Annotated in this window: 47 protein-coding genes, 2 tRNA genes, 3 pseudogenes and 1 other annotated feature (2 of these 53 only partly in view); of the genes and pseudogenes, 30 read left to right on the top strand and 22 right to left on the bottom strand. The window is 66.1% G+C overall.

Translation table 11 applies throughout. The features are described from left to right. The 6 genes and pseudogenes from WJ35_RS02615 to WJ35_RS02590 all read left to right on the top strand — a co-directional run. A pseudogene (locus tag WJ35_RS02615) lies at positions 1 to 988 on the top strand (IS3 family transposase) (it extends 246 nt beyond the left edge of the window). Beyond that, positions 36 to 152, top strand: a sequence feature (AL1L pseudoknot). Its footprint overlaps the pseudogene before it by 117 nt. Before the next feature lie 93 nt (positions 989 to 1,081). Continuing rightward, positions 1,082 to 1,678, top strand: a complete 597-nt coding sequence (locus tag WJ35_RS30970) for a hypothetical protein (RefSeq protein ID WP_155121846.1) — start codon at positions 1,082 to 1,084, stop codon at positions 1,676 to 1,678. A gap of 160 nt (positions 1,679 to 1,838) precedes the next feature. Further along, positions 1,839 to 2,108, top strand: a complete 270-nt coding sequence (locus WJ35_RS02605; RefSeq protein WP_069238691.1) for a helix-turn-helix transcriptional regulator — start codon at positions 1,839 to 1,841, stop codon at positions 2,106 to 2,108. Between the two features lie 213 nt (positions 2,109 to 2,321). Beyond that, positions 2,322 to 4,547 (top strand): phage/plasmid primase, P4 family, encoded by a 2,226-nt coding sequence (locus WJ35_RS02600; RefSeq protein ID WP_080484207.1) that lies wholly within the window; start codon positions 2,322 to 2,324, stop codon positions 4,545 to 4,547. 214 nt (positions 4,548 to 4,761) lie between these two features. After that, complete coding sequence (locus tag WJ35_RS02595) at positions 4,762 to 4,917, top strand: hypothetical protein (RefSeq protein ID WP_155121845.1); 156 nt, start codon at positions 4,762 to 4,764, stop codon at positions 4,915 to 4,917. A gap of 106 nt (positions 4,918 to 5,023) precedes the next feature. Beyond that, positions 5,024 to 5,350 (top strand): hypothetical protein, encoded by a 327-nt coding sequence (locus WJ35_RS02590; protein WP_060043247.1) that lies wholly within the window; start codon positions 5,024 to 5,026, stop codon positions 5,348 to 5,350. A 17-nt stretch (positions 5,351 to 5,367) separates the two neighbouring features. On the opposite strand, the gene WJ35_RS02585 is transcribed toward WJ35_RS02590, so the two are convergent. Next, entirely contained in the window at positions 5,368 to 5,640 is a 273-nt protein-coding gene (locus WJ35_RS02585; RefSeq protein WP_069238688.1) for a hypothetical protein, read from the bottom strand. 757 nt (positions 5,641 to 6,397) lie between these two features. Here WJ35_RS02585 and WJ35_RS02580 point away from each other — a divergent pair. Beyond that, the gene (locus WJ35_RS02580; protein ID WP_069238687.1) at positions 6,398 to 6,970 is read left to right on the top strand and encodes a GNAT family N-acetyltransferase; all 573 of its coding nucleotides are present in this window, start codon (positions 6,398 to 6,400) and stop codon (positions 6,968 to 6,970) included. A 220-nt stretch (positions 6,971 to 7,190) separates the two neighbouring features. Here WJ35_RS02580 and WJ35_RS02575 read toward each other — a convergent pair whose 3' ends face one another. Beyond that, a complete protein-coding gene (locus WJ35_RS02575) occupies positions 7,191 to 8,030 on the bottom strand; it encodes a TrmB family transcriptional regulator (RefSeq protein WP_059463330.1) in 840 nt (279 codons plus the stop codon). 117 nt (positions 8,031 to 8,147) lie between these two features. Between WJ35_RS02575 and WJ35_RS02570 the strand changes: the two genes are divergently transcribed. From WJ35_RS02570 to WJ35_RS02560, 3 genes are all read left to right on the top strand, one after another. Further along, positions 8,148 to 8,513, top strand: coding sequence for a RidA family protein (locus tag WJ35_RS02570; protein WP_045579018.1), 366 nt, complete (start codon positions 8,148 to 8,150; stop codon positions 8,511 to 8,513). Beyond that, the gene (locus tag WJ35_RS02565) at positions 8,510 to 9,847 is read left to right on the top strand and encodes an MFS transporter (protein WP_155121844.1); all 1,338 of its coding nucleotides are present in this window, start codon (positions 8,510 to 8,512) and stop codon (positions 9,845 to 9,847) included. Before WJ35_RS02570 ends, WJ35_RS02565 begins: the two co-directional genes overlap by 4 nt. 93 nt (positions 9,848 to 9,940) lie before the next feature. Next, positions 9,941 to 10,486, top strand: coding sequence for an aspartate carbamoyltransferase (locus WJ35_RS02560; RefSeq protein ID WP_069238686.1), 546 nt, complete (start codon positions 9,941 to 9,943; stop codon positions 10,484 to 10,486). 196 nt (positions 10,487 to 10,682) lie between these two features. Here the strand turns inward: WJ35_RS02560 and WJ35_RS02555 are convergent, their stop codons facing one another. After that, entirely contained in the window at positions 10,683 to 12,317 is a 1,635-nt protein-coding gene (locus WJ35_RS02555) for an alpha/beta hydrolase family protein (protein WP_230459667.1), read from the bottom strand. Here WJ35_RS02555 and WJ35_RS02550 point away from each other — a divergent pair. Continuing rightward, on the top strand, positions 12,242 to 14,566 hold the full coding sequence (locus tag WJ35_RS02550; RefSeq protein ID WP_230459666.1) for a right-handed parallel beta-helix repeat-containing protein: 2,325 nt from the start codon (positions 12,242 to 12,244) through the stop codon (positions 14,564 to 14,566). The two genes, WJ35_RS02555 and WJ35_RS02550, sit on opposite strands and share 76 nt — an antisense overlap. Positions 14,567 to 15,347: 781 nt before the next feature. Beyond that, positions 15,348 to 17,477, top strand: a complete 2,130-nt coding sequence (locus WJ35_RS02545) for a hypothetical protein (RefSeq protein ID WP_069239384.1) — start codon at positions 15,348 to 15,350, stop codon at positions 17,475 to 17,477. Positions 17,478 to 17,560: 83 nt separating this feature from the next. On the opposite strand, the gene WJ35_RS02540 is transcribed toward WJ35_RS02545, so the two are convergent. The 5 genes from WJ35_RS02540 to WJ35_RS02520 all read right to left on the bottom strand — a co-directional run bounded on the left by WJ35_RS02540 (position 17,561) and on the right by WJ35_RS02520 (position 25,111). Further along, positions 17,561 to 19,009, bottom strand: coding sequence for a sensor domain-containing diguanylate cyclase (locus WJ35_RS02540; RefSeq protein WP_060234963.1), 1,449 nt, complete (start codon positions 19,007 to 19,009; stop codon positions 17,561 to 17,563). A gap of 325 nt (positions 19,010 to 19,334) precedes the next feature. Next, positions 19,335 to 20,513: an acetyl-CoA C-acyltransferase gene (locus WJ35_RS02535; protein WP_060234964.1), complete on the bottom strand. Its 1,179-nt coding sequence runs from the start codon at positions 20,511 to 20,513 to the stop codon at positions 19,335 to 19,337. A 47-nt stretch (positions 20,514 to 20,560) separates the two neighbouring features. Beyond that, entirely contained in the window at positions 20,561 to 21,193 is a 633-nt protein-coding gene (gene pncA, locus WJ35_RS02530) for a bifunctional nicotinamidase/pyrazinamidase (protein WP_060234965.1), read from the bottom strand. 43 nt (positions 21,194 to 21,236) lie between these two features. Further along, a complete protein-coding gene (locus WJ35_RS02525) occupies positions 21,237 to 23,321 on the bottom strand; it encodes a 3-hydroxyacyl-CoA dehydrogenase NAD-binding domain-containing protein (RefSeq protein ID WP_060234966.1) in 2,085 nt (694 codons plus the stop codon). Positions 23,322 to 23,473: 152 nt separating this feature from the next. Then, a complete protein-coding gene (locus WJ35_RS02520) occupies positions 23,474 to 25,111 on the bottom strand; it encodes a 3-(methylthio)propionyl-CoA ligase (RefSeq protein ID WP_060234967.1) in 1,638 nt (545 codons plus the stop codon). A 153-nt stretch (positions 25,112 to 25,264) separates the two neighbouring features. On the opposite strand from WJ35_RS02520, the gene WJ35_RS02515 reads away from it, so the two are divergent. The 5 genes from WJ35_RS02515 (at position 25,265) to WJ35_RS02495 (ending at position 29,077) form a co-directional block, all read left to right on the top strand. Further along, entirely contained in the window at positions 25,265 to 26,842 is a 1,578-nt protein-coding gene (locus WJ35_RS02515) for a protein adenylyltransferase SelO (RefSeq protein ID WP_060234968.1), read from the top strand. A 38-nt stretch (positions 26,843 to 26,880) separates the two neighbouring features. Continuing rightward, positions 26,881 to 27,312 (top strand): peptide-methionine (R)-S-oxide reductase MsrB, encoded by a 432-nt coding sequence (msrB, locus tag WJ35_RS02510; protein WP_069238684.1) that lies wholly within the window; start codon positions 26,881 to 26,883, stop codon positions 27,310 to 27,312. Between the two features lie 123 nt (positions 27,313 to 27,435). Next, entirely contained in the window at positions 27,436 to 27,966 is a 531-nt protein-coding gene (locus tag WJ35_RS02505; RefSeq protein ID WP_010092152.1) for a septation protein A, read from the top strand. Between the two features lies 1 nt (position 27,967). Continuing rightward, the gene (locus tag WJ35_RS02500) at positions 27,968 to 28,276 is read left to right on the top strand and encodes a BolA family protein (protein ID WP_045567664.1); all 309 of its coding nucleotides are present in this window, start codon (positions 27,968 to 27,970) and stop codon (positions 28,274 to 28,276) included. Positions 28,277 to 28,297: 21 nt separating this feature from the next. Next, positions 28,298 to 29,077, top strand: a complete 780-nt coding sequence (locus WJ35_RS02495; RefSeq protein WP_010092150.1) for a peptidylprolyl isomerase — start codon at positions 28,298 to 28,300, stop codon at positions 29,075 to 29,077. 78 nt (positions 29,078 to 29,155) lie between these two features. Here WJ35_RS02495 and WJ35_RS02490 read toward each other — a convergent pair whose 3' ends face one another. Together WJ35_RS02490 and purL are read right to left on the bottom strand one after the other, a co-directional pair. Continuing rightward, on the bottom strand, positions 29,156 to 29,698 hold the full coding sequence (locus WJ35_RS02490; protein ID WP_060234969.1) for a GNAT family N-acetyltransferase: 543 nt from the start codon (positions 29,696 to 29,698) through the stop codon (positions 29,156 to 29,158). A gap of 9 nt (positions 29,699 to 29,707) precedes the next feature. Next, a complete protein-coding gene (gene purL, locus WJ35_RS02485; RefSeq protein ID WP_069238683.1) occupies positions 29,708 to 33,772 on the bottom strand; it encodes a phosphoribosylformylglycinamidine synthase in 4,065 nt (1,354 codons plus the stop codon). Positions 33,773 to 34,012: 240 nt separating this feature from the next. On the opposite strand from purL, the gene WJ35_RS02480 reads away from it, so the two are divergent. The 3 genes from WJ35_RS02480 to pgi all read left to right on the top strand — a co-directional run bounded on the left by WJ35_RS02480 (position 34,013) and on the right by pgi (position 38,649). Further along, positions 34,013 to 35,317, top strand: coding sequence for an FAD-dependent oxidoreductase (locus tag WJ35_RS02480; protein WP_069238682.1), 1,305 nt, complete (start codon positions 34,013 to 34,015; stop codon positions 35,315 to 35,317). 53 nt (positions 35,318 to 35,370) lie between these two features. After that, positions 35,371 to 36,918, top strand: a complete 1,548-nt coding sequence (locus WJ35_RS02475; protein WP_069238681.1) for an NAD(P)H-hydrate dehydratase — start codon at positions 35,371 to 35,373, stop codon at positions 36,916 to 36,918. Positions 36,919 to 37,026: 108 nt separating this feature from the next. Next, positions 37,027 to 38,649 (top strand): glucose-6-phosphate isomerase, encoded by a 1,623-nt coding sequence (pgi, locus tag WJ35_RS02470; RefSeq protein ID WP_060234973.1) that lies wholly within the window; start codon positions 37,027 to 37,029, stop codon positions 38,647 to 38,649. 47 nt (positions 38,650 to 38,696) lie between these two features. Here the strand turns inward: pgi and WJ35_RS02465 are convergent, their stop codons facing one another. Next, entirely contained in the window at positions 38,697 to 39,410 is a 714-nt protein-coding gene (locus WJ35_RS02465) for an ABC transporter ATP-binding protein (protein ID WP_060234974.1), read from the bottom strand. Between WJ35_RS02465 and WJ35_RS02460 the strand changes: the two genes are divergently transcribed. Then, a complete protein-coding gene (locus tag WJ35_RS02460; RefSeq protein WP_069238680.1) occupies positions 39,409 to 40,086 on the top strand; it encodes an arylesterase in 678 nt (225 codons plus the stop codon). The two genes, WJ35_RS02465 and WJ35_RS02460, sit on opposite strands and share 2 nt — an antisense overlap. Before the next feature lie 158 nt (positions 40,087 to 40,244). Here WJ35_RS02460 and WJ35_RS02455 read toward each other — a convergent pair whose 3' ends face one another. From WJ35_RS02455 to tig, 7 genes are all read right to left on the bottom strand, one after another. Then, complete coding sequence (locus WJ35_RS02455; RefSeq protein WP_069238679.1) at positions 40,245 to 42,179, bottom strand: SurA N-terminal domain-containing protein; 1,935 nt, start codon at positions 42,177 to 42,179, stop codon at positions 40,245 to 40,247. Between the two features lie 144 nt (positions 42,180 to 42,323). Then, a tRNA-Asp gene (locus WJ35_RS02450) sits at positions 42,324 to 42,400 on the bottom strand. Positions 42,401 to 42,423: 23 nt separating this feature from the next. Then, positions 42,424 to 42,499 (bottom strand) — tRNA-Val (locus WJ35_RS02445). A 192-nt stretch (positions 42,500 to 42,691) separates the two neighbouring features. Continuing rightward, on the bottom strand, positions 42,692 to 45,115 hold the full coding sequence (gene lon / locus WJ35_RS02440; RefSeq protein WP_060234977.1) for an endopeptidase La: 2,424 nt from the start codon (positions 45,113 to 45,115) through the stop codon (positions 42,692 to 42,694). A gap of 199 nt (positions 45,116 to 45,314) precedes the next feature. Continuing rightward, positions 45,315 to 46,586, bottom strand: a complete 1,272-nt coding sequence (gene clpX, locus WJ35_RS02435) for an ATP-dependent Clp protease ATP-binding subunit ClpX (RefSeq protein WP_010092138.1) — start codon at positions 46,584 to 46,586, stop codon at positions 45,315 to 45,317. A 157-nt stretch (positions 46,587 to 46,743) separates the two neighbouring features. Beyond that, a complete protein-coding gene (clpP, locus tag WJ35_RS02430; RefSeq protein ID WP_010092137.1) occupies positions 46,744 to 47,397 on the bottom strand; it encodes an ATP-dependent Clp endopeptidase proteolytic subunit ClpP in 654 nt (217 codons plus the stop codon). A gap of 140 nt (positions 47,398 to 47,537) precedes the next feature. Continuing rightward, positions 47,538 to 48,884, bottom strand: coding sequence for a trigger factor (gene tig / locus WJ35_RS02425; RefSeq protein ID WP_010092136.1), 1,347 nt, complete (start codon positions 48,882 to 48,884; stop codon positions 47,538 to 47,540). A 364-nt stretch (positions 48,885 to 49,248) separates the two neighbouring features. Here tig and WJ35_RS02420 point away from each other — a divergent pair, with 364 nt between their 5' ends. Both WJ35_RS02420 and WJ35_RS02415 read left to right on the top strand, forming a co-directional pair. Further along, the gene (locus WJ35_RS02420; RefSeq protein ID WP_060234978.1) at positions 49,249 to 50,406 is read left to right on the top strand and encodes a glycerate kinase; all 1,158 of its coding nucleotides are present in this window, start codon (positions 49,249 to 49,251) and stop codon (positions 50,404 to 50,406) included. Between the two features lie 62 nt (positions 50,407 to 50,468). Further along, a pseudogene (locus WJ35_RS02415) lies at positions 50,469 to 50,919 on the top strand (MarR family winged helix-turn-helix transcriptional regulator). A gap of 21 nt (positions 50,920 to 50,940) precedes the next feature. Here the strand turns inward: WJ35_RS02415 and WJ35_RS02410 are convergent. After that, positions 50,941 to 51,948: a 2-dehydropantoate 2-reductase gene (locus tag WJ35_RS02410; RefSeq protein WP_069238677.1), complete on the bottom strand. Its 1,008-nt coding sequence runs from the start codon at positions 51,946 to 51,948 to the stop codon at positions 50,941 to 50,943. Between the two features lie 350 nt (positions 51,949 to 52,298). Between WJ35_RS02410 and WJ35_RS02405 the strand changes: the two genes are divergently transcribed. The 6 genes and pseudogenes from WJ35_RS02405 (at position 52,299) to WJ35_RS02390 (ending at position 55,068) form a co-directional block, all read left to right on the top strand. Continuing rightward, positions 52,299 to 52,529, top strand: coding sequence for a hypothetical protein (locus WJ35_RS02405; protein WP_069238676.1), 231 nt, complete (start codon positions 52,299 to 52,301; stop codon positions 52,527 to 52,529). A 234-nt stretch (positions 52,530 to 52,763) separates the two neighbouring features. Next, positions 52,764 to 52,949, top strand: coding sequence for a hypothetical protein (locus tag WJ35_RS30965; RefSeq protein ID WP_124259636.1), 186 nt, complete (start codon positions 52,764 to 52,766; stop codon positions 52,947 to 52,949). Between the two features lie 9 nt (positions 52,950 to 52,958). Further along, positions 52,959 to 53,666 carry a hypothetical protein gene (locus WJ35_RS02400; protein ID WP_175899961.1) on the top strand — a complete coding sequence of 236 codons (708 nt, stop codon included), beginning with the start codon at positions 52,959 to 52,961 and terminating at the stop codon, positions 53,664 to 53,666. Further along, positions 53,596 to 53,789 (top strand): annotated as a pseudogene (locus WJ35_RS29425) (integrase core domain-containing protein); the annotation flags it as partial. The gene WJ35_RS02400 and the pseudogene WJ35_RS29425, both read left to right, overlap by 71 nt. Positions 53,790 to 54,560: 771 nt before the next feature. Beyond that, a complete protein-coding gene (locus WJ35_RS02395) occupies positions 54,561 to 54,797 on the top strand; it encodes a hypothetical protein (RefSeq protein WP_034195338.1) in 237 nt (78 codons plus the stop codon). A gap of 73 nt (positions 54,798 to 54,870) precedes the next feature. Continuing rightward, entirely contained in the window at positions 54,871 to 55,068 is a 198-nt protein-coding gene (locus WJ35_RS02390; protein ID WP_069238675.1) for a hypothetical protein, read from the top strand. Positions 55,069 to 55,087: 19 nt separating this feature from the next. Here WJ35_RS02390 and WJ35_RS02385 read toward each other — a convergent pair whose 3' ends face one another. The 3 genes from WJ35_RS02385 to WJ35_RS02375 all read right to left on the bottom strand — a co-directional run bounded on the left by WJ35_RS02385 (position 55,088) and on the right by WJ35_RS02375 (position 56,871). After that, positions 55,088 to 55,303 carry a hypothetical protein gene (locus WJ35_RS02385; protein WP_124259635.1) on the bottom strand — a complete coding sequence of 72 codons (216 nt, stop codon included), beginning with the start codon at positions 55,301 to 55,303 and terminating at the stop codon, positions 55,088 to 55,090. A gap of 97 nt (positions 55,304 to 55,400) precedes the next feature. Continuing rightward, complete coding sequence (locus tag WJ35_RS02380) at positions 55,401 to 55,664, bottom strand: hypothetical protein (RefSeq protein ID WP_041493845.1); 264 nt, start codon at positions 55,662 to 55,664, stop codon at positions 55,401 to 55,403. 31 nt (positions 55,665 to 55,695) lie between these two features. Continuing rightward, entirely contained in the window at positions 55,696 to 56,871 is a 1,176-nt protein-coding gene (locus tag WJ35_RS02375; protein WP_069238674.1) for a tyrosine-type recombinase/integrase, read from the bottom strand. Between the two features lie 181 nt (positions 56,872 to 57,052). On the opposite strand from WJ35_RS02375, the gene WJ35_RS30960 reads away from it, so the two are divergent. After that, positions 57,053 to 57,186 (top strand): IS3 family transposase gene (locus WJ35_RS30960; protein ID WP_155121843.1) (it continues 1,209 nt past the right edge of the window). Within the gene, positions 57,053 to 57,186 belong to an annotated coding region that runs on past the window's edge; the region does not span the whole gene.

Below are 57,186 nucleotides of genomic sequence, written 5' to 3'. Positions count from 1 at the left end.
CTGCGCCGGACCAATGAGATTCTCAAACTGGCGAGCGCGTTTTTCGCCCAGGCGGAGCTCGACCGCCGTTTCAAGTCCTGAAGGCCTTCATTGATCAGCATCGCGACACCTTCGGGGTCGAGCCGATCTGCAAGGTCTTGCGGATTGCCCCGTCGGGCTACCGACGCCATGCAGCACAACTTCGCGATCCGTCGAAGCGCTGCGCCCGCGCGAAACGCGATGAGCTTTTGCAACCGGAGATCAAGCGTGTCTGGCAGGCCAACATGCAGGTCTACGGCGTGCCGAAGGTCTGGAAGCAGATGAACCGGGAAGGCATTGCAGTGGCACGCTGCACGGTCGGACGGTTGATGAAACTGCAGGGCTTGCGTGGCGCAGTTCGCGGTAAGCGTGTTCGCACGACGATTCCCGAGGTGACCGCGCCGCGCCCGCTGGACCGAGTCAACCGGCAGTTCAAGGCTGACCGACCGAATCAGCTCTGGGTGTCGGATTTTACGTATGTCTCGACATGGCAAGGCTGGCTGTACGTGGCATTCGTGATCGACGTGTTTGCCCGCCGTATTGTTGGCTGGCGCGTCAGCTCGTCGATGACCACGGACTTCGTTCTGGATGCACTTGAACAAGCGCTGTACGCCCGCCAACCGGGTGAGGACGGGACTTTGATTCATCATTCCGACAGAGGGTCTCAATACGTCAGCATTCGCTACAGCGAACGGCTGGCCGAAGCAGGCATCGAACCGTCTGTCGGCAGCCGAGGCGACAGCTACGACAACGCACTGGCTGAAACGATCAACGGCTTGTACAAGACGGAGCTGATTCATCGCCGCACCTGGAAAACTCGGGAGTCCGTCGAGTTGGCTACTCTGGAATGGGTGGCTTGGTTCAATCATCACCGACTGATGGACCGCTCGGCTATATCCCGCCCGCCGAAGCTGAGGCAAACTACTATCGGCAACTGAAAACTGCTGCCGCTGAAACCGCATTAACTTAAACCAACCAGCCTCCACGATTCCCGGGGCGGTTCAATCCAGCCAGATATGAAGGTCACGAGACATGGACCAACAAACGGTGGGCTTGGGAATTTTTGCAACGCAATGATGACTTCCGAGCAGCGTGTGATGCACTTGACGAAGAGACGACGCCGCAGAAGAAAAAAGCCATCGCCAGAAAATTCGGGTTAGCTGCATTCAAGCGTTATGACGAGCCGTTCGCGTCCAGCAATGGTAAATCTATTGAGCCGATGTTCATCTCAAAGGCGGTGTTGCCAATCCGACCTCAACGCCAACGCAACGGTCGCTGGACTCGCCCGGTAGCAATCCGACCCGATCAGTTCGCCGTTCGTTTCGATCTCCGTCTTGCTCTCGAAGACGATAGGATTCTCGATGCACAAGTCGAGACCGCGAGAAAAATCCTCGAGCAGCAGCTTGATCGCTGGCGTAGAGCCGAGAACATAACAGCAAAAAAAGGACGAAAACGGCCCATGCCTCGACTGCTCCAACAGCTAAAAATCCTCGACGCACGAGCTTGCGCAACCACCGTCGCCGAGCGAGCTGCACTCGTATGGGGACCTGAGACGCCACCGAAAACATTTACGGATGCCTTGGATGACGCAATGAATGTTGCCACAAACGATTACCTGCTTCTTGCTGCAATGGGAGACGATATCCCGCCTCGCAAGTAGAAGACCGCCCCGGGAACGGCCGCATCGCCGGTGCTAACTATTCGAGTTAGCACCGACCGACACTAACTCCGCCAACTAAGCACTGTCGACAAAGCCAAACCTGCCTTGAATAATCCTCAGCAATCCGCCATCGGGGCGGATCGTTCACAAGGAGAAATTCATGGCTTCCCCGCTCGTACAACCCCTCACTGCAGTAGCGGCAGAATTCCCGCCCGGCAACCGTGCCTACCGTCGCCTGCTGAAGCGCAAGCAGGTACTGGAACGCACCGGCCTCTCCAATACGGTCATGTACGAACTAATCGCACAGGACCGCTTCCCGAAACCCGTGAAGCCTACTGGTGGCCGCGCTTCCGCATGGGTCGAAGACGAAGTGGACGCGTTCATCACGTCGTGCATCTCTGCCCGTGACTCGAAGCAGGCCACCGCCTGAGCGACCTACCCTTCCCGTCGAAACTGTAAAAAGAGCTATCCCTCCGGTTGGAGTGGAAGGAGTGGAAGTGTTTTTCAATTTCCGATCTTAGAAAAAGCTACGCTTTCCTTCCGATCAATTCTGAAAAACCCTCCACCTCCTCCACCTTCCTAGTCGTTCTGTTTTTTTGTCGAAGAGGGAACGGAAAACTACATTTATGAAGGATACCTACATATGTCTGTAGACAAAGAAAATCTGAAGCGTCACAAACAGTTGCTGCACGGCTCCCGCTCGACCAGCTTTCAGGTCTATCCCGAGAAAGGGAATGCGGGGAGCGCTCGGTCTTTTTCGGGAACATTGAAAGAATGCGGCCCGAGGATTGAAGCAGCGGTGCGCCAAGGCTTGGCGGTAGGCATCGCCCTGAACGAGTTTCGCGGCGGTATCCGCCGGGCGGATCGCGTCACGCGCATCAATGCGTTCTTCGTCGATCTCGACGGCAGAACGTCACTCGATACCATCAACCAGTTTCCGATCAAACCGCATCTCGTGACCGAAACGTCGCCCGACCATTTTCATGTGGTCTGGCTCGTCGCCGGTTGCCTGATCGAAGCGTATCGTCACGTGCAGGCGTTCCTCGCCAAAAAACTAGGCGGCGATCCGAACGTGACCGACGTAACGCGCTGCATGCGTCTCGTGGGCACGATCAACCGGAAAAACGGGCAGAACCATCTTGTCAAGATCGTTTCGGCCGCTAAGGGCGAAGCGCTGAAGCCGATCGCGTTTAGCGAGTTCAAGCGCGCATTCGGGATGAAACCGAAACGCAAGCCTGCTCCGCAGAAGCAGACGCATATTGTCGAAACGCATGATCTTGACGAGGTGCGCGGGGCTTTGGAGAAGATTCCCGCCGAGGATCGTCCTATCTGGCTCGCTGTCGGGATGGCGCTGCACTCGCTCATGCCGAACGATCAGGGGAAGGTGTTGTGGGACGACTGGTCAAAGAAGGCTACAGGTAAATTCGACCAAACCGAACAGGATCGGGCATGGCGCAATTTCAAGGCGCGAGGCGGCGTTACCAAGGGAACGTTGTTCTATTACGCGAAACGGTTCTCGCCTGGCATCACGCACGTTGATGTTCCGACCACCGAGGTCGAGTTCGCGAACCTGTTCGTTGCGACCTACAAGGGCCAAGTCGCATTCGACCACAGCACTTCTGCCTGGTGGGTGTTCGATGACATCTGGAAGAAGGCGCAGCATCTGGCGCTGCGCCATTGCAAAGCGATGGTCGAAGCTCAGATCGAAATGCTGCGAGGCGTTCGATCCGAAAAGCAAGGCAGCCTCCTGTCGGCCCTCCAACGGCAAGCGACCGCGTCTTCGCTTGCCGCGATCTTGCGCCACGCCGCTCTCGACGCCGACATGGAGACGTCCAGTTCGCGTTTCGATACCAACCCGGACCTGCTGGGCGTAGAGAACGGCGTGATCGAACTTGTCACCGGACAGCATCGCCATGCTCGTCCCGACGATTTCATCACGCAACGCTGCGGTGCTGCCTATGACGCCGAAGCCGAGTGCCCCGAGTTCGTACGGTTCATCGACAGCATTACCGAAGGTGACAAGGAATTCGCACGATACATCCAGCGCGCGTTCGGCTATAGCGCGTTCGGGCACACTCGCGAGCAAGTATTCTTCCTGATTATCGGTCCGGGCGGCAACGGCAAGGGAGTACTGCTGCGCTCAATTACGAAGGCTCTCGGCAACTACGGGAAGACGGTCGCTCCGAATCTGCTGCAACGCGCGTATGCCAGCAATCCGAACTCGCCGAGCCCGGCGGTCATGGCGTTGAAGGGTGCGCGCCTGTACGCTTGTACCGAGTTCGACGGGCAGAAGCGTTTTGACGAGGCGTTCGTCAAGCAACTTAGTGGCAGCGACGTGCTAACCGGCCGCAGCAATTTCGGGGAGCAGGAAACGTTCACGCCGGTCGGCAAGCTCTGGCTGTCTCTGAACGCTGATCCCGAGATCGCTTACGACAACACCGCCATGTGGCGTCGAATTCGCGTGATTCCATTAATGCGCCACTTCAACGGCGAGGACTGCGATCCCGACCTCGACGCGAAACTCGCCAATGAACTGCCGGGTATCCTTAACTGGCTCATCGAAGGAGCACGACAGTATCACACACACAAACTTGGTATGTGCAGCAAGGTGAAGCGTGCGACCGAGCAGCTGCGGACGCGTTCGGATACGGTCCGTTCTTGGCTCATCTCCTGCTGCACAGTCAGTGGCGATGCACCAATTCAAGGGGCTAATGAGGTGTACCGCAGTTACGTAGCGCACACTCGCAACAATGGACGCGCGGCCCTTCCGATCGCCAAATTTAACGCCAAGCTTGAGCAGCGCGGAATGCGCCATGTTCGTCGCGCCGCGTTCAATGGCTGGGAAGGGTTCACCCTGAAGCGCGACTGAAAGAGCCGGGGCGACCGTCTGTCGCCCCGGCCTCTCCTGTAACCTCGTACCGTATCAACGGAAAACATCTCCGTAGCTTTACGCGGCTCCCGTCATCGGCGTCGCCCGCAAGCGTCCAAATTCGGCTGGCGCAACGAACTCGTCAAATCGGGCACTATCAAGGTAGTCTGCCCATGTCGGCATTATGTCCCGGCGCTCTACGAGAACTGAGCCCATGCTCACGCAGATCGACGACCTGCGCGTCAAGATTCGCTCGCTGATCGCTGACATCTCGCACGCGGCCGACATCGAGCTGCTGGACCGGATGCCCGACGAGATCGGATCATTCGCGCGCCACAGAGGTCAGCGAGTAGATCGAGAATATCTCTGATGCCAACTTTACGCGAATGCCGTAGCATCATGAGGGCCATGATGCGTATAACGAGACCACCCGACGTTGACGCGAACACACGTGGTATTTGAACTACGAGGAAACCATGCCCGACTATCGCCTGCAAGAGGCAGAAGATCAGCACCAAGAATCGGTGCAAAACAGGAAGCTGTGGGAAACGGCAATCGAAACGGTTCGCGATCGCAACGGCGCTCGTATTGGTTCGCGCGCCCAGTTCTACGCGCAAGCCGAAGAACGTGAGGCGCTCCGTGCCGGTTACGCTGGTGATACCGGTGTTGAAGTCATGGACGACGACGGTAATGTCGTCGGCTACACGATCGAAGCCCTAAACGGGCCTTCAGAGCCGACCCCGAACGAGCTGTCGCAAGTGAAAGCGGTCTATCGTGAGCTGCAGCAGACGATCGGATCGTAGGCAAAATCGCAGGAACGTCACGCGCCCCAAAGAAAAACGGCCCGCTGAATGCGGGCCGTTTTGCATAGAGGAGCGCAGGTTGCGCCAAGTGCGATCTGATGGACAACCTCGTGCACGGTGATGTCGAACCCTACGACTGAAAGATGTTCAACCAAAATACCGACCACTTGTCCTGTGAGCTTAGAAATGTCCATACCGTTCCCCATACTGAATGCGTTAAAAATCGTGTGAATAATTGCGAATTCATGCGAACTACAGATGAATACCAACGCCAGCAAAAGCTGGCACATCACACGCGCACCGAGGGAAGCCCACCGACCGCCCCGGGAGTCGAACCCGAGACCACGCGCCCAAAAATCTTATGGACAGACCCTATTATGACGGGGATTGCTGCCCTTGTCAATAATTTTCTGGAAGTGTCAAGCTTTTTGAGAAACAAGCCGCCTTTCAAGGTTTCCCCGAATCGTTTACCGATGTCACGGCATCATGACCCATCGAGCAAAAAAGGGGGTATCCACGGGGGTATCAATCTAGAACGAATCACTAAATATCGTTACATATCAAATAGATATCTGCATATATCTCAATGCAGCTTCCACATGACGATATGTCTGATCACTTCGTTCGCTCCAGTTCGTGTTGGTTCGGCGATTTGCCTGGAACCCTTGCCAGTCGGGCGTTGGACGCCCTTTCATCGTTCGCTTTCGTTCGTCGGAAGTCGCGTCCATCCGAGAAAAAAGGCGTATCACTTCGACCATCCAGAGACGATACGCCTTTTTCATCTGGCCACTTATCGATATCAGGATCCGACGAGCGAAGGCAGACAACAAGCCTACCAAACTTACCGGCGGCAATGGACTGTATCTGTTGGTGAAGCCGTCCGGCTCCACCACGACGCGGAGTAGCCATCGGACGCCGCAACTCTCCGTGCGATGGAGCCGATCTGGTCATTCATCGCGCGAGCGTACTAGTCCAAGACAAGAGCAACGAATCCGCTCGACTGCGCTATCTTCGAGTCCTCGGATTCTCCTCCTCGTCAATCGCCCGATGAAACCCGCTCTAAGCGAACCGTCCGACATTCTGATCACTGAGCGTCTGTCGCTACGGCTAGCGAGCCGCCGACATGCGTCCGCTTTGCTGGGATATTGCATTGCCAATCGCGCACATTTGTCGCCATGGGAACCGTCCCGGTCCGAATCGTTCTACACGTTGCCGTCGATTGAGGCACGGCTCGAATCCATGGAAAGGGAGATCGCGGCTGGGCTCGCCATACATCTGTTGTTGTTCGACAAAGAGGAAGACCGGCTGATCGGCGACTGCAATTTTACGAACATCGTACGAGGGCCGTTCCAGGCATGTCACCTTGGCTTCTCGATTGCGCATGATCATGAGGGACGCGGGTTGATGCGCGAATGTCTCTCTACCGCTATCCAATATGTGTTCGCCGAACTCGGGTTACACCGTGTCATGGCGAACTACCGACCCGAGAACAAGCGAAGCGCGCAGTTGCTCAATAAGCTGGGCTTCGAGCAGGAAGGCATCGCGCGCGCCTACTTAAAAATAAATGGCGTTTCGGAGGATCATCTCCTGACGTCACTGATCAATCCAGCGGACGTCTGATCTCTCGTCAAGACGACCGCCTTGCCACGCTCACGTCTGACGGCTCGATCACGTATCGGGCTGGAATCAAGCAGCGGCCACCTGATCGCCACATCGGCCCATCGAGCGGCGACGTCCACAGGTTGTAATCCGTGCGGCGCATGACGGGCGGCTTGCGCCCCTGCTCCTTCGCCCTGTCGATGCGCCGTGCGTCCGTCATACCCTCGCCCGGCTCACACGCCTAACCGCCACCACCCTCTTTCACCCCCTTCCCCGAAACCGGCCGAAGCATCGCCCGCATCGCGCGACTCGTCAGCAACTTCTCGTATGCCGCCGAAGGCATCGCATCGATCATCAGGCGGCCGCTGACGTCGGCCTTGATGTACTCGACGGCCAGCAGCGCAATGACCGGGTTGGTTGTCACCGTGGCCTGATCGGGCGTGTGGTCGCCGAACTCGGCCACCACCGCATCGTCTTCATCTGCGACCACCACCGCAAGGCGACGGCCGGACAGGCGCAGTCTCGCGCTGGCCCCACATTCGGCCATGTCGTACGTGTGCGGCCCTTTCAACGTCCGCTTGCCATAGATGGCGACATGGGTGTCGATCCCCCGCCCGCTGGCCGCTTCGAGCAGCGGGCCCAGTTCGTCGAGCTCCTCGTCCCAGATACCGGCGAACAGGCTGGTCTGCGCATTCGAGATCACCCGCGCAAAGGCCTGCACGATCGACTCCGCGCCACTGAGCGACCAGACCAGCCCCGGTTCCTGTTGAACCGGCAGCCGATCCAGCGCGGACGCTGCCGACTCGAGGTCGGCGTTGAAGCGCGAGCGCAGCTCGGCCAACAGTGACGTGTGCGGCACGGCCGCGTACCGCACCGGCTCCGAGCGGTTGACGAGCACGGCTCCCCGCGTTTCCAAACGAGCCAGCGTCTCATACACCTTCGAGGCCGGCATCGATGCCCTGCGCCCGACTTCCGCTCCCGTCAGCGCGGCCTGACCAACCAGGGCCGCGTATGCCTGCGCTTCGTACTGGGTGAATCCCAGTCGCGTCATGGAAGCGATCAATTCTGCGTCTGCCGTCATTCAGGACTCTTTTCTGTGGAAAGGGAGTTGACTAACTACCGCAGTAGTATACGATCGCATTCAACTACTACCCAAGTAGTTATTCCAGAACCCTCCTCTCATCGAAGGACGATCCATATGCGTCAACTCATCAGCACCGGCTCCCCGTGGGAACCGAAGGTCGGTTACTCGCGGGCCGTGATCGTGAACGACACGATCTACATTTCAGGGACGGCCGGCAAAGGCCCGGACGTCTACACGCAAACGCGGGATGCCCTCGCCACTGTCGAGAAGGTGCTGCTCGACAACGGATTCCGGTTGGATGACGTGGTGCAAAGCCGGCTGGTCGTCGCGGACTTCGAACACTGGGAAGACGCTGCGCGCGCGCACGGCGAGGTCTATGGCGAGATTCGACCGGCGTTCTCGCTCGTGCATGCGCTGCCGTTCGTCGACGACGCGATCCTCGCCGAAGTCGAGGCCATTGCCGTCAGGGCCGGCAAATGACGGGCCGGGCCGAGCAGAACGCGCGGCTGTCGGGCCGCGCGGTAGCGGTGCTTTCGATCGCCGCGGGCGGCGCCATCGCGAACGACTACGCGATGCAACCGGCGCTTTCCTTCATCGCCGCCGATTTCGGGGTGCCGGTCGCACCGATTACCGCCGTCGCGTCCGGCGCGATGATCGGCTATCTGCTCGGCCTGGTGCTGCTCGTGCCGCTGGTCGACAAACTCAGTCCGCGCACGTTGATTCCGGGGCAGCTTGCGGCGCTCGCGTGCGCGCTGGTGCTTGCCGCGTACGCGCCAGGGCCGGACGCGCTGATTGCCTGCTTCGTGGTCATCGGCGCGACGACGACGGTTGCGGCGCAAAGCACCGCCGTCGTCGGCAAGTGCGCCGACCCGCATAGCCGCGCCCGGCTCATGGGGACGATCTCGGCCGGCATATCGGCGGGGATCTTGCTGAGCCGATTCGTGGGCGGCGTTCTCGCGCAGTGGTATGGATGGCGAGGCGCGCTGTTGACGTTCGCGGCCTTCGCGGTCGTTTCAGCCCTTTGCGTCATGCCATTACTACCCGCGCAACGGCCGCCCGGGCATACGGGCTACTTCTCGACGTTGCGTTCGATGCCGTCGTTGTTGCGGGCCTCCCGGCAGCTGCGGTTGCGCATCTATGCCGGGATGCTGTGGTTCCTTGCTTTCAACCTGATCTGGGTCGGGCTTGCGGTGCGGCTCGCCGCGCCGCCGTACAACCTGGATGCGGCGGCCATCGGACTGTACAGCCTGGCCGGACTCCTCGGCCTCGTCGTCACGCGTGTCGCGGGCCGCCTGGCGGACCGGTTCGGCAGCCGCGCCGTGATCGTCTGCGGCCTGGCGGTTGCGGCGGCGTCCGCATGTGCGCTGACCGTCTCGCTCGGCCACCCAGCCGCGACGGCGGCCGCGCTGGCCGTATTCGATGCCGGTTGTTTCGCCGCCCAGGTCGCCAATCAGGCCAGCGTCGTTGCGATCGAGCCGGCGCGCGCCGGCGCACTGAACTCGGCGTACCTGACCTTCTACTACGTCGCGGGCGCGATCGGTACGGCCATCGCAGGTCTCGTCGTCACCAGCGCGGGTTGGGAACCGCTCGTCTTGTTGGCGGCGATTTCAACGGCCGCGGCGGCCATGATCGGCGCGCTCGTCGTTCCCCGTGCCGGCTCGGAATCGCGCCGACCTTCAACCTCACAATGGAGGCACCGGGCAGATTCGATGATCACGCATCGAATGGCGGAATTTTCGCGGACCGCTAGAGCGTGCTCAACGAAAGCGCGGAAGTCTTGCCGAAGCGACCTGAACCAGGCAAGAATCCGGTGACCGGTCGGCGGACCATGACCCGTGCGCGCCACCATTGAGCAACGCATCGCCCCGCTGTCGGCAGCGATGGATTCACACCACGTGGAACACCTCATGAACCACCGTTCAGCAGCAGTCGTCGCGGCGTCGATGTCCATCGTGTTCGGCATGGTCGTCGCCTCGCCGCCCGCCTTTGCCGAAGTCACGCCACGCCAGCAGGACGTCGCCCGACACGGCGCGCAGGTGATGCCGTTCTCGCTCGCGGCCACGACCCATATCTTCACGAAGACCGCCGACGGCGGCATCCAGCGGGTCGTCACCAAGCGTCGCGACGCAAAGCAGACCGCGCTGATCCGCGAGCATCTGGCCACGATCGCGCGTCGTTTCTCGTCAGGCGATTTCGGCGCGCCGGAGCAGATCCACGGCGCCGACATGCCGGGGCTCGCCGCATTGCGTACGGCACAGCCGGGCGAGCTCGAGATCGACTATCGGGACGTGCGCGACGGCGGCGAGATCGTCTACCGCAGCGAGCAGCCGCGTCTGATCGCGGCGCTTCACGACTGGTTCGACGCGCAGTTGTCCGATCATGGGCACGATGCGAAGGCCGGGCACGATCACGACGCGATGCATCACCACCCTGCCGACGAATCGACGCCGTAAAGATCGCCGCCACGAAGCGCGCATGTGAGTTCCCGAAACGCAGGCGCGACATCCGTTCTTCACTGCCATCCCGACTGAAGGCCATCAGCCCGTCGCGCTCGCCGCCCTTTCCACCGTGGCCCGTTCTATTGAACCGGCACGTTGCCGAGATGGAACCCGGCGAACACGCAGCCTCGGGCCGCTGGCCCAAACGCGCTCATCGCAGCCCGTCGAACCACGCGAGAATGTTCTCGGCTCCGCCGAGCGTCGACGCATCGCCGTACAGCCCGGCGAGAAACGTCCCGCGATGGCTCGCCGCCGGGACGGCCACCCCGCTCACGTAGGAACCGCCCGCCGCGAGTACCGGATACACCATCGCCGGATGAATCGCTTCATCGGCAAGCCCGTAATCGAAGCGGATCGGACTGTCGTAATTCCAGTAAGTCGCGCGATTGGCCGCGAGCTGCCGAAGAAACGCGCTGTTTTGCGTCGCCGTGTAGTGCTCGAAGAAGCCGGGATTCAACAATCCGGCGCCGGTCGGCAGCGACTTCGCCCGCTCGGCGTCGAGCGTGTAATCCGACCAGTACTGCGCCGCGAGGTGCTGAAACTCCGGCCGGATCGCGCTTTTCATCAAGCCTTTCAGCCCGTACTGCAACTCGTAGCTGCCGAGCGTGACGATCATGCAGAGCGAGATCCAGTCCGGAAGCGCCGGATAGGCCTGTACGCCGCGCGGAAGCGCAAACGTCTGCGCGCCGGCCCAGAACCGCCATGCCTCGCTGAGGTCGTTGAACGGGCTGGCGACGGCCGTTGCGGCGATCGGCCGCGACTGCTTGCGCAACGCCTGATGCAGCCATTGCGTGTTGAGCGCGCCTTGCGACCAGCCGTGCAGGAACAGTTTCGACGGCGCGACGCCCAGCGCGCGCATCGCCGCCTCGCCTGCCGTCAACACGTCGACGCAGGTGCGCACCGTCACGTCCTTGACCGCATACGCTTCGCCCCGGCCATCGCGGAACGGCCCCTTGCCGACGTAATCGGCGGCGATCACGGCATAGCCCTGCGCCGCGAACCGATGCACGTTGAAGAGCGTTTCGAGCGAGTCGGCGGCGTCCGTCAGTTGACGGTCGGGGTCGGCGAGCAGAACGAGATTGGACGGCACCTGATCGAACGACAGGATCGTGCCGTGCTGCCACGACACGAGCGGCAGCTTGCCGCTTGCGCCGACCGGCAATGCCAGCAGCCCGCTGACCTTGATCTTCTCGCCGCTTTGCGGGTTGACGGTGTACGTGACGAGACGATGCAGGTCGACGTCGAAACGCGCGCCGTGGGTTTTCGGGTCGAACGCAGGGAGTATCGCCGGCTTGTTGAACAGCGGATACGCGTCCGCGACCAGCTTGTCGAGCCGTGCGGCACTGACCCGGCATGAACGGTCGATCCCGGCGTGGCCCGCCTCGTTGCCCGCCGCATCGGCCGCCCGCGCATTCGCCAATCCGATCGCGACCGCGCCGGCGCCCAACATCAAATTGCGCCGCGGACGATTGACCGCGCCATTCGATGCAGCGTGTTCCTGTTCGGGCGAAAGCGCCGTCAGGACCTTTTCAAACAACGACATGGGGAAACTCCCTGATACCTCGAAGAAGCCGCGGGTTCGGCCCGCGGCGACGTGCGCCGTCTCGATGGCGATGGTCGATCTTGATCTCTGTTGGTTGCATCGCCATTGATCTGAGTTAAAGCAAAACCGCTTTCCCGCTTCCAGACTTGCGACATTTGCCGGTAGCCGTGCTGCGCAGGCGCAGCGCCGGACGACATGACGTGACGAGGAGATCTGAAGTGGACATGCATCGCCGACAAGCAATCCGGGCCATCTCGGCCGCGTGTGCCGGTATCGTCGCGCACAGCTGGGGCGCGCACGCTGCGTCCTTGCCGGGCAAGCTCTGGTACGTGGACCAGCGCGCCGCACCCGGCGGAGACGGCAAGACCTGGCGCACCGCATTCCAGTCGCCGCGCGACGCGCTCGCGGCCGCGTCGGCCGGCGACGAAATCTGGGTCGCGCACGGCACCTACCATCCGCATCCGGACGACGCCACGCAATCGTTCACGCTCAAGGCCGACGTCGCGCTGTACGGCGGCTTCGCCGGCGGCGAAACCGCACGCGACCAGCGCGATTACGCGCAGCACGTCACGACGCTCAGCGGCGACATCGGCAACGGCGATCGCACCCGCAACACGCACACCATCGTGATGGGCGCGGATCGGGCCGTGCTCGACGGCTTCACGATCGCGCACGCGTACGGCGCCGACAAGCCGCGCCTGCATCTGACGCCGGACGACATCCTGAAGGGCGACATGGTGGTCGGCGGCGGCATGCGCAACTTCATGACGAGTCCGGTCGTGCGCAACTGCATCTTCCGGAACAACTTCTCGCCGAAAGGCGGCGCCGTCTACAACGTCCACAAGCCCGGCGCCGAGCAGGCGACGTTCACGAACGTCGAGTTCGTCGACAACGAGGCCAGTCAGCGCGGCGGCGCGGTCAGCAACGACCTCGGCGCGATGCCGGTGTTCATCGACTGTCGTTTCGTCGGCAACCGCAGCCAGGACAAGGGCGGCGCGATCTACAACGATTTCGCGTCGACGCCGCTGCTGTTCAACGTGCTGGTGACCGGCAACGAAGCGACGACGGCCGGCGGCATCGGCAACGACGGCGGCTCGTCGCCGCTGCTCGCGAACGTGACGATCGTCGGCAACAAGGCGACCAGCGGGCTCGGCGCCGGCCTCTATCAGGGCACCGGCGCGAACAACAATCCGATCATCGTGAATTGCAGCATCGACGACGTCTACAACTGGCACGAGGACATCGTGGCCGCGCTCGGCTCGCACGTGCCCGCCGGGCAGACGCTGCCGCTCGCCGACTTTCTGCCGATCAGCAATCTCGACGGCCAGGTCCGCGCGGCCGATCTCGCGCCGCTGCCGACCGGCGTCGGTTATCAGCCGCGTCCGTACGGTGCGCAACTGCTGAAGGCGCCCGTGGTCGCGACGCTCGTACAGTTCTATTCGCGCAACGAGGGCGTGGTCGAATACCGCGGCGAGTACACGCGGCCCGTCGTGACGCGTGACGCGGTCGCGGCCAAGGTGATCCACGTCGTGCCGGCATCGGCGTCGGCGACGCAGGACGGCCTGTCGTGGGCGACGGCGCTGACCGACCTGCAGGCCGCCATCGATCTGGCGTCGGTTTCGAAGGCCGCCGTCTGGGTGAAGGCCGGGCGCTATCATCCGGCGCGGCGCGACGCGGACCGGATTGCCGCGTTCACGCTGTATGACGGCGTCGAGGTGTATGGCGGCTTCGCGGGCACCGAAACCGACGTCGCACAGCGCCGCCGCGACGCGGCGCCGACGGTGCTCAGCGCGAAACTTGCCGCGGGCGACGATCGCTATCCGCACGTCGTCTACGGCGCGAATCAGGCCGTGCTCGACGGGCTGACGATCCGCGACGGCAACGCGGTGGGCTTCACCTACAACGGCAAGGGCGGCGGACTGCTGGCTTATCACGCAGGCAAGACGTATCTGCCCAACGGACTCAAGGCATACCGGGCCGGACGCGCGCTCGAGTCGTACAGCGATCCGGTCGGCTTCACGATGACCGTGCGCAACTGCCGGTTCGAACGCAACGAGGCGCTCGAAGGCGGCGCGATCTATGCGTTCGGCAAGGCCGTGCTGACGATCGTCGACACCACGTTCGACGGCAACCGCGCGATCTACGGCGGTGCGGTGCTCGACCGCGAGGGCGTGACGGCGACGCATCGGCGCTCCGCGTTTCTGCGCAACGCGGCCACGCACGACGGCGGCGGCGCGTACGCGGACTACGGCTCGCTCGTCACGTTTCGCGACACGCGGTTTCAAGCGAACGCCGCACGCCGCAACGGCGGCGCGATTTACATGATCAGCCGTGCGTCGCAGGTCGGCGCGACCAACGTCACCGTCACGAACAGCGAGTTGCGCGGCAACACCGCAGCGGCCGGCGCGAGCATCTACGACCTCGATGGCGGAACGCTGTCGGTCGTGGACACGCACTACCCGTCCGGCTCGATCCACCAGCCCAAAAGCTGACATCCGCATCGGGGCTTCCGGTCAGGCTGCGCCGCTGCTGCCCGCTGGAGCCGGGCGGCGCGGCGGGACAGGGCTTTGGGGCGGCGATTGCCGCAGGTGTCGCCGTCTCGCGCTCGTAGCCGTGAACGGCGTACCACGACCGCAACGGCGCGAAGGCTCGGCGACTCCGGCAGCCCGCACGTGCTGGCGAAAGCGACGTCCCGATGGAATGCGGGCAATCGCATGCAATGGCCGCAATCGCAAAGTCGTTGTGCATTGCAGCCCGAAATGAGCCGCTCCGGTTCGGTATCGATTACGGGGTGCCGTCGATATTTACCCGCCACATTCGCTATTTATCAGCATTCCATTATCAAGCGAGCCACATTTACATATTTAGTCGATTCGCCGAGTAACAATTACAATTTTCGATAAATAAGTGCACTCGAATCCCCACAAAACGATATTGACTCCGACTTCCGCCGATATCTAGAATCGCCTACACCATCTTTCGACCGAGTTTGCGTTTGCACGTATACCTCACCGTTCACTCAGGCCGCTCGCCGCATCCGACAGCGTTTCGCCGGTGCTTCACGCACATCGCGACGAGCAGGCCGTCTTTTTGCTTCCGCTTCGAAATTTATCGCGCGTCCGACTAATTCCCAATCAATTCGCGCCGCGTATCACACGACGATTAAAACGGGCATTTGAAGAATGCCCGCAATGCCACGCACAACGGCCGGAGCATTCCGCCGATTCGAGCATGCCGATAACAATCGCAGTCGTCAGGAGGGTCGTCATGAAGATTCATCGCTTCGCGAAATCGCTGTGTCTCGGCTTCGTCTGCGCCGCCCTGCTCGCCGCGTGCAACGACGACGACGTCCAGTCGAGCGGCCCGCCGCCGTCGTCCAGCGCCGCGCTGTCGTTCCGGATGGATGCGGGCGGCCAGATCAACGCGTTCTACCGGCAGGACAAGATCGCCGCGCATCTGCTGATGCGCGCATCGACGAAGCCGCGCCTGCTCGTCGTGTTTCCGGCCGGCAACAGCGGCACGGGCCTCTGGTTCGACGACACGGCGCAGCCCGTCAACTGGAGCCAGGACACGCCGCCGTCGGCGCTGTCCGCGCCCGACGCGCACGGCCGTCCGCTGTACGGCATCAGCGCGGACGTGTCGGTCGACACCGACACGCTGACGATCCACCAGGGGCTGCTCAGCTCCGTGCGCTTCCTGCGCGACTACAACGGCGGCGCGACGATCCCGGCGGAGATCGTCACCGCGCCCGCCGTCCAGGGCAGCGCCGCGCAATGGCAGCGCGACCGGATCGACGGCGCGCCGGGCTACGCGCTGCGCGTCACGCTGCGCGACGGCGGCAGCATCGCGACGGCCGCCGGCGGCAAGCTGGTGCTGCGCGCGGCAGCCGGCTCGCATACGCTGAAACTGCACGTCGACGCGTTGTCGGGCGAGTCGCCGCTGTCGCCGATCGCACGCGCCGAGCTGTTCGCGCCGTCCGTGAACCCCGATCCGCTGAGCCAGAACGTATTCGAATTCCTGAGCTTCAGCGACAAGCTGCTCGCGGGATCGTGGCAGTACGACACCTACTTCGGCCGCGACACGCTGATCTCGGTGCGCATGCTGATGCCGGTGCTGCAGCCCGACGTGATCGAGGCCGGGCTCGGCTCGGTGCTGAGCCGCCTGTCGCCTGACGGCAAGGTTGCGCACGAGGAAGGCATCGGCGAATTCGCGCTGATCGACAACCGGAAGCACGACCGCCCGAACGATCCGACGCCGACCTACGACTACAAGATGATCGACGGCGACTACATGCTCGCGCCGATCGCCGCGGCGTGGCTGGTCGACGACGCGCGCGGCCAGGCGCGCGCAGCGGCCTACCTCGCGCAACGCGGCAGCGACGGCCGCACCAACGGCAGCCGCCTCGTCGTGAACCTGCTGCACGTCGCGGCCACTGCGCAGCCGTTCGCGCAGCAGCCGTCGGTCGCCAACCTGATCCATCTGCGTCCCGGCGAGATCGTCGGCAACTGGCGCGACAGCACCGACGGCATCGGCGGCGGAGTCTACCCGTACGACGTGAACGTCGCGCTCGTGCCGGCCGCGCTGCGCGCGACGAGCAACTTCCTCGCACGCGGGCTGCTCGACCCGTACCTGAACGCCGACCAGCGCGCCGTGCTCGCGAACACCGCGGCGGAGGCGGCCGTCTGGGAGCAGCAGGCGCCGCCGCTGTTCCAGGTCAGCGTGCCGGCCGCGCAGGCGGCGGCCGACGTGTCCGCCTATGCGCCGAGCGCCGGCGTGCCGGCCGGCGCCGCGCCCGGCGCGCCGCTGACCTTCTACGCGCTGTCGCTCGATCAGCAAGGCACGCCGATCCCGGTGATGAATTCCGACGGCGGCTTCGCGCTGCTGTTCGGCACGCCGCCCGACGCCGAGCTGCAGCGCATCGTCACCGACGTGATGCAGCCGTTCCCGGTCGGTCTCGTGACCGACGTCGGCATGCTGATCGCGAATCCGGCGTACGCGGACCGGACGCTGTGGCCGCGCTTTACGAGTTCCGCGTATCACGGCACGGTGATCTGGTCGTGGCAGCAGGCGATGTGGGTCGCGGGCCTCGACCGTCAGCTCGCACGCCAGGATCTGTCGGCCGCGACGCGCACGCTGCTCACGCAGGCGCGCCAGCAGATCTGGCAGGTGATCGCGAACGGACGCGACATGCGCACGTCGGAAATGTGGACGTGGTCCTATGCCAACGGCCAATACCACGCCGATGCGTTCGGCACGCGCAGCGCCGACGCGACCGAGGCGAACGCGGCGCAACTGTGGAGCACGACATATCTGGCGATCCAGGATCCGCAACTGCGCGCGGGCAAGTACTGGTGGCAGGCGTCGCAGCAGATGGAAACCACGGCGGCGGTCGCGGCGCGCTGATGCGCCAAGGACGCGCGACCGGCACGAGCCGCACGGCGCGCGCGGCCACCTCCGGGGCCTGTTCAGCGCGCGGCGCGCGACGATCAGTGCGCGACGACGCGATTGCGCCCTTCGCGCTTCGCCTGATACAGCCGCTCGTCCACCGCGCGCAGCAGCGCGTCCACCGTGCTGCCGTCGATCCCGTACTGCGCGACGCCGACGCTGACCGTCACCTGCACCCGCTTGAAATCGAGCCCGAACGGCGCGCTCGCGATCGACGAGCGCAGGCGTTCGGCCGTCATCCGCGCGCCCTCGAGCGGCATCTCCGGCAGCAGCGCCATGAATTCCTCGCCGCCGACCCGCGCAATCCCGCCCGCCGGCCGGACCACGAACTCGTCGCCACCGCCCCGCGCGGTCCCGCTCCCCGGCCGGATCGCCTCGATGCATTGCCGCACGACGCCGCGCAGCACCTCGTCGCCGATCTGGTGCCCGTACGCGTCGTTGATGTTCTTGAAGTTGTCGAGATCGAACGCGAGCAGCGAGAACGGCGTGCCGTCGCGTTCCGCGCGCTGGATCTCGCGTTCGACGAGGCCGATGAACTGGCGGCGGTTCGACGCGCCCGTCAGCGGGTCGGTCGCGGCCAGGTATTCGAGTTTCTGGTTGGTGCGCCGCAGTTCCTGCAACGCGCTCTCGGTGCGCGACATCGATTCCGACAGCCGGCTCATCAGGTCTTCCTGGCTGTAGATCGCCGAAAACGAACGCGTGGTCTGCAGCGCCTGCACGACGCCGTAGCTCAGCAGGAAGAACCCGCCCGCGAAGATCGCATGCGCGAGCCACCACATGTGGTTCCACGGCTTGCCGAGAATGAACGCGAGCGACGACAGCGCGAACGCCGTGATCGACATCCCGTAGATCGCCATCAGCGGCGAGCGGATGCGCCGCGCGAGCAGCACGCCGACGTTGAGCATCGAGAACACCATCGCGCCGCCCTCCATCGACAGGCGGGTGCCGAGCGCGCCGGCGACGGGCGAATACGCGATATATGCAACCGCGGCATCGACGACCAGGAAGAACACGATCCACGGCAGCCAGGTGCGCGGGCTCGTGCGCCGGTCGGCGCGATCGGACGGCCGCGAATACGACATCAGGCCGGTCAGCAGCAGGATCGCCATCACGAGCCGCGATGCCGGGCCGTACAGCAGGAACAGCCAGATGTTGTGATGCGCCATCCCGGTGAAGAGGCCGTGCAGCGCATAGATCATCGCGAAGCCGAGAAAGCCGAGCGTCAGCCAGCGCAGCAGCGGTTCGCCGGACGAGCGGTAGCACACCCACGTCACGTACGTGACGAAGGCGCCCTCGAGCGTCGCCGCGGCGATCGCGAATTCATGGAACGCGTGGCTCTCGAACGTCAGGTGCGGATCGCCGAAGATCCACAGGTATGCGATGAGATAGGCCGGCAGCAACGCGAATCCGATCAGCAGGCACTTCGCGTAGATCTTCGCGACGGCGCTGACGGCGCGCGGCGGCTCGCTTGCAGTGTAGGTCGTGCTCAATTCGGCCCCCGATCGATCCGCTGCGTTGTTCGAATACGAAAGACGCCGGACCACGACACACCGCCCGCCCCAGCTTACGGGGCATGCGCGGCGACCGTCTGCGCGACGCGCTATCCGGCCCCTAATACCGAAAGGCAAATGTCAGAGGCTAGTATAGGTGGGGCGATTCGTTTGACAAGTAAGGGGAAACGGCATCGGTGCAGCCACGCGGATTGATTCGCGTCCGTATCGGATCGCGCGGATCGGACCCATCGCCGTATGCGGGTAGAGCCCCCGGACGGTTGCGCAGCCCGCGGGCGAACAACACACGCCGGCTGCGCCAAGGTCAGACGATTTCGAACAGGCCGGCCGCGCCCTGTCCGCCGCCGATGCACATCGTCACGACCGCGTATTTCACGCCACGCCGCTTGCCTTCGATCAGCGCGTGGCCGGTCAGGCGCGCGCCCGACACGCCGTACGGATGCCCGACCGCGATCGCGCCGCCGTTCACGTTGAGCCGGTCCTCGGGAATGCCGAGCGTGTCGCGGCAATACAGCACCTGCACCGCGAACGCCTCGTTGAGCTCCCACAGGCCGATGTCCTCGACCTTCAGCCCGGCCTGCTTCAGCAGCTTCGGCACCGCGAACACCGGGCCGATGCCCATCTCGTCCGGCTCGCAGCCGGCGACCGCGAAGCCGCGGAACACGCCGAGCGGCTGCAGGCCTTCCTTCTGCGCGGCATCGGCGCTCATCACCACGCACGCGGACGCGCCGTCGGAGAACTGGCTCGCGTTGCCGGCGGTGATCACGCCGCCCGGCACGGCCGAGCGGATCTTCGACACGCCGTCGAGCGTCGTGTCCGGCCGGATGCCTTCGTCGGCCGACACTGTCACTTCCTTCGTGAAGAGCCGTCCGGTCGCCTTGTCGGCAATGCCGGCGCGCACGGTGATCGGCACGATCTCGGCGTCGAAGCGCCCGGCCGCCTGCGCGGCCGCCGCCTTCAGCTGCGACTGCACGCCGTATTCGTCCTGCCGCTCCTTCGAGATCCCGTAGCGCTTCGCGACGTTCTCGGCGGTCTGCAGCATGTTCCAGTAGATCTCCGGCTTGTGTTCGAGCAGCCAGCCCTCGTGCACCATGTGCCGGTTCATTTCGTTCTGCACGCACGAGATCGACTCGACGCCGCCCGCCACGTATACGTCGCCTTCGCCCGCGATGATCCGCTGCGCGGCGAGCGCGATCGTCTGCAGACCGGACGAGCAGAAGCGGTTCACCGTCATGCCCGGCACGCTCACCGGCAGCCCCGCGCGCAGCGCGATCTGGCGCGCGATATTGACGCCCGTCGCGCCTTCCGGGTTCGCACAGCCCATGATCACGTCCTCGACGCGCGCGGGGTCGAGCCCGGTGCGTTCGAGCGCAGCGGAAACCACGTGGCCGCCGAGCGTCGCGCCGTGCGTCATGTTGAAGGCCCCACGCCACGATTTCGCCAGCGGCGTGCGCGCAGTCGATACGATTACGGCTTCGGTCATGCGAGTCTCCTTCCTGTTCCTGCTTCCTGGATGAATGAGTGAATGCGCTACGCCGCCGGGTGCGCGCCGGCCGACGCGACCCGCGTCACGCCCGCCGCCTGCAGCTGTTGCCATGCGTTCGCGAGCGACCCGTTCAGGTCGATCGCGCGGCATGCGTCGTCGATCACCGCGGCGTCGAAGCCGGCCGCCCGCGCGTCGAGCGCCGACCACGCAACGCAAAAGTCGGTCGCGAGCCCGCAGCACCACACGCGCTTCGCGCCGAGTTCGCGCAGGTAGCCGGCAAGGCCCGTGCGCGTCGTGCGATCGGCTTCGACGAAGGCCGAATAGCTGTCGACCTGCGCGTCGCTGCCCTTGCGGATCACGAGGCGCGCGTGCGGAATGTCGAGGTCGCGATGCAGCGCCGCGCCGTCGGTGCCCTGCACGCAGTGCACGGGCCACAGCACCTGCTCGCCGTACGGCAGCGCGAGCGTCGAGAACGGCTCGCGCCCCGGATGGTTCGCCGCGAACGACACGTGGTCGCGCGGATGCCAGTCCTGCGTCAGCACCACCTGGTCGAAACGCGCGGCGAGCGCATTGATGACCGGCACGACCGCGTCGCCGTCCGGCACCGCGAGCGCGCCGCCGGGCATGAAGTCGTATTGCACGTCGATCACGAGCAGAACGTCGTCGGTGTGTTTCATCGCGTTTCTCCCAAAGGCGCCGCGCGGCAGCACGGCAGCGCCGTCAGCCGTTGAAGCCGCGTCCGGCCTGCGCGAGCTCGGCGATCGACGGCGCGAGCTGCCACGCGTCGCCGTTCGCGGCGGCCGCATAGCGGCGGATCGCCCGCTCGACGTTGTAGAGGCCGACCGTGTCCGCGTACAGCATCGGGCCGCCGCGCCACAGCGGGAAGCCGTAGCCGGTCAGGTACACCATGTCGATGTCGGACGCCTTCGACGCGATCTTCTCCTCGAGAATCTTCGCGCCTTCGTTGACGAGCGCGAACACGAGCCGCTCGACGATCTCGTCGTCGCCGATCTTGCGCCGCTCGACGCCGCGCTCCTGCGAATACGCGACGATCATCTCGTCGACGAGGGCCGACGGCTTCGCCTTGCGCTCGCCCGGCGCGTAGTCGTACCAGCCCGCGCCGGTCTTCTGTCCGAAGCGGCCCTGCTCGCACAGGCGATCGGCGATCTTCGGGTAATGGAGGTCCGGCTTCTCGACATAGCGCCGCTTGCGGATCGCCCAGCCGATGTCGTTGCCGGCGAGGTCGCTCATCCGGAACGGGCCCATCGCGAAGCCGAACTTCTCGATCGCGCGATCGACCTGCGCGGGCAGCGCGCCTTCCTCGAGCATGAACAGCGCCTGGCGGATGTACTGCTCGATCATCCGGTTGCCGATGAAGCCGTCGCACACGCCCGACACCACCGCGGTCTTGCGGATCTTCTTCGCGATCGCCATCACGGTCGCGAGCACGTCTTTCGCGGTGGCTTCGCCGCGCACGACCTCGAGCAGCTTCATCACGTTCGCCGGGCTGAAGAAATGCATGCCGACGACGTCCTGCGGCCGCTTCGTGAACGCGGCGATCCGGTTCACGTCGAGCGTCGACGTGTTCGACGCGAGGATCGCGCCCGGCTTCGCGGCTTCGTCGAGCTGGCGGAATACCTGCTCCTTCACGCCGAGCTCCTCGAACACGGCCTCGATGATCAGGTCGGCGTCCTTCAGGTCGGCGTAGGACAGCGTCGGCGTGATCAGCGCCATGCGCGCGTCGAGCTTCTCCTGCGTGAGCTTGCCCTTCTTCACCTGCGCGTCGTAGTTCTTGCGGATCGTCGCGAGCCCGCGCTCGAGCGCGTCCTGCTTCGTTTCGAGCAGCGTGACGGGCAGGCCCGCGTTCACGAAGTTCATCGCGATGCCGCCGCCCATCGTGCCCGCGCCGATCACCGCGACCCGGCGGACCTCGCGCACCGGCGTGTCGGCCGGCACGTCGGGAATCTTGCTCGCCGCGCGCTCACCGAAGAACGCATGCCGCAGCGCGCGGCTTTCCGGCGTCATCATCAGCGCGACGAAGCCGTCGCGCTCCGCGATGACACCGTGGTCGAAGCCGTGCAGCACGCCCGCTTCGATCGCGTCGATGCACTTGTGCGGCGCGGGGAAGTTCGGCGCGGCGGCCTTCGCCGAGTTGCGCGCGAACTGGATGAAGCCCGCGGCGTTCTCGTGGACGATCTTGCGGTCGCGCACGCGCGGATGCGACCCCGCCTGCGCACCGACCTTGCGGGCGAACGCGACGGCCGCGTCGAGCAGGTCGCCCTCGGCCATCGCGTCGAACAGCCCGCTCTTCGCGAGCTGCTCGGACGGCACCGGCGCGCCCGACACGATCATGTTCAGCGCGGTCTCGAGCCCGACCGCGCGCGGCAGGCGCTGCGTGCCGCCCGCGCCCGGCAGCAGGCCGAGCTTCACCTCCGGCAGCGCGATCTGCGCGCCGGGCGCCGCGATCCGGTAATGCGCGCCGAGCGCGAGCTCGAGGCCGCCGCCCATCGCGACGCTGTGGATCGCGACCACGACCGGCTTCGCGCTCGCTTCCACCGTGCGGATCACGGTGTGCAGCGTCGGCTCCTGCAGCGCCTTCGGGGTATTGAATTCGGTGATGTCGGCGCCGCCCGAGAAGGCGCGGCCCGCGCCCGTCAGCACGATCGCGGCGACGGCCGGGTCCTGCGCGGCGCGATCGAGCCCTTCCATGATGCCGAGCCGGGTCGACAGACCGAGCCCGTTGACGGGCGGATTGTTGAGCGTGATGACGGCGACGCCGTCGCGAATCGAGTAATCCACTGCCATCTGTCTGCCTCCATGCATCGCGCGCCGGGGTGGCTGCGCTTCATTGTGCGCGGGTGAACAGCCGCTTGTCCAAGACGAACGGAGGCAGCATACAACGAAAAAGCACGGTCGTTCAATTTGAATTTGAACGCGATTCGGGGGCGGAACAACTGCTAGCAGACCGCCGTCGGCAGCGTGTAATCCCGGAACATCTCGCGCAGCTTCAGCTTCTGCAGCTTGCCCGTAGCGGTATGCGGCAGCGCGTCGACGAACACGACGTCGTCGGGAATCCACCATTTCGCGACCTTGCCGTCATAGAACGCGAGCAGCTCCTCGCGGCTCACGTCGGCGCCGTCCCGCAGGACGACGACCAGCAGCGGCCGCTCGGTCCACTTCGGATGCGCGCAGGCGATGCACGCGGCCTCGGCGACCGCCGGATGCGCGACCGCGACGTTCTCGATGTCGATCGAGCTGATCCACTCGCCGCCCGACTTGATCACGTCCTTGCTGCGGTCGGTGATCTGCAGGAAGCCGTCCGGATCGATCGTCGCGACGTCGCCGGTCGGGAACCAGCCGTCCGCGAGCGGCGACGCGTCGCTGCGGAAGTAGTGGTCGACCACCCACGGCCCGCGCACCTGCAGCTCGCCGAACGCGACGCCGTCCCACGGCAACTCGCGGCCGTCGTCGCCGACGATCCGCATGTCGACGCCGCAGATCACGCGCCCCTGCTTCTCGAGCACCTTGCGCTGCGCGTCGAGCGGACGCTGCGACTGCGCCCAGGTCAGCTTCGCGAGCGTGCCGAGCGGCGACATCTCGGTCATGCCCCACGCGTGGATCACCCGCACGCCGTACTCGTCCTCGAACGTGCGCAGCATCGCCGGCGGGCACGCGGAGCCGCCGATCACGGTGCGCTCGAGCGTCGAGAAGCGCACGCCCGCTTCGCGCATGTAGTCGAGCAGCCCGAGCCACACGGTCGGCACGCCCGCCGAGAAGGTCACGCGCTCGGCCTCCATCAGCGCGTACAGCGACTTGCCGTCGAGGTCCTTGCCGGGCAGCACGAGCTTGCCGCCCGTGAGCGGCACCGAGTAAGGCAGCCCCCATGCGTTGACATGGAACATCGGCACGACGGGCAGCACCGCGTCCATCGCGGACAGGTTCATCGCGTCGGGCAGCGCCGCGCCGTACGCGTGCAGCACGGTCGAGCGATGCGAATACAGCACGCCCTTCGGGTTGCCGGTCGTGCCCGACGTGTAGCAGAGCCCCGACGCCTGCTGCTCGTCGAGGCGCGGCCAGTCGTAGCGGCCGTCCTCCGCGTCGACGAGCGTCTCGTAGCACAGGAACGGCGTCGCGCCGGCGGGCAGGTGCGCGGCGTCGGTCATCGCGATCCAGCCCCGCACGTGCGGGCATTGCGGCGCGAGCGCGTCGACGAGCGGCGCGAAATTGATGTCGAAGAAGACGTAGCGGTCTTCCGCATGGTTGACGATATAGGCGATCTGCTCGGGAAACAGGCGCGGGTTGATCGTGTGGCAGACGGCGCCCATGCCGCTGATCCCGTAGTACGCCTCCAGATGCCGGTAGCCGTTCCATGCGAGCGTGCCGACGCGCTCGCCCGCCGCGACGCCGAGCCGCGCGAGCGCCTGCGCGAGCTGCTTCGCGCGCCGTTCGCAGTCGCGATACGTGTAGCGATGCAGGTCGCCCTCGATCCGCTTCGACACGATCTCGACCGCGCCCGCGTGACGCGCGGCATGCGTGATCAACGAGGACACCAGGAGCGGCATGTCCATCATCTGGCCCAGCAACGGCTTGCCCATCGTCTTGTTCTCCCCGGAAGGACGCGAATCGGTGTACGGCCTCGGGCCGGCGCGAGCCCGTCAACGGCGCGGGCCGGTGCCGCGGCCCGGCGCGCCGCCATGCGGGCGGCGCGGCGCCGCCTTACAATATCGGCTAAACCAGAGGCGCTCAACATGTCGTTTTCCCGAAGCGCAGCCGATCCGGCTGACACCCTGCCCGACCTCCCCGATCTTGCCGCCACGCTCGGCGCGCCCGCCGACGGCGCATTCGTGCGGCTCGGCGCGGCATTTCATACGCGCCTGCCGGCCGCGCCGCTGCCCGCCCCCTACGTGGTCGGCTTCTCCGACGAAGTCGCGCGGCTGCTCGGGCTGCCGGCGGCGCTCGCCGGCCATCCGCAGTTCGCCGAGCTGTTCGCCGGCAATCCGACCCGAGACTGGCCCGCGGAGGCAATGTCGTACGCGTCGGTCTATTCGGGCCACCAGTTCGGCGTATGGGCCGGCCAGCTCGGCGACGGCCGCGCGCTGACCATCGGCGAGCTCGACGGCACGGACGGCCGCCGCTACGAGCTGCAGCTGAAGGGCAGCGGCCGCACGCCGTACTCGCGAATGGGCGACGGACGCGCGGTGCTGCGCTCGTCGATCCGCGAGTTCCTGTGCTCCGAGGCGATGCATCACCTCGGCATTCCGACCACGCGCGCACTGACCGTGATCGGCTCCGACGCGCCGGTGGTCCGCGAGGAAATCGAAACGTCGGCCGTCGTCACGCGCGTGTCCGAAAGCTTCGTGCGTTTCGGCCACTTCGAGCACTTTTTCTCGAACGACCGCCCCGACCTGCTGCGCGCGCTCGCCGATCACGTGATCGAGCGCTTCTACCCGGCCTGCCGCGACGCGGACGATCCGTACCTCGCGCTGCTCGAAGCGGCGACGCTGCGCACCGCCGACCTCGTCGCGCAATGGCAGGCGGTCGGCTTCTGCCACGGCGTGATGAACACCGACAACATGTCGATCCTCGGCGTGACGATCGACTACGGCCCGTTCGGCTTCGTCGACGCGTTCGACGCGAACCACATCTGCAACCACTCCGACACGCACGGCCGCTACGCGTACCGGATGCAGCCGCGCATCGCGCACTGGAACTGCTACTGCCTCGCGCAGGCGCTGCTGCCGCTGATCGGGCTGCAGCACGACATCGCCGCCGACGACGCGCGCGCCGAACGCGCGGTCGAGGACGCGCAGGCCGTGCTCGCGAAGTTTCCGGAACGCTTCGGCCCCGCGCTCGAACGCCTGATGCGCGCGAAGCTCGGCCTCGAGGCCGAACGCGACGGCGACGCCGCGCTTGCGAACCGGCTGCTCGAGGTCATGCACGCGAGCCATGCGGACTTCACGCTGACGTTCCGCCATCTGTCGCAATTGTCGAAGCACGACGCGAGCCGCGATGCGCCGGTGCGCGACCTGTTCATCGACCGCGACGCGTTCGACGCATGGGCGAACCTCTACCGCGCACGCCTGTCCGAGGAAGCACGCGACGATGCGGCGCGCGCCGCCGCGATGAACCGCGTGAATCCGAAGTACGTGCTGCGCAACCATCTGGCCGAGATCGCGATCCGGCACGCGAAGGAGAAGGATTTTTCCGAAGTCGAACGGCTCGCGCAGGTGCTGCGCCGGCCGTTCGACGAACAGCCAGAATACGCGTCGTACGCGGCGCTTCCGCCCGACTGGGCCGGCTCGCTCGAAGTGAGCTGCTCGTCGTGACGCCCGCGTCCCGACCGTTCCATCAGGAGAAACGACCCATGTCCCACGATTCAGACGACAAGTCCTATCCGTACCAGAAAGACGACGCGGAACTGCGCCGCCGGCTCACGCCGATGCAGTACGAGGTCACGCAGCACGCGGCGACCGAGCGCGCATTCACCGGCGAATACACCGATACGGAAGACGCCGGCATCTACAAGTGCGTCGTATGCAGCACGCCGCTGTTCGAATCCGGCGCGAAATTCCATTCCGGCTGCGGCTGGCCCAGCTACTTCAAGCCGCTCAACAGCGAAGTGATCGAGGAAGTGATGGACTACACGCACGGGATGGTGCGCGTCGAGGTCCGCTGCAACCACTGCGGCGCGCATCTCGGCCACGTGTTCGAGGACGGCCCGCGCGACCAGACCGGCTTGCGGTACTGCATCAATTCGGCTGCGTTAAACTTCGACTCCCGACCCGAAAACGAATGAGCGTCACCGCGCGGATCGATCGGCACAGCGTCGCCCGCTGCGCCGCTCCCGGCGGTAGCGCCCCGCGGGTCCCCACCACGGTGAAAGGCCGCGCAAGCGGCCTTTCACGCAGCTGCGATCATCATGAAATTTTTGTTCGATCTGTTTCCGATCATCCTGTTTTTCGCCGCCTTCAAGGTGTGGGATATCTTCACCGCGACCGCCGTCGCGATCGTCGCGACGCTCGTTCAAGTCGCGTGGGTGGCGTTCCGGCACCGGAAGGTCGACACGCTGCAGTGGGTCAGCCTCGGACTGATCGTCGTGTTCGGCGGCGCGACGCTCGTGCTGCACAACCAGAAATTCATTCAGTGGAAATTGACGGTGCTTTACTGGCTATTTGCAATCGGCCTGCTCGCCGCGCGCTATGCGTTCGGCAACAACCTGATCGAGAAAATGATGGGCAAGCAGCTCACGCTGCCGCACCCCGTCTGGGACAGGCTCAACGTCGCATGGTCGCTGTTCTTCGCGGCGCTCGGCGCGGTCAACCTGTACGTGATGCGCAACTTCACCGAGTCGCAGTGGGTAAACTTCAAGCTGTTCGGCACGACGGGCGCGATGGTCGTGTTCATCATCCTGCAGAGCCTCTGGCTCGCAAAATACCTGAAGGACGAGTGACATGAGCGATGCCTTCCTGAACGCATCGCCCGACGCGCGCATCGCGCTGATCGAGGCGCGCCTCACCGCCGCGCTCGCGCCCGTGTCGCTCGCGGTGCGCGACGACAGCGCGCAGCACGCGGGCCACGCGGGCGCGGCCGCCGGCGGCCACTACACGGTCACGATCGTGTCCGCCGCATTCGCCGGCAAGGCGCGCGTCGCCCGGCACCGGCTGGTGTATGATGCGCTCGCTGATGCGATGCAGCGCGGCATTCACGCGCTCGCGATCGTCGCGTACACGCCCGAAGAATTCAACGAATCTTCAATCTAGTCGTCTCATTAGGAATTCCCGATGATCCTGAAATCCCCCCGCCTGTGGGCCGCAGCGGCCGCTCTCGCAGCAGCGCCGGCCTTCGCCCAGAACATCGCCGTCGTCAACGGCACGCCGATTCCGAAGTCGCGCGCCGACGCGATGGTCGCGCAGCTGGTCCAGCAAGGCCAGCCCGACAGCCCGCAGATGCAGCAGGCCGTGCGCCAGGAACTCGTGAACCGCGAAATCCTGATGCAGGAAGCCATTCGCCGCGGCATCCCGAACCGTCCGGACGTGAAGGCGCAAGTCGCCGTCGCGCAGCAGACCGTCGTGCTGCGCGCGTTGATCGAAGACTTCCTGAAGAAAAACCAGCCGACCGACGCCGAAGTGAAGGCGCGCTACGACGAACTGGTGAAGGGTGCCGCGAACCGCGAACTCCACCTGCACCACATCCTCGTCGACAACGAGCAGCAGGCGAAGGACCTGATCGCGAAGATCAAGGCCGGCGCGAAGTTCGAGGATCTCGCGAAGCAATACTCGAAGGACCCAGGTTCGGGCAAGAACGGCGGCGATCTCGACTGGGCCGATCCGAAGGCGTACGTGCCGGAATTCGCGGCGGCCGCGACGAAGTTGCAGAAAGGCCAGATGACCGACGAACCGGTGAAGACCCAGTTCGGCTGGCACATCATCCGCGTCGACGACGTCCGCAGCGTCGCGCCGCCCCCGTTCGACCAGGTCAAGCCGCAGATCGCGCAACAGATGGTCCAGCAGAAGCTGCAGGCGTTCGAGGAAAGCCTGCGGCAGCAGGCCAAGGTGCAGTAACGCCACGCTGCGCCGCATACGAAAAAGCCGCTCCACGGAGCGGCTTTTTCGTTTGGCCAGCGGCGATGCGCAGTGCCGCTACGCGTGGAAAGACGCGTGATACCGCACTTCACCCGCCGGACGTGGCGCGGCGGCATCGAACGGCAGCACCATCAGGTATTCCGGCGGCGCCTGCGGAAACACGATGTCGCCCGCGGGCCCGAAGCCGAAGCGCGCGTAATAGGCGGGCTCGCCGAGCACGACGCAGCCGCGCACGCCGAGCCGCCGCAGCGCATCGAGACCGGTGCGCACGAGCCCCGCGCCGACGCTTTGCCGCTGGCAGTCGGGCAGCACCGCGAGCGGCGCGAGCGCGTACCAGCCCGATTCACCGCCGTCGCCGACTGTCCCGATCGTCACCGGGGAAAACGCGACGTGCCCGATGATGCGCTCGTCGCGCTCCGCGACGAGCGACACGCTGAGGCAGCCGTCCGCACGCAGCGCGTCGACGATCCGCTGCTCGAACTGCCCGTGCTGCGGCGCAGCCGCGAACGCCGCGGCGATCACGCGGGCAATCGCCGCGACGTCGCTCGCGCGCTCGTCGCGCAGCGTGACGACGTCGACCGGCGCATGCGGATCGAACATCGCGTCGCGTCAGCCGATCCAGCGGCGCGCGTTGCGGAACACGCGCAGCCACGGGCTCGCCTCGCCCCAGCCTTCCGGGTGCCAGCTCATCGTGACCGTACGGTGCACGCGCTCCATGTGCGGCATCAGCACCGTGAAGCGGCCGTCGGCGGTCGTCACCGACGTGATGCCGGCGGGCGACCCGTTCGGGTTGAACGGATAGCTCTCGGTCGCGTTGCCGCGATGGTCGACGTAGCGCATCGCGACCGCGACGCGATCGATGTCGCCCTGCTGCGAGAAGTCCGCATAGCCTTCGCCGTGCGCGACTGCGACCGGAATCCGCGAGCCTTCCATCCCCGCGAAGAAGATCGACGGCGACGACTGGACCTCGACGAACGAGAAGCGCGCCTCGAACTGCTCGGACTTGTTGCGCGTGAACTTCGGCCATGCGTCCGCACCCGGGATCATCGACGCGAGGCTCGACAGCATCTGGCAGCCGTTGCAGATGCCGAGCGCGAACGTGTCCTGCCGCGCGAAGAACGCCGAGAACATGTCGGCGAGGTTCGCGTTGAAGCGGATCGTCTTCGCCCAGCCCTCGCCCGCGCCCAGCACGTCGCCGTACGAGAAGCCGCCGCACGCGACCGCGCCCGTGAAGTCGGCGAGCGTCGCGCGGCCCGCGAGCAGGTCGCTCATGTGCACGTCGTGCGCGTCGAAGCCCGCGCGGTCGAACGCATACGCGGTTTCGAGGTGCGAGTTCACGCCCTGCTCGCGCAGGATCGCGACACGCGGACGCGCGCCCGTCGCGATGTACGGCGCGGCGATGTCGTCGGCCGGCTCGAACGTCAGCACCGGCGAAATGCCCGGGTCGGCCGCGTCGAGCAGCGCGTCGTATTCGGCGTCCGCGCAGGCCGGGTTGTCGCGCAGGCGCGCGATGCGCCAGCTCACCTCGCCCCACGCGCGATGCAGCTCGGCGCGCGGCGCGTCGTAGATCTTCTTCGCGTCGCGGTACACCTCGATCACGTCGCGCTCGTTGACCGAGCCGATCACGTGCGAGCACGTCGACAGCCCGAACTCGCGCAGCGCGCCGAGCACCGCGTCGCGGTCCGCCGCGCGCACCTGCACGACGGCGCCGAGCTCTTCCGAGAACAGCGCGCGCAGCGTGCGGTCCTCGCGGCGGCCGCTCGTCTGCTTCGCCCAGTCCTTCGCGTCGCCGTAGTCGGATTCATGATTGGCGTCGAGCGTCAGCATGTCGACGTTCAGCGACACGCCCGCGTGGCCCGCGAACGCCATTTCGCAGACCGTCGCCCACAGGCCGCCGTCCGAGCGGTCGTGGTACGCAAGCAGCAAGCCTCGCGCATTCAGCGACTGGATCGCGTTGAAGAAGCGCTTCAGGTCTTCCGGATCGTCGACGTCCGGCGTCGCGTCGCCGACCTGCTGCGTGACCTGCGCGAAGATGCTGCCGGCCATCCGGTTCTTGCCGCGGCCGAGGTCGATCGCGATCAGCACGCTGTCGCCGGCGTCGGCGACGCGCTGCAGCTGCGGCGTCAGGTGGCGGCGCACGTCTTCGACCGGCGCGAACGCGGAGATGATCAGCGAGACCGGCGCGACCACTTCCTTCGCGACGCCCTGCTCGTCCCACTTCGTCTTCATCGACAGCGAGTCCTTGCCGACCGGGATGCCGATGCCGAGCGCCGGGCACAGCTCCATGCCGATCGCCTTCACCGTGTCGAACAGCGCGGCGTCTTCGCCGGCGGTGCCGCACGCGGCCATCCAGTTCGCGGACAGCTTCAGCTTGTCGAGCGACGCGATCGGCGCGCTCGCGATGTTGGTGATCGCCTCGCCGACCGCCATGCGGCCCGACGCCGGCGCGTCGATCACGGCGAGCGGCGTGCGCTCGGCCATCGTCATCGCCTCGCCCCTGAAGCCCGCGTAGTCGAGCGCCGTCACCGCGCAGTCGGCCACCGGCACCTGCCACGGGCCGACCATCTGGTCGCGCACGGACGTGCCGCCGACCGAGCGGTCGCCGATCGTGATCAGGAACGACTTGCTCGCGACCGTCGGGTGCTTCAGCACGTCGACGGCGACCTGTGCGAGCGCGACGCCCGTCACGTCGACCGGCGCGCGCTCGGTGCTCACGCGCGTGACGTCGCGGTGCATGCGCGGCGGCTTGCCGAGCAGCACTTCCATCGGCATGTCGACCGGGTATTCGTCAGCGCCCGTCGCCTGGTCGTCGACGAGCCGCAGCTGGCGCTCGTCCGTCGCGACGCCGACCACCGAGAACGGGCAGCGCTCGCGCGCGCAGATCGCCTCGAAGCGCGGCAGGTCGGCCGGCGCGATCGCCAGCACGTAGCGCTCCTGCGCCTCGTTCGACCAGATCTCGCGCGGCGACAGGCCCGACTCCTCGAGCGCGACCTTGCGCAGCTCGAAGCGCGCGCCCTTGCCCGCGCCGTCGACGATCTCGGGGAACGCGTTCGACAGGCCGCCCGCGCCGACGTCGTGAATGCTCAGGATCGGGTTCTCGTCGCCGAGCTGCCAGCAGCCGTTGATCACTTCCTGCGCGCGCCGCTCGATTTCCGGATTGCCGCGCTGCACCGAGTCGAAGTCGAGCTCGGCCGTGTTCGCGCCGGTCGCCATCGAGCTCGCCGCGCCGCCGCCCATGCCGATCCGCATGCCCGGGCCGCCGATCTGGATCAGCAGGGAGCCGGCCGGCACATCGTGCTTGTGCGTGTGCGCGTCGGAGATGTTGCCGAGGCCGCCCGCGATCATGATCGGCTTGTGATAGCCGCGCACCTGGCCGCCGACGTTCTGCTCGTACACGCGGAAGTAGCCGCCGAGGTTCGGGCGGCCGAATTCGTTGTTGAACGCGGCGCCGCCGAGCGGGCCGTCGATCATGATCTGCAGCGGCGACGCGATGCGGTCCGGGCGGCCGTACGGGCCGTGCTGCTCGTTCGGGTTGCGCTCGGCCACCGGCTGCGCGGCGTCGCGTGCGTTTTCCCACGGCTGGCGCGCGTCGGGCAGGTCGAGGTTCGACACCGTGAAGCCCGTCAGGCCCGCCTTCGGACGCGCGCCGCGGCCCGTCGCGCCTTCGTCGCGGATTTCGCCGCCCGCGCCGGTCGCCGCGCCCGGGAACGGCGAGATCGCCGTCGGGTGGTTGTGCGTCTCGACCTTCATCAGCGTGTGCGTGAGCTCGGTGTGGCGGCCGTAGCGCTCGCCGGGCTCGCCGGCCGCGCCCGCGCCGCGCGGGAACCAGCGCTCCGCTTCGGCACCCATCATGATCGACGAGTTGTCCGAATACGCGACGATCGTGCCTTGCGGGCTCAGCTTTTCGGTGTTGCGGATCATCGCGAACAGCGACATGTCCTGCGCTTCGCCGTCGATCGTCCACTGCGCGTTGAAGATCTTGTGGCGGCAGTGCTCGCTGTTCGCCTGCGCGAACATCATCAGCTCGACGTCGGTCGGGTTGCGCTCGAGCTTGCGGAACGCGTCGACCAGGTAGTCGATCTCGTCGTCGGCGAGCGCGAGGCCCAGCTCGACGTTCGCGCGCTCGAGCGCGCCGCGGCCGTGCGCGAGCACGTCGACCGTCGCGAGCGGCTTGGCCGGCAGCTCGTCGAACAGGTGCTTCGCGTCGTCGCGCGACGTGACCGCGCTTTCGGTCATCCGGTCGTGCAGCGCAGCCGCGACCGCGGCGCGCGCGTCGTCGGACAGCGCCTTCTTGCCGCCGAGCAGGCCCGACTTCAGCGTGACCGTGTACTCGACGCCGCGCTCGATGCGGCGCACGTGCGTGAGGCCGCAGTGCTGCGCGATGTCGGTCGCCTTGCTCGCCCACGGCGAGACCGTGCCGAAGCGCGGCAGCACGACGAAAGTCTCGGCCGCGCCCTTCTCGGCCGCCGGCTCGAACGGCGCGCCGTAGTGCATCAGCGCGTCGATGCGTGCGCTGTCATCGGCCGACAGCGGCTCGGCGGCATTGACGAAGTGCAGGTACTGGCCGCGCACCGCGACGATGTTGGCGTCGATTTGCCTGAGCGTATCGAGCAGACGGGTTTGACGGAAATCGGAGAGGGCCGAAGCGCCGGGAAAACACGAGAAGTGAGCCATGGGCTGGACTGACGTCGATGAGTCGCGCACGGTGGCGACGTGGGGCAAAAGGAAGGCCGTAATTATACCCGGAAGTCGGGCGCCCAAACCCGTCCGCGGCGCGCGCCGGGCGTGCCCGAACCGGTCGCGGGCCGCGCGCCGCCGGTTTGGCGCTATCATTGCCGGTTCACCGGGCCCCGCGGCCCGTCACGCGAATCACCCACCGGGCGGCCGGACGGCCGCCCGTCATCGAAGCAATCCATGGATGTCATCGTCATCGGCGGCGGAATCAGCGGCGTCGCCACCGCCTACCAGCTGCGCGCGGCCGGCCATCGCGTGTGCGTGGTCGAACGCCACGCGACCGTCGCGCAAGGCGCGACCTACGGCGATGGCGGCACGCTGCTGCCGAGCCCGCTCGACGTGTGGTTCGGGCCGACCTTCATGCGCCAGCGCCAGCCGCGCGACAGCGGCATCGTCTATAAGCCCGGGCTGAACGGCGGCGTGCGCCGCTTCGTGAAGCGGCTCGGCGAGCTGCGCGAGCCCGACGCGTTCGCCACCCAGTACGCACGGCTGCGCCCGCTGGTCGACGCGTCGCGCGACGCGCTCGCCGACATCGAAGCCCGCTTCGATCTCGACTTCGAGCAGAAGACCGGCGTGCTGCACGTCGTGCGCGACGCCGGCGACTGGGAGGCCGCGCAGCCCGCGCTCGAGCTGCTGCGCACGCTCGACCTGCCGCACCGCGTGCTGACGGCCGCCGAATGCGCGGCGCTCGAGCCGTCGGTGCCCGCCGAGCCCGGCTTCGCCGGCGGCGTGCTGCTCGAGAGCGAGCGCACCGCGAACTGCCCGCTGTTCACGAAGCTGGTCAAGCAGGTGCTCGACGAGCACGGCGTGCAGTTCCGCTTCGGCGCCGAAGTCGCCGCGATCCGCGCGGACGCCGGCCGCGCCGCGGTCGAGCTCGCGCCGCCGGGCGGCGACCGGCGCGCGTCGAAGGCGCGCGAGGTCGACGTGATTTCCGCCGACGCGATCGTGGTCGCCGCCGGCGCGAGCAGCCTCGCGCTGCTCGAGCGGCTCGGCATGCGCGTGCCGCTGCATCCGGTGCGCGTCCACACGCTGACCGCGCCGGTCGCCTACGTCGAACACGCGCCGCACCTGGCCGTCGTCGATTCGATCAAGCGCATCGCGATGACCCGCACCCACCAGCGGCTGCGCGTCGGCGGCGGCGCGGTGCTGCAGAGCCTGCCGGACACCGCGCGGCCGCTCGCCGAACCGTTGTCGGAGGCCGCGCTCGCGCTGCTCGGCCAGGCCGTCCACGACTGGGTGCCCGGCGCCGCGAAGATCTCCGCGGCGCTGTCGTGGCAGGGCACGCAGCTGCTGTCGCCGGACGGCCTGCCGGTCGTCGGCCCGACCTCGCATCCGCGCGTGTTCGCCAATTTCGGGCACGGCCCGGCCGGTTGGGGCCTCGCATGCGGGTCTGCTAAAGTGGTGGCGGATTACATCGGCGGCGCCACGCAGCACTGGCCCGCCGACACGCTCGCCGCGCTCGGCGCCGCACGCTTCACGACCTGACCGCCGCGGGCCGACGTCCGGGGCGGCTCCTTGCTCCGCACCACGACCCCGCGATGACCACCACTGCCCACCCGCCCCTCGCCGCCGCTCCGATCGCCCTGCTGCGCGTCGCCGACCTGCGCGCCGCGGAAACCGCCGCGGCCGCGGCGCTGCCGCCGCACACGCTGATGGCGCGCGCCGGCGCCGCCGCCGCGCGCTGGCTGTCCGAACGCGTGGGCGGCGACGACCGCCCCGTCTGGTTCGCGGTCGGCCCCGGCAACAACGGCGGCGACGCGCTCGTCGCGGCGGCGGAACTGCAGCGGCTCGGCGTCGCGACGCACGTGTGGATGCCCGTCGCGGTGAAGCCCGACGACGCGCAATGGGCGCTCGGCGTCGCCCGCGCCGCCGGCGTGCCGGTCTCGGCGGAGCCGCCCGCCTCGCTCGACGGCTACGCATGGGTCGTCGACGGCCTGTTCGGCATCGGTCTCGGCCGCGCGCTCGACGGCGCGTTCGCGGACCTCGCCGGACGCATCGCCACGCGCGCGCGCACCGTCGGCCGCGTGCTCGCGCTCGACGTGCCGAGCGGGCTCGACAGCGACACCGGCAGGATCGTCGGCGCGGGCGCCGCGGTCGCCGCGACGCATACGCTGACCTTGATCGGCGCGAAGCCGGGCCTCTACATGGGCGACGGCCGCGATCTCGCCGGCGAGATCGCCGTCGCGTCGCTCGACGTCCCGTCGCCGGCCGCGCCCGCGGTGACGCTGAACGCCCCGGCACGATTCGCCGCCGCGCTGCCCGCGCGCGCGTTCGCGTCGCACAAGGGCACGTTCGGCAGCCTGGCCGTGATCGGCGGCGACACCGGCATGTGCGGCGCGCCGATCCTCGCCGCGCGCGCCGCGCTGTTCGCCGGCGCGGGCAAGGTGCACGTCGGCTTCCTGGGCGCCGACGCGCCGCCTTACGACCCGCCGTTTCCCGAACTGATGCTGCATCCGGCCGACGCGCTGGATCTCGATGCGATGACCGCGGTCGCGGCCGGCTGCGGCCTCGGCACGCGCGAAGCCGCGGCGACGCTCGTGCGCGACCTGCTCGCGCACGACGTGCCCACGCTGCTCGACGCCGATGCGCTGAACCTGGTCGCCGCGCACGCCGATCTCGCGGCAGCGGTCGCGGCGCGCGGCGCGCACGGCCGCGCGTGCGTCCTGACCCCGCATCCGCTCGAGGCGGCCCGGCTGCTCAGCTGCGACACCGCGGCCGTGCAGCGCGACCGCCTCGACGCCGCGCACGCGCTCGCCGCGCGCTTCGCGAGCGTCGTCGTGCTGAAGGGCGCCGGCACCGTGATCGCCGCGCCCGACGGCCGCCTGACGGTCAATCCGACCGGCAACGCGGCGCTCGCGTCGGGCGGCACCGGCGACGTGCTCGGCGGCCTGATCGGCGCGCTGCTCGCGCAGCGCGCCGACCCGTACGCCGCCGCGCTCGCGGGCGTCTACCTGCACGGCCTCGCGGCCGACACGCTGGTCGCGAACGGCACGGGCCCGGCCGGCCTGACGGCGGGCGAGCTCGCGCCGACGGTGCGCACGCTGATCAATCGCCTTTTTTACCCGTCGACGCGCGCGGACACATAACGCCGCTATACTGAGTCCCCCGCCGCACGGCGGGCCCTTCGTCCGCCGGCGGTCCGCTTCCGACGCGCCGGCGCGGCATTCCTCGATTCACGCTTCACACGAACCGCCATGACGCTGAAATCGTTCCCCGCCTGGACTGCCCTGCAAAACCACTTCGAACAGATCCGCAACGCCCGGTTGCGCGACTGGTTTGCCCCGGAAAACGATCCCGCGCCCACCCGCGCCGAGCGCTTCACGCTCTCGGGCGGCGGCCTCGCCGCCGACTTCTCGAAGAACCGCATCACCGACGAGACCGTGCGCCTGCTCGCGCAGCTCGCGCGCGACGCCGGCGTCGAGGCGCGCCGCGACGCGATGTTCGCGGGCGACGTCGTCAACCCGACCGAAGGCCGCGCGGCGCTGCACACCGCGCTGCGCGCGACCGATCCGCTTGCGCCGTTCCATGCGCAGGTCAGCGCCGAGCGCGCAAAGATGGCGACGTTTGCGCGCGCCGTGCGCAGCGGCGCGTGGACCGGCTACACCGGCAAGCGCATCCGCCACGTGATCAACATCGGCATCGGCGGCTCGGACCTCGGCCCGAAGATGGTCGTGCACGCGCTGCACCACGTCGCGACGCCCGAGATCTCGACCCACTTCGTGTCGAACGTCGACGGCGCCGATCTCGCGCGCGTGCTCGAGCAGGTCGATCCGGAAGAGACGCTCGCGATCATCGTGTCGAAGACCTTCACGACGCTCGAGACGATGACGAACGCGCGCTCGCTGCGCGACTGGTTCGTCGCGAAGGGCTGCCCGGGGGACGCGCTGTCGAAGCACTTCGTCGGCGTGTCGGCGAACCCCGCCGAGGTCGTCCGGTTCGGCATCGACGAGAACAACGTGTTCGAGATGTGGGACTGGGTCGGCGGCCGCTACTCGCTGTGGTCGGCAGTCGGCCTATCGATCATGATCGCGATCGGCCCGGAACAGTTCGACGAGCTGCTCGCCGGCGCGAACGACATGGACCGCCATTTCCGCGAAGCGCCGCTCGAGCGCAACCTGCCGGTGCTGCTCGGGATGATCGGCATCTGGTATCGCAACTTCTTCGGCTCGCAAAGCTACCTCGTCGCGCCGTATTCGGAAGCGCTGCATTACCTGCCGTCGTACCTGCAGCAGCTCGAGATGGAGAGCAACGGCAAGTCCGCGCGCCTCGACGGCACGTTCGTCGACTACCCGACGTCCGCCGTGACCTGGGGCGAGCCGGGCACCAACGGCCAGCATGCATTCTTCCAGATGCTGCACCAGGGGCCGACGATCGTGCCGATCGACTTCGTCGCGGTGCTGACGCCCGAGCATCCGCTCGCGAGCCATCATCCGAAGCTGCTCGCGAACTGCTTCGCGCAGAGCGAGGCATTGATGCTCGGCCGCACGCTCGACGAAGCGCGCAAGGTCGCCGGGCCCGGCAACGAGGCGCTCGCGCCGCACCTGACGTTCCCCGGCAACCGCCCGACGACGACGCTGCTCGTCGACGCGCTGACGCCCCGCTCGCTCGGCGCGCTGATCGCGCTCTACGAGCACAAGGTGCTGGTGCAGGCGTCGGTGTGGCAGATCAATCCGTTCGACCAGTGGGGCGTCGAGCTCGGCAAGATCCTCGGCAAGGTGGTCGAGGCCGACCTGGCCGCCGAGGCGGTCGATCCGGCAAAGCACGATTCATCGACCACCGCGCTGATCGCCCGCGCGCGCGCCGCGCTCAAGCGCTGACGCGCACCGGCCGCGCATGCACGCGCGGCCGGGCCGTCGACGATCCGTCAGGCGCCGTGCTGTGCCGCGCGCGGCGCCGCGATCCGCCCCGCGTCGAGCGTCACCGTCGTCGCGCAGCGGCGCGCGAGCTCCGGATCGTGCGTGACGAGCACGAGCGTCGAGCCGTGCGTGCGATTGAGTTCGAACATCAGGTCGATGACCGCATGACCGGTCGCCGCATCGAGGCTGCCGGTCGGCTCGTCGGCGAACAGGATCGACGGGCGGGTGACGAACGCGCGCGCGAGCGCGACGCGCTGCTGCTCGCCGCCGGACAGCAGCTTCGGATAGTGGGTGGTGCGTTCGCCGAGCCCGACCTGCACGAGCAGCGCCCGCGCGCGGTCGGCCGCGTCACGCGCGCTGACGCCGCCTTGCAGCTCGAGCGGCAGCATCACGTTTTCGAGCGCGGTCAGATGCGGCATCAGCTGGAACGACTGGAACACGAACCCGACCGCGCCGTTGCGCAGTGCCGCGCGCCCGTCCTCGTCGAGCTGGTCGAGCGGCTGGCCGAGCAGCCGAACCGTGCCGCTCGTCGCGCTGTCCAACCCCGCAAGCAGGCCGAGCAGCGTCGATTTGCCGGACCCCGACGCGCCGACGATCGCGAGGCTGCTGCCGGAGCGCACCGTCAGGTCGATGCCGTCGAGGATCGTCAGCTCGCCCGTCGCATCGGCGACACGCTTGCATACGTGATGGACTTCGATGATCGGATCGCTAATCTTGAGCATGGATACGACATTCCGCTGGAAAAGGCGCACGGCGCTCGCCGCGCTGCTGGCTACATTGTGCGCAGCGACCGTGCCCGCGCGCGCGGCGAGCGCCGCGCCGGCCGCACCTGAGGGCCGGCCCACGCTCGTCGTGCTGGGCGACAGCCTGTCGGCCGAATACGGGCTGCCGCGCGATACCGGATGGGTCGCGCTGCTGCGGCAACGGCTCGCCACCGAGCGGATCGATTATAGCGTCGCCAACGCGAGCGTCAGCGGCGACACCACGAGCGGCGGGCGCGCCCGCCTGCCCGCCGTCCTCGCGCGGCTCAAGCCCGCGATCGTCGTCGTCGAGCTCGGCGCGAACGACGCACTGCGCGGCGTGCCGCTCGCGACGACCGAACGCAACCTGCGCGAGATCGTCGCCGACGCGCAGCGCGCGCGCGCGAAGGTCGTGCTGGTCGGCATGTTCGTGCCACCCAATTACGGCCCCGACTACACGCAGAAGTTCCACGGCATCTATACGCGGCTGTCGAAGGATCTCGGCGTCCCGCTCGTGCCGTTCCTGCTGGCCGGCATCGAGAACCGGCCCGACATGTTCCAGGCCGACCAGATCCATCCGACCCGGCAGGCGCAGGGCGTGCTGCTCGACAACGTGTGGCCGTCGCTGAAGCCGCTGCTCGGCACGCCGCGCGGTTGAGCGGCGCGGTCGCTGGCGCGGTCGCGACCACGATCGCCCAAATGCAAGAAGCCCCGCGGATGCGGGGCTTCTTGTCATTGTGAGCCTGACCGGCGAGCGAGGCGTTTCGCTTGCCGGCGGCCGAGCGGCGCTTCAACGCGCCGCCGCCGTCGGCTCAGTTAGTTGCCGCTGTCCTGCGACGGGCTCTGCGTGGTGCCGTACAGCTTCACCTTCGAACGGTCGCGCAGCGCGGCCAGATAGGCTTCGCCTTCGCTCTGCGCGTCGACCTGCGCCATCTGTTGCTGCGCGGCCGCGAGCTGCTGCGGATCGACCGCGGAACCCGGGATCACCGCATTCACGCGGTAGATCGCATAGCCGTCCGCACCGAGATCGACGCCGACGTAGGCCGGCAGCGCCTTCGCATCGACCTTGTAGATCGCGCTCAGCGCCGCGGGCGTCAGCCCCTGCGATTGCGTGCGCGACACCTTCTGCGCGGGCGTGAAGCCGTCAGTGGACTTCGACTTCTGCAGCTCGGCGAGCTTTGCCGCGCCGTCCTTCTTCGCGAGTTCCGCCGCCTGCTCGGCGATCACCTTCTGGCGCACCGCATCCTTGATCGCGTCGAGCGCGGGCACGGCGGCCGGCTTGTAGTCGGTCACGCGCGCCGAGATCAGCGTGTTGTTGCCGATGTCGATCGCCTGCGTGTTGTTCCGGCTCTTCACCGAGTCAGTCGCGAACACCGCAGCCAGGAACTTCGCGTTGTTCAGCGGGCTCGTGGGCGGCAGTGCGGGGTTCGGCGTCGGCGTGACGGTGGCCGTCTGGATCGTCAGCTTGTACTTGTCCGCGGCCGGCTGCAGGCTCTTCGCCTTCTCGTAGACGGTCGACGTGAAGCCTTCCGCGTTGTCCGAGAACGCCTTCGACGCATACTGCTGCTTCAGCTCGACAGCGATCGCATCCTTCACTTCCGCGAACGGCTTCACGGCCGCCGGCTTCACTTCGGTCGCCTTCAGGATGTGGAAGCCCAGATCCGATTGCACGACGCCGCTCACGTCGCCCTGCTTCAGCGCGAACGCGGCATCGTCGAACGCCTTGCCGCCCGCGGTCGAGCCGCGCGTGATGAAGCCGAGGTCGCCGCCCTTCGCCGCCGACGGCGCGTCCTGCGAGCTCTTCTGTGCGATCTGCGCGAACTGGTCCGGATGCGCCTTCACGTCGGCGAGCAGTTGCTCGGCCTTCGCCTTCGCAGCCGCCTTGTCCGCGGCGCTTGCGTCGCCGGCCGCCGCGATGAAGATGTGGCTCACGCGCACCTGCGCTTCGGTGCGGAAGTGCGTCGGGTTGTCGTCGTAGAACTTCTTGATGTCCGCGTCGGTCGGCTGCGCGTTCGCCGCGGCCGCCGCCGGCGAATAGACGAGATACTGGATCGTCGCGGTCTCGGGTGTCGCGAAGCTCTGCTTGTGTGCGTCGTAGTAGGCCGCGAGCTGCGCGTCGGTCGGCTGCACCTTCGACGCGTAGTCGCTCGTCTTCAGCACGAGCGACTGCACTTCACGCTGCTGCGCGGCGAGTTCGGACAGCCGTTGCGCGAGGCTCTTCGGCGTGAACGCGCTCGACACGATGCTGGCCGGGATCTGCTGCAGCGCCAGGCTGTAGCGCACGCGCTCCTGGTACTGCTCGGGCGTCATGCCCTGGAACGACAGCAGTTGCGCATAGCGCTCGACGTCGATCGAGCCGTCCGGCTTCTTCAGCGACGCGATCATCGGGTCGCCCAGCAGCGCCTCGCGCACCGCGTTGTCGGACGCGGTCAGGTGCAGGCGCTGCGTCTCGTCGGCCAGCACGCGTTGCTGAATCAGGCCGTCGAGCACTTCCTTGCGGTGCTCGGGCGTGTCGAACGACTTCAGGTCGAACTGCGCGCCGAGCGCCTGACGCGCGCGATCGATCTGCTGACGGTATGTTCCGTCGAATTCGACTCGCGTGATCTTGTGCCCGTTGACCGCCGCGACGTTCGCGCTTTCATCGAAGAAGCCGCGGAAGCCTTGGATCCCGACGAAACCCAGCCCCGGCAACACGATCAGGAGCAGGAGCGCCATCATCAGGCGCTGGTGATTACGGAAGAAATCGAGCATGCGTGACGGGGTGTGTATTGGACAAAACGCCCGATATTACAACAGCGGGCGGGAAAAAAGCGAAACGGGAGGCGTCGACCTGGCGGCGCCGGCGTTGCTGCAGCGCAAACAAAAATGCCCGCACGAGGCGGGCACTTATTGTCTTGGCGGAGCGGACGGGACTCGAACCCGCGACCCCCGGCGTGACAGGCCGGTATTCTAACCGACTGAACTACCGCTCCTTGGTCTGGCTGAATCGCGAAACTGGTGGGTGCTGAGAGGCTCGAACTCCCGACCTACGCCTTGTAAGGGCGCCGCTCTACCAACTGAGCTAAGCACCCGTTCCGGATTCAATCTGGCTGCGATCTGCATTTCGGCATCAACAACCAGCGAGCCTGCTAGTTTAATTCATCCTTCAGAACTTTACCAGCCCTGAGTCGCGAAATTTTTGCAGCGCCGATTTCGATCGGCGCGCCGCTCATAAAAAACCCGCGGACACGCCGCGGGTTTCGTGAACAACCGTCACATCAAGCTCAGTGCTTGACGACTTCCGTCGAGCCGGCATCCTTCGCCGTTTCCGCGACGGGCGCCGCAGCCTTCGCCTCTTCTTCCGGCGGCAGCGGCGTCGGCGTCCGCTCGAGCGCGAGTTCAAGCACCTTGTCGATCCAGCGGACCGGCACGATTTCGATCGCGTTCTTCACGTTGTCCGGAATCTCCGCGAGATCCTTCACGTTCTCTTCCGGAATCAGCACGAGCTTGATGCCGCCGCGATGCGCGGCCAGCAGCTTCTCCTTCAGGCCGCCGATCGGCAAAACTTCGCCTCGCAACGTGATCTCGCCCGTCATCGCGACGTCGGCGCGCACCGGAATGCCCGTCAGCACCGACACCAGCGCGGTCGTCATCGCACCGCCGGCGGACGGACCGTCCTTCGGCGTCGCGCCTTCCGGCACGTGGATGTGGATGTCCTGCTTCTCGAACGCTTCGTCCTCGATGCCCAGACGCCGCGAACGCGAACGCACGACCGAACGCGCGGCCTCGACCGACTCCTTCATCACGTCGCCGAGCGAACCGGTGCGGATCACGTTGCCCTTGCCCGGCATCACCGCGGCTTCGATCGTCAGCAGGTCGCCGCCGACTTCCGTCCACGCGAGGCCCGTCACCTGACCGACCTGGTTTTCCTTCGCCGCGAGGCCGAAGTCGTACTTGCGCACGCCGAGGAACGTGTCGAGGTTCTCGCCGTCGACCTTGATCGCGCCCGTTGCCTTCTTCAGCAGCAGCATCTTCACGACCTTGCGGCAGATCTTCGACACTTCCCGCTCGAGCGAACGCACACCGGCTTCGCGCGTGTAGTAGCGGATGATGTCGCGGATCGCCTGCTCGGTGACCTCGATCTCGCCTTCCTTCAGGCCATTGTTCTTCTTCTGCTTCGGCAGCAGGTAACGCTGCGCGATGCTGACCTTCTCGTCTTCCGTATAGCCCGACAGACGGATCACTTCCATCCGGTCGAGCAGCGGCGGCGGGATGTTCAGCGAGTTCGACGTCGCGACGAACATCACGTCCGACAGGTCGAAGTCGACCTCGATGTAGTGATCGGCGAACGTGTGGTTCTGTTCCGGATCGAGCACTTCGAGCAGCGCCGACGACGGATCGCCGCGGAAATCCATGCCCATCTTGTCGACTTCGTCGAGCAGGAAGAGCGGATTGCGCACGCCGACCTTCGTGAGGCTCTGCAGGATCTTGCCCGGCATCGAACCGATGTACGTGCGACGGTGGCCGCGGATCTCGGCCTCGTCACGCACGCCGCCCAGCGCCATGCGGACGAACTTGCGGTTCGTCGCGCGCGCGATCGACTGGCCGAGCGAGGTCTTGCCGACGCCCGGGGGCCCGACGAGGCACAGGATCGGCGCCTTGACCTTGTCGACGCGCTGTTGCACCGCGAGATACTCGAGGATGCGTTCCTTGACCTTCTCGAGGCCGAAGTGATCCTCGTCGAGCACCTGCTCGGCGTTCGACAGGTCGTTGTTGACCTTGCTCTTCTTGCGCCACGGCAGGCCGATCAGCGTGTCGATGTAGTTGCGCACGACCGTCGCTTCGGCCGACATCGGCGACATCAGCTTCAGCTTCTTCAGCTCGGCGTCGGCCTTCTTCTTCGCTTCCTTCGGCATGCGCGCGGCGTTGATGCGCTTCTCGAGCTCCTCGAGGTCCGCACCCTCTTCGCCTTCGCCCAGCTCCTTCTGGATCGCCTTGACCTGTTCGTTTAGGTAGTACTCGCGCTGGCTCTTCTCCATCTGGCGCTTCACGCGCCCGCGGATGCGCTTTTCGACCTGCAGGATGTCGATCTCGGCTTCGAGCTGCGCGAGCAGGTGCTCGAGGCGCTCGACGACCGGGAACATCTCGAGGATGTGCTGCTTCTGGTCGAGCTTGAGCGGCAGGTGCGCGGCGATCGTATCCGCGAGCCGGCCCGCTTCGTCGATGCCCGACAGCGACGTGAGGATCTCCGGCGGGATCTTCTTGTTCAGCTTCACGTACTGGTCGAACTGCGACACGATCGCGCGGCGCAGCGCTTCCGTTTCCGCGCTGTCCGCGTGGTCCGGCTCGAGCGGCATCACCTCGCAGGAGAACTGCGTCTCCTGCTCCTCGATCGACAACGCCTTCGCGCGCTGCAGGCCTTCGACCAGCACCTTCACGGTGCCGTCCGGCAGCTTCAGCATCTGCAGGATGTTGGCGACGCAACCGACCTCGTACATGTCCTTTTCGGTCGGCTCGTCCTTGGCCGCGGTCTTCTGGGCGACCAGCATGATGTGCTTGCCGCCTTCCATCGCTGCTTCGAGGGCCTTGATCGATTTCGGCCGGCCCACGAAGAGCGGAATCACCATGTGCGGGAAAACGACGACATCCCGCAGCGGCAGCAGCGGGAGCGTGATGCGTTCCGGCGGGAGAAGTTGGGTGCCTGACATTTCATTTCCCCATGAGTGGAATCAATTGTTCGATAATTGAGGCCGGCGCATCCGATTGCAAGGGCCTCCCAGCGTGGGAAATATTCGGTAAGAAAGTAACCGCCGCGTGTTGAGTCAGATTACCCACAAGATAAACGAAAAAAAGCCGTTCACGCTTCGATGAACGGCCTTTTTTGTCTGAACATCGCCGTCAAGCCGGTCAATTCGAACCCGCCACCTTCGGCGTGTCCTCGTAGATCAACAGCGGCTTGCCGTCCCCATCGATGACGTTCTCGTCGATGATGACCTTGCTGACCCCTTTCATCGTCGGCAATTCGTACATCACGTCGAGCAGCGCCTGTTCGATGATCGAACGCAGACCGCGCGCGCCCGTCTTGCGACGGATCGCCTTGCGGGCCACCGCCTGCAGCGCAGCCGGGCGAATTTCCAGCTCGACGCGCTCCATCGCGAACAGCTTGTGATACTGCTTGACGAGCGCGTTCTTCGGCTCGACCAGGATCTTCATCAGCGCGGCCTCGTCCAGCTTGCCGAGCGTCGCGACGACCGGCAGACGGCCGATCAATTCGGGGATCAAACCGAATTTGATCAGGTCCTCCGGCTCGACCTCGCGCAGCACCTCGCCGGCATCGCGCTCCTGCTTGCTCTTGACCGTCGCGCCGAAGCCGATGCCCGTCTTCTCGGTGCGGTCGGTGATCACCTTCTCCAGGCCGTCGAACGCGCCGCCGCAGATGAACAGGATGTTGGTCGTGTCGACCTGGATGAAATCCTGGTTCGGATGCTTGCGGCCGCCCTGCGGCGGCACCGACGCCATCGTGCCCTCGACGAGCTTCAGCAGCGCCTGCTGGACGCCCTCGCCCGACACGTCGCGGGTGATCGACGGGTTGTCCGACTTGCGGCTGATCTTGTCGATTTCGTCGATGTAGACGATCCCGCGCTGGGCCTTCTCGACCTCGTAGTTGCAGTTCTGCAACAGCTTCTGGATGATGTTCTCGACGTCCTCGCCGACGTAGCCTGCTTCGGTCAGCGTCGTCGCATCCGCGATCACGAACGGCACGTTCAACAGGCGCGCCAGCGTCTGCGCGAGCAGCGTCTTGCCGGAGCCCGTCGGGCCGATCAGCAGGATGTTGCTCTTCGACAGCTCGACGTCGTCCTTCTTGTCGAGATGCTTGAGACGCTTGTAGTGGTTGTAGACGGCCACCGCGAGGATTTTCTTCGCGCGCTCCTGCCCGATCACGTACTGATCGAGGATGTCGCGAATTTCCTGCGGGCTCGGCAGATCCGACCGGGACAGGCTGGCCTCGACGCCCGCGGCTGCCGCCTCGTCGCGAATGATCTCGTTGCACAGGTCGATGCATTCATCGCAGATGAAGACCGACGGGCCGGCAATGAGCTTTTTCACCTCATGCTGACTCTTGCCGCAAAACGAGCAATACAACAGCTTCTCGCTGTTCGAACCTTTTTTGTCCGCCATGAATGTATTGAGCCTCCGGACAGGTAAATGACATGATACGCCGAATGCTCCGCGCGCCACGACCTAGGGCGCGACCTGAGCCGGCCGGATGCGCTTGCCGAAGTTGCTCGGGGCGTATCGGGCGTGCCGCCGCTAATGGGGCGGCACCCCACTAAGTTCACGGACGCTTCAGCAGCACCTGATCGATCAGCCCGTACGCCTTCGCGTCCTCGCTCGACATGAAGTTGTCGCGGTCGGTGTCGCGCGCGATGCGCTCGACGTCCTGGCCCGTGTGCTGCGCCAGCAGCTGGTTGAGCCGCTCCTTCAGGTAGAGGATCTCGCGCGCCTGGATCTCGATGTCCGACGCCTGACCACGCGCGCCGCCGAGCGGCTGGTGGATCATCACGCGCGAGTTCGGCAGCGCGAAACGCTTGCCCTTCGCGCCCGATGCGAGCAGGAACGCGCCCATGCTCGCGGCGAGGCCCATGCACAGCGTCGACACGTCCGGCTTGATGAACTGCATCGTGTCGTAGATCGCCATGCCGGCCGATACCGAGCCGCCCGGGCTGTTGATGTACAGGCTGATGTCCTTGTCCGGGTTCTCGCTCTCGAGGAACAGCAGCTGCGCGACCACGAGGTTGGCGGTCTGGTCGTTCACTTCGCCGACCATGAACACCAAGCGCTCCTTCAGGAGACGCGAATAGATGTCGTACGAACGCTCGCCGCGGCCGCTCGTTTCGACGACGATCGGAACCAGCCCCAGCGCCTGGGCCTCGAAACCCTGCGGCGCGTTCGAAGCAAGCATGTCCAGCAATTCAGCGCGAGTGATCATTCAATGAACCTTGTTCGAATGGGAAATTGAACGGAAGGAAGCCGCCCGCTCAATCGCCATATTAATGGCAACCGTGCGCCTGACGTAAAAACGGCGTGCGGGCCGTCGCTCCGACAGCCGGCACGCCGCTAGAGCGACACTTACGCTTGCGCCGATGCGCTCGCGAGTGCCTCGAAGCTCACTTCCTTGTCCGTCACCTTCGCCTTGCCCAGCACGAAATCGACGACGTTGCTTTCAACGACGAACGCTTCCATCTCGGCGAGGCGCTGCTGGTTCGAATAATACCAGCGGACCACTTCCTTCGGGTCTTCGTAGCTCTTCGCGAACTCGTCGACTTCCGCGCGGATCTGCTCCGGCTTCGCTTCCAGGCCGTTCGCCTTCACCAGCTCGGCGAGCACGAGGCCCAGCTTCACGCGGCGCTCGGCCTGCTCGGCGAACATCTCGGCCGGGATCGGCGCGTCCTTCGCGTTCGGCACGCCGCGCTGCGCGAGGTCCTGGCGCGCCATTTCGACGAGGCGCTGCTGGTCCTGCTCGATCAGCGCCTTCGGCACGTCCAGCTCGGAAATCTTCAGCAGCGCGTCCATCACCTGGTTCTTGACGATCGCCTGCGTGCGGCGCTTTGCCTCACGCTCGAGATTTTCCTTGATCTCGCCGCGCATCTTGGCCAGATCGCCGTCTTCGATGCCGAGCGACTTCGCGAAATCGGCGTCGATCTCCGGCAGGTGCGGCCATTCGATCTTCTTCATCGTGACCGTGAACTGGGCCGTCTTGCCGGCCACGTCCTTGCCGTGATAGTCGTCCGGGAACTTCAGGTCGAATTCGCGCGTTTCGCCGGCCTTCAGGCCCAGCGCGGCCGTTTCGAATTCCGGCAGCATGCGGCCTTCGCCGAGCACGAACGGGAAGTCTTCCGCGGTGCCGCCCTGGAACGCGACGCCGTCGATCTTGCCGACGAAGTCGACCGTCACGCGGTCGCCGTTCTTGGCTGCCGTGTCCGCGCCGCCGTCGCCGTGCTCGCCGGCTTCGCCGCGTGCGTGGAAGTGCACGCGCTGCTTGCGCAGGATGTCGAGCGTGCGGTCGATTTCCGCGTCGCCGATCGACGTCGTCGAGCGCTCGACTTCAGCCGTCGCCAAGTCGCCGATCTTCACTTCCGGATAGACCTCGAACGTCGCGTCGAACGCATAGGCGTCTTCCGCCTGCTCCTGCTTCGGCGCGAAGCTCGGCTGGCCCGCGACGCGCAGGTTCTCGGCACGGCTGATCGTGAAGAACTCCTGGCCGATCTTGTCGCTCAGGACTTCCGCCTCGACCTGACCCGCGTATTGCTGCGCGACCATCTTCAGCGGCACCTTGCCCGGGCGGAAACCCGGCATGCGCACGTTCTTCGCGAGTTTCTGGATACGGGCGTCGATTTCCTTCCGCACCGTGTCTTTCGGCAGGGAAATCGTCACGCGGCGTTCAAGCTTGCCGAGGTTTTCAACAACGTTAGCCATGGCTTCAATCGTCCTAAAATTATTCGAGCGAATCGGGTTTTCCTTGCCGTGCCTGCCTGGCGGCGTCTACGCCGCGCCGGGACGCCACGCCATCCTTGCATGCGCCGGGAGGGCTGGCGCAAGCGGCTCGGAGCACGGCTTTGGCCGGAAGAATCGACTATTCTAGCAAACAATTTTCCCTGCACCGCCAGAACCGGCCGCGCGCGTGCGCGGCCGTTGCGCGGCGGCCGCCGATGCGCATGGATCGCCGATATGCCGCCGCGCATATCCACGCCCGCCCCCGCATCCTGTAAGCTGCTTCGAAAGCGCATGCGCCGCCGCACGGCGGCCAATCGTCCGACCAATCACGCCAACCGGAGACACCATGCCGCATCACCCGTCCGCGCCCGTCGTCGCGCCCGTCGTGGTCATCGCGCCCGATTCGTTCAAAGGCTCGCTTTCCGCCGCGCAGGTCGCGGACGCAATCGCCGCCGGCATCCGCCGCGCGCGGCCCGACGCGATCGTGCGCTGCTGCCCGATGGCCGACGGCGGTGAAGGCACGCTCGACGCGATGCTCTCCGGCGGCGGCGCGCGGCGCAGCGTGACGGTGGCCGGCGCGTCGCTCGCGGCGCGCGACGCCGCCGTCGGCGTCATCGATGCGCGCACCGCGATCGTCGAGACGGCCGAGATCGTCGGCATCACCGATCCGGCCGGGATGAGCGTCCCGGTCGACGCGCGCAGCACGCGCGGGATGGGCGAAGCGATCCGCCGGCTGCTCGACGAAGGCGTGCGCCGCTTCTTCGTCGCGCTCGGCGGCAGCAGCACCAACGATGCCGGCGCGGGGCTCCTCGCCGGGCTCGGGCTGCGCTGCCTCGACGCCGCCGGCCAGCCGGTCGAGCCGGTGCCGGCGCGGCTCGCCGAGATCGCGCGGATCGACGCGTCGGGGCTCGACCCGCGCATCGCGGACGCCGAGTTCATCGGCATGTCGGACGTCGACAACCCGCTGACGGGCACGCATGGCGCGACCGCGGTGTTCGGCCCGCAAAAGGGCGTGACGCCCGAGCAAGTTGCGACCCTCGACGCGGCCCTCGGCCATTTCGCCGACCTGCTCGAAGCGGCGCTCGACCGGCGCGCCCGCGACCTGCCGGGCGCCGGCGCGGCGGGCGGCCTCGGCTTCGCGCTGCACATGCTCGGCGCGCGCTTCGAGGCGGGCGCGGAAGTCGTTGCGCGGCAGGTCGGCCTCGACGCGGCGCTCGCGGGCGCGGACTGGCTGATCACCGGCGAAGGCCGCTCGGACGTGCAGACGCTGCACGGCAAGGCGCCGTTCATCGCGTGCCGCCACGCGCAGGCGGCGGGCGTGCCGGCGTCGCTGCTGTCGGGCGCCGTCGATCCGGCCGCGCTGCCGCGCCTTGCCGAGCATTTTTCCGGGTGCTTCTCGCCCGCGCCGGGCCCGATCACGCTCGACGTCGCGATCCGCGACGCCGCCAGCCTGCTCGCGAACGAGGCGGAGCAGTTGACGCGCCTGAAATACGGCACGCGCTGACCGTTGACCCGAGCGCGCGATACGGGAACAATCGGGCCCGCCCTTTATCATCAGGATTCGACATGAAAGGCCGTTCCAGCCGGGCTCGATCAGTTTCTGACCTACCGCCTCCACGTGCTCACGAAGCGCTCCGACCGCGGCATCGGCGAGGTTTACCGCGACAAGCTCGGCATCTCGCTGCCCGAGGCGCGCGTGATCGCGGCCGTCGGCGCATTCGGCCCGTTCTCGATCATGGATCTCGCGCGCCACACGAACCTCGACAAGAGCCAGGCGAGCCGCGCGGCCGAGGCGCTGCTGCAGCAGGGCCTGCTCGAACGCAGCGCCAGCGAGGCGGACGGCCGGATCGTGCTGATCGCGCTGACGCCGGACGGCCGCGCGCTGCATCGCAAGATCATGCCGATCGTGCGCAAGTGGAACGACGGGCTGCTCGGCTGCCTGTCCGACAGCGAGCGCAACACGTTCGAACGGCTGCTCGAGAAAGTGCTCAGCCACGCGCTCGAGCGCGACGACTGAGCCGCGGGGCGGCCGCCCCGCTCACCCCGCCTGCAGCCCGCTGTTCGCGGCGCGCTGGCGCAACAGGCCGAGCACCGCGTCGCAAAACGGCGTCGGCACGTCCAGCTTGCGCCCCAGCTCCGGAAACACGCCGAGGATCGGCCCGATCTCGAGCGAGCGCCCCGCTTCGAAATCCTGCAGCATCGACGTCCTGAACGCGCCGAGCCTGCGGGTCACCGCCATGCGCTCCGGCGCGCTCACGCCGGTATCCAGGCCGAGCTTCGCGCCGATCGCGGCCGCCTCCTCCATCATCCGCAGCGCGAGCGCATGCGTGCAAGGATCGTCGAGCAGGCGGTCGGCCGTCGAGCCCGTCAGCGCGCTCAGCGGATTCATGTTCATGTTGCCCCACAGCTTCGCCCAGATCTCGGTGCGGATCTGCGGCGTCGTCTCGACGTCGAAGCCGCCCTCGGCCAGCGCCGCCGCGAAGCGCGACGCAGCCGCATCGCGCGCCGGATCGGGCGCGCCGACGATCAGGCGATTGCCGCGCCCGCGCCGCACGACGCCCGGCGCGTCGGTGCTCGACGACAGGTGCACGACGCAGCCGATCGCCTGCGCCGGCGGCAGCGCCGCGGACACCACGCCGCCCGGATCGACCGCCTCGAGCGGCACGCCGTCGAGCGGCCCGGCCAGCCCGTGCGTGAACCACCACGGCAGGCCGTTCATCGCCGCGACGATCACCGTGCGCGGCCCGACGAGCGGCGCGAGGCGCGCGGCCAGATCCGGCAGCGCCTGCGCCTTCAGCGCGATCACCACGTAGTCCTGCACGCCGAGCGCGGCCGCGTCGTCGCTGGCGTCGATCGGGACCGACGACATCGCGCCCGTTTCGTCGAGCACGCGCACGCCGTGCGCCTTCAGCGCGTCGAGCGTCGCGCCGCGCGCGTAGGCGCTCACGCGCATGCCGGCTTTCGACAACGCCATCGCGAGCAAGCCGCCGATCGCGCCGACGCCGACGACCGCCGCGCGCACCGGCCCTGAATTCGTGTCGTTCATGAGGGGAATCCGTCTGCTGGAAGAAGACGAGCATAACGCTCGGTGGTTGTGGGTACAACGATTTGTCGAAGCGCGGTTGCGGCGAAATGGCGGGAACGGTTCGACGCGGCGTGCTGCCGGAAGCTGCTTCGTCTCCCGTCGGGGCGTGGTGGCATGCGGGCGCTTCGACGTCGCAGACGCGGCGCCCTGCCCTGTGATCGTGCAGCGGCGCTGCCGGACGGGCGGGCCGCGTCTTTCGGTTCGTCACGCGCTTACCAACGATACGCCGCCGCGATGCCTCGGCCCTTGCGCGATCCGTGCGGATGCGGTTTCCTGTGCGTTTAACCCTGCCTGGCTCAGCCGCTCCTCAGATGAACTCGTCCCCGCGCGACCCCGACAGCAACGACAAAGCGCGCCGCCAGCCGTCGAAGCTGGTTTTGAATATCGCCGCCATCCTGGTCGGCCTCGTGACGTTCGCGATCGGCGCGAGCTGGCTGATCTACAGCTGGATCGTCGACCGTGAAGCGCAATATTTCGCCATTCCGCTGGTGTTCTCGGTGCCGGTGATCGTCGCGGTCGCGGTGCGCAGCTTCTGGGATTAGGCGGGCGCGGGGCGGGGATGCGGCGTGGGAATGAAAAAAGCGCTGCGATCGGAAGACCGGCAGCGCTTTTTTGCGGCGCACCCCAAGAGGAGGCCGGAACCGCATTCGGTTCACCTTTCCTTTACGCTATTGGGATTCAGCGAGTTCGTATTTTCTGCATGCCCCCACATATGCCCCCGGACACTTTGACTGCAATTGGGGACAGTGATCCGGCACAACCGGCGGGGACAGCATATGAAGAACATGAAACAATGTGGCCGCGAACCAACATGTAGCGTCGAGCCGATTCGAAATGACGTCTCGGCCGTCATTCTCCTCGGGAAGTTCGTGCGAGATGTGGTCGCAAATCCGCGAATCCCGATCGAGGTCTGCCGTGATGCCGCCATGCTTGTCCGCAGCCTGCAGCGCGAGCCGATTTAAGGATCGCCCGTGCGCTATTTCACGACCACCGACGTCGGCCAATCGATCCGAAAAGCGTTTGGCGGCTACACCCATATCCTCGTGAATCGAGGATACACGACGATCAAGCCCGTGTTCTTCAGGAGCGCGTCGATCGCCGATCTGCCCGTCTACGTGTGGGCATGGTGGGATCGAGCAAGCGATGGGCAGTTGGCGAGGTGGCGAGACCACGGTGGCGTGCTGCTGGATCGCTACACGTATTCCGACCGGGCCGGCCCGGCGGACGTACTCGTATTCGTGGAATGCCCGATGACGATGGACCGGCTGACCTGCTCGCACGCCAATACTGCCGAGTACACCGTGATCCCGGTCCCGCACACCTGGCGCGTACACGAGGAATGCATCGACCTGCGCACGCCGCGCGTCGAAGATCTGCGCACGATCCGGAGCGCATGCCGCGGACGACGATTGACGGACGAGCAACTTGAGTCCGAGACCGGCATTCCTCGCCAGCGCGTGACATACATGCGCAAGAGTCTGAAGCCAGTCGAAGAATGGGAGCTGCGCCCGCGGTTGGCACCTGGCGCGCCCGGATTGGTACCCGCTTGGGATTGGATCGGGTCCGGGCGCACGGAGCAGAAGAAGGAAGCACGCGAAGAAGGTCACAAGCAATGGCACGGCCGAATCGTTCGTGAAGACCATGAAGCACAATTACGTCGCCTATATGGACAAGTCTGACGCACCAACAGCGCTCTCGCGTCTGGCTATCGCGTTGAACACTACAATGAGCGCCACCCGCACAGAGCCCTGAAATACCGCTCGCCTCGCGAGTTCAGGTGTAATGCGGTGTCATCAACCTAACGGTGTCCGCGTGTCCTGAGTTACAGGGGCAACTCCAGGGATCGTCTACGTCATTTACGGCGACGCACGCGGCAACATCGAATTTGAAGCGCTTGCCGCTATGCCCTTCCTCATCTTTAGCGTGTCGCAGTCTGGAAGCGTGGTTGCTCGCATCCTCTCATGCCGCCCCATGAAATAGCTGGGCGAGATCAGTTACTCGGTCTACCTCGTTCATTTTCCGATGATCACGCTGGGCGTCTACCTCGGGATGATGAAGATCGCCAATCCGTACATCCGCTTTGCAGCCTTTGCTGCGGTCGTGTTGACCTTGTAGACGCTTGTATATCGCTACTTTGAACGCCCGATCTACAGACGCTATCGCGACTTGTTTGTGCCTGTAGGTTATCAGGAGGAGGTCTCTGAGCGCGTCAAAGTCTAGCGCTCGCGGACTGCATGTGAGCGGCGCGGCGCCTCGACGTTCGACACTGTCAGTCTCCCGGTCATCCGGCCGCAGGATCACGACGGGCCGCCTCTCATCGCCGAGAAATAAAGCAGCTGCCTGACGAGCGATGCGCGTATGATGAGTTAAACCGAGCACCCAATTGTAGATTGACCGCTCGCCCCTCCCCAAATCTGCGTCGCGCGCTGCTTGCGCGCCACGTTTGCCCCTCACCTCGCATCGCGCTGTGCAACGACAGCACAGTTCGAGATCGGCTCGCGCGTTGTCTTTGAGTAGCCCAAGGCTCTCGCGGTACAGCAAGTCACGACAAAAATCATCAGAAGGCGGCAAATATGAGCTGGTACTGCGAAGCAGAACGCGAATTGGTACATATAAGGCGAGCGATCGGACTACTTGAGCAAGCGCACCATGCCTTCGTCAACAAGTCGTCGGTGAACGACCCGGCGTACTGGAGAGACAAGCTCACCAAGCTCCGCACGCAGCCCGTGCGAAACAGGGTCTTCGAAATCCAAGTGGACGAGCTTTTAGGCCGCCTCGCACTGATCCAGGATCCGCATTGCCGCAAGTAGGGCGCGCTCCTTCACCTTTTCCGAGCGTACGGCCATCGAACACCTACGCTTTGATTATCACCGGGAGGAAGCCATGACCCCACACGACGTCATCACGATCTTCGAGCGGTTGAATGCCGAAGGACGGGCAGCGGTCGATCTGGACCACGCTTGTGCCGGTTTCGCTGGTTGGCTGGCGACCACCTGGGATACATTGGGGGAAGAAGACATTGCGTTGCTGACATCGATCGGCGCAACGCTGTATCGCGAGGGCTACGGGCGGCGATACTAGGGAGCTATAGCGGCGGCGGTCAATGCTCCACGAATTGGCGCCACCGCGGATACTGCTCGAAGAATCGTTCGTCAACGACCGCCAGATACAGCGTCGGCGACTCGCGATTTGTCGTCTCCATCTGGGGAGGCCTCATCAAACGACGATCGACACTGCTGGCGACCGACCAGGCAGTGAGATCGTCGTTGAACTGGAAGACGTCTTTCGTCGGGATGTGCAGTTTGATGGCAGGCATGGCACGCTCCGGATCGCGCAACGACGCCATCATCGCGCAGCCCGCCGGATGTGAAAAGCCCCGCTCGGCACTGGCTCACGCAGGGGCGGTGGCAAGATCAGATCTCGGCAAAATATTGGTCGATCAACATCTGCCGCCCCCGGCCGAGCAACCAATCGATACCCACGCTAGCCGCAGCATTCAGCGCCGTCTGCTCCCTCGAAAATTCAGGACCTACACCGGCGCCGATTATGCTGCCACCATGGGACGGATCAGCGTCGTAAATTTCCCAGTGGCCTACCCACGACGCCATGCTCTCGCTAGGTACTGTGACTGTCTTCATCCATTCCTCGCGGAGTGGGAACTGCTTGAGAACGAGCATCGTCGAACCTCGGCAAGGAGGGACGAACCGGTTATTTGGGGACGGCGTTCCACAAGTAATTGCTCCACCACTGCATCATCTTGCGGCGCTCGGGCAGGTACTCAGCGTGGTTGTACGCCGCCCGGACGCCGTCGCGCTCGCTGTGTGCCAGCTGCCGCTCGATCCAGTCGCGGTTGAAGCTGTGTTCGTTCAGGATCGTCGACGCAAGGCCGCGGAAGCCGTGCCCCGTCATCCGTGAGTGGTAGCCCATCCGGTACAAGGCGTACAGGATCGTGTTCTCGCTCATCGGCTTCTTGGAGCTCGACCGACTCGGGAACAGGAACTGGCTGTGGCCGTTCAGTTCGGGGAGCTTCGCGATCACCTCGAGGGCCTGCGTCGACAGCGGCACGATGTGCGGCGTGCGCATCTTCATCTTCTCGGGTGGGATGCGCCATTCCTTCTTCTCGTCGATTTCTGTCCACTCGGCAAAACGCAGCTCGCTCGTACGAACAAATGTCAGCGCCATGAACTGCAGCGCCAGGCGTGTCTGAAAGTCGCCGTCGTACGCGCTGATCTGCCGCATGAGCTCCGGCAACTCTGCCTCGCTGACACGCCGCATGTGCACGACGAAACGGGGCTTCAGCGCGCCGCGGAGATCGGGAGCGGAGTCGCGCTCTGCCCGGCCGGTGGCAATGGCGTATCGGAAGATCTGGCTCGTTGCCTGAATAGGCTTGTGTGCGAGCTCGATCGCGTCGCGCGCCTCGATCTTCCGTATCACCGCCAACAGCTCGGGCGCCATAATCTCGGCGATCGGCCGCGCTCCGATCGCGGGAAACAGTTCGCGCTCGAGCAGCTTCATGATCCTGTCCGCGTGTCGCTCGCTCCATGCACCCTTCTTCTGCTGATGCCACTCCCGCGCGATCGGCTCGAATGAGTTCTCACGGTCCAGGCTGCGCTGAGCCTTCACGCGCTTCTTTTCGTGCGATGGATCGAGGCCGGCGCGCAATTGGTCCTTGATCTCATCACGAGCCTTCCGAGCAGCCAGCAAGCTGACCGCCGGATAGACCCCGAGGGCCATCCGTTTCTCCTTGCCGTCGATGCGATACTTCAACCGCCAGTACTTGGAGCCGTTGGGCATGATCTCGAGGTACATGCCCTGACCGTCGGCCAGCTTGTAGGACTTTTCGCGGGGCTTGGCCGCACGAACGGCGACATCGGTAAGGGGCATTTGAGCGCGGGGGCATTTCGATGCCCCTGATCAGAGAAAACTGCCCCCCTAAGATGCCCCTGTTTCGTGGGTGTCAACGAGAAACGCTGGGCGGCGCTGGCAACAAAAAGCCCCGCAAGTACTCGACTGGTGAACTGCACCCCAAAAGTCGGACACCGATCCAACCTTTGGGGTGTTTTCCATGGCGAAGTATGACGAGCGGTTTCGACTGCAGGTAGTTCGGGAGTATCTGGAAGGAGAGGCGAGCACCCGCACGCTCGCAGCCCGTTACGGGGTTGGGCGTACGGTCATCCGGCGCTGGGTGGCGAGCTACCG

Source organism: Burkholderia ubonensis (genome assembly GCF_001718695.1).
Taxonomy (GTDB): Bacteria; Pseudomonadota; Gammaproteobacteria; order Burkholderiales; family Burkholderiaceae; genus Burkholderia; species Burkholderia ubonensis_B.
Note: the sequence above shows the minus strand (reverse complement) of the source record. Positions and strands in the feature narration are given on the sequence as shown.

What these genes read in the sequence shown, in the direction of transcription:
- WJ35_RS02605 (WP_069238691.1), top strand. Translation starts at nt 1,839, where the DNA reads ATGGCTTCCCCGCTCGTACAACCCCTCACTGCAGTAGCGGCAGAATTC.
- WJ35_RS02600 (WP_080484207.1), top strand. Translation starts at nt 2,322, where the DNA reads ATGTCTGTAGACAAAGAAAATCTGAAGCGTCACAAACAGTTGCTGCAC.
- WJ35_RS02595 (WP_155121845.1), top strand. Translation starts at nt 4,762, where the DNA reads ATGCTCACGCAGATCGACGACCTGCGCGTCAAGATTCGCTCGCTGATC.
- WJ35_RS02590 (WP_060043247.1), top strand. Translation starts at nt 5,024, where the DNA reads ATGCCCGACTATCGCCTGCAAGAGGCAGAAGATCAGCACCAAGAATCG.
- WJ35_RS02585 (WP_069238688.1), bottom strand. Translation starts at nt 5,640, where the DNA reads ATGTGCCAGCTTTTGCTGGCGTTGGTATTCATCTGTAGTTCGCATGAA.
- WJ35_RS02580 (WP_069238687.1), top strand. Translation starts at nt 6,398, where the DNA reads ATGAAACCCGCTCTAAGCGAACCGTCCGACATTCTGATCACTGAGCGT.
- WJ35_RS02575 (WP_059463330.1), bottom strand. Translation starts at nt 8,030, where the DNA reads ATGACGGCAGACGCAGAATTGATCGCTTCCATGACGCGACTGGGATTC.
- WJ35_RS02570 (WP_045579018.1), top strand. Translation starts at nt 8,148, where the DNA reads ATGCGTCAACTCATCAGCACCGGCTCCCCGTGGGAACCGAAGGTCGGT.
- WJ35_RS02565 (WP_155121844.1), top strand. Translation starts at nt 8,510, where the DNA reads ATGACGGGCCGGGCCGAGCAGAACGCGCGGCTGTCGGGCCGCGCGGTA.
- WJ35_RS02560 (WP_069238686.1), top strand. Translation starts at nt 9,941, where the DNA reads ATGAACCACCGTTCAGCAGCAGTCGTCGCGGCGTCGATGTCCATCGTG.
- WJ35_RS02535 (WP_060234964.1), bottom strand. Translation starts at nt 20,513, where the DNA reads ATGACCGAAGCCGTAATCGTATCGACTGCGCGCACGCCGCTGGCGAAA.
- pncA (WP_060234965.1), bottom strand. Translation starts at nt 21,193, where the DNA reads ATGAAACACACCGACGACGTTCTGCTCGTGATCGACGTGCAATACGAC.
- WJ35_RS02525 (WP_060234966.1), bottom strand. Translation starts at nt 23,321, where the DNA reads ATGGCAGTGGATTACTCGATTCGCGACGGCGTCGCCGTCATCACGCTC.
- WJ35_RS02520 (WP_060234967.1), bottom strand. Translation starts at nt 25,111, where the DNA reads ATGGGCAAGCCGTTGCTGGGCCAGATGATGGACATGCCGCTCCTGGTG.
- WJ35_RS02515 (WP_060234968.1), top strand. Translation starts at nt 25,265, where the DNA reads ATGTCGTTTTCCCGAAGCGCAGCCGATCCGGCTGACACCCTGCCCGAC.
- msrB (WP_069238684.1), top strand. Translation starts at nt 26,881, where the DNA reads ATGTCCCACGATTCAGACGACAAGTCCTATCCGTACCAGAAAGACGAC.
- WJ35_RS02505 (WP_010092152.1), top strand. Translation starts at nt 27,436, where the DNA reads ATGAAATTTTTGTTCGATCTGTTTCCGATCATCCTGTTTTTCGCCGCC.
- WJ35_RS02500 (WP_045567664.1), top strand. Translation starts at nt 27,968, where the DNA reads ATGAGCGATGCCTTCCTGAACGCATCGCCCGACGCGCGCATCGCGCTG.
- WJ35_RS02495 (WP_010092150.1), top strand. Translation starts at nt 28,298, where the DNA reads ATGATCCTGAAATCCCCCCGCCTGTGGGCCGCAGCGGCCGCTCTCGCA.
- WJ35_RS02490 (WP_060234969.1), bottom strand. Translation starts at nt 29,698, where the DNA reads ATGTTCGATCCGCATGCGCCGGTCGACGTCGTCACGCTGCGCGACGAG.
- purL (WP_069238683.1), bottom strand. Translation starts at nt 33,772, where the DNA reads ATGGCTCACTTCTCGTGTTTTCCCGGCGCTTCGGCCCTCTCCGATTTC.
- WJ35_RS02480 (WP_069238682.1), top strand. Translation starts at nt 34,013, where the DNA reads ATGGATGTCATCGTCATCGGCGGCGGAATCAGCGGCGTCGCCACCGCC.
- WJ35_RS02475 (WP_069238681.1), top strand. Translation starts at nt 35,371, where the DNA reads ATGACCACCACTGCCCACCCGCCCCTCGCCGCCGCTCCGATCGCCCTG.
- pgi (WP_060234973.1), top strand. Translation starts at nt 37,027, where the DNA reads ATGACGCTGAAATCGTTCCCCGCCTGGACTGCCCTGCAAAACCACTTC.
- WJ35_RS02460 (WP_069238680.1), top strand. Translation starts at nt 39,409, where the DNA reads ATGGATACGACATTCCGCTGGAAAAGGCGCACGGCGCTCGCCGCGCTG.
- WJ35_RS02465 (WP_060234974.1), bottom strand. Translation starts at nt 39,410, where the DNA reads ATGCTCAAGATTAGCGATCCGATCATCGAAGTCCATCACGTATGCAAG.
- WJ35_RS02455 (WP_069238679.1), bottom strand. Translation starts at nt 42,179, where the DNA reads ATGCTCGATTTCTTCCGTAATCACCAGCGCCTGATGATGGCGCTCCTG.
- lon (WP_060234977.1), bottom strand. Translation starts at nt 45,115, where the DNA reads ATGTCAGGCACCCAACTTCTCCCGCCGGAACGCATCACGCTCCCGCTG.
- clpX (WP_010092138.1), bottom strand. Translation starts at nt 46,586, where the DNA reads ATGGCGGACAAAAAAGGTTCGAACAGCGAGAAGCTGTTGTATTGCTCG.
- clpP (WP_010092137.1), bottom strand. Translation starts at nt 47,397, where the DNA reads ATGATCACTCGCGCTGAATTGCTGGACATGCTTGCTTCGAACGCGCCG.
- tig (WP_010092136.1), bottom strand. Translation starts at nt 48,884, where the DNA reads ATGGCTAACGTTGTTGAAAACCTCGGCAAGCTTGAACGCCGCGTGACG.
- WJ35_RS02420 (WP_060234978.1), top strand. Translation starts at nt 49,249, where the DNA reads ATGCCGCATCACCCGTCCGCGCCCGTCGTCGCGCCCGTCGTGGTCATC.
- WJ35_RS02410 (WP_069238677.1), bottom strand. Translation starts at nt 51,948, where the DNA reads ATGAACGACACGAATTCAGGGCCGGTGCGCGCGGCGGTCGTCGGCGTC.
- WJ35_RS02405 (WP_069238676.1), top strand. Translation starts at nt 52,299, where the DNA reads ATGAACTCGTCCCCGCGCGACCCCGACAGCAACGACAAAGCGCGCCGC.
- WJ35_RS30965 (WP_124259636.1), top strand. Translation starts at nt 52,764, where the DNA reads ATGAAGAACATGAAACAATGTGGCCGCGAACCAACATGTAGCGTCGAG.
- WJ35_RS02395 (WP_034195338.1), top strand. Translation starts at nt 54,561, where the DNA reads ATGAGCTGGTACTGCGAAGCAGAACGCGAATTGGTACATATAAGGCGA.
- WJ35_RS02390 (WP_069238675.1), top strand. Translation starts at nt 54,871, where the DNA reads ATGACCCCACACGACGTCATCACGATCTTCGAGCGGTTGAATGCCGAA.
- WJ35_RS02385 (WP_124259635.1), bottom strand. Translation starts at nt 55,303, where the DNA reads ATGCCTGCCATCAAACTGCACATCCCGACGAAAGACGTCTTCCAGTTC.
- WJ35_RS02380 (WP_041493845.1), bottom strand. Translation starts at nt 55,664, where the DNA reads ATGCTCGTTCTCAAGCAGTTCCCACTCCGCGAGGAATGGATGAAGACA.
- WJ35_RS02375 (WP_069238674.1), bottom strand. Translation starts at nt 56,871, where the DNA reads ATGCCCCTTACCGATGTCGCCGTTCGTGCGGCCAAGCCCCGCGAAAAG.